Source organism: Brevundimonas sp., assembly GCF_030682035.1.
Taxonomy (GTDB): Bacteria; Pseudomonadota; Alphaproteobacteria; order Caulobacterales; family Caulobacteraceae; genus Brevundimonas.
Genome location: NZ_JAUXQZ010000044.1, coordinates 55154 through 108274, shown reverse-complemented (window position 1 = coordinate 108274; position 53121 = coordinate 55154). Strand labels below are relative to the sequence as shown.

The 53121-nt window shown below is 68.6% G+C and carries 64 protein-coding genes and 1 other RNA gene (2 of these 65 only partly in view); 35 read left to right on the top strand and 30 right to left on the bottom strand.

Annotated elements, in window-relative coordinates:
* From Q8K49_RS12030 to Q8K49_RS12020, 3 genes are all read left to right on the top strand, one after another.
* Nucleotides 1-2392, top strand: the 3' portion of a protein-coding gene (locus Q8K49_RS12030) for a PAS domain S-box protein (protein WP_305306314.1). Its footprint begins 29 nt before the window's first position; the window shows 2392 of its 2421 coding nt (coding positions 30-2421); its start codon lies off the left edge, out of view; its stop codon occupies nt 2390-2392.
* A gap of 142 nt (nt 2393-2534) precedes the next feature.
* Nucleotides 2535-3035 carry a hypothetical protein gene (locus Q8K49_RS12025; protein WP_305306313.1) on the top strand — a complete coding sequence of 167 codons (501 nt, stop codon included), beginning with the start codon at nt 2535-2537 and terminating at the stop codon, nt 3033-3035.
* Complete coding sequence (locus Q8K49_RS12020; RefSeq protein ID WP_370867778.1) at nt 2968-4161, top strand: DNA-packaging protein; 1194 nt, start codon at nt 2968-2970, stop codon at nt 4159-4161. The genes Q8K49_RS12025 and Q8K49_RS12020 overlap by 68 nt, the downstream gene beginning before the upstream one ends.
* Here the strand turns inward: Q8K49_RS12020 and Q8K49_RS12015 are convergent.
* Nucleotides 4148-4567 (bottom strand): type II toxin-antitoxin system VapC family toxin, encoded by a 420-nt coding sequence (locus tag Q8K49_RS12015; RefSeq protein ID WP_305306312.1) that lies wholly within the window; start codon nt 4565-4567, stop codon nt 4148-4150. The genes Q8K49_RS12020 and Q8K49_RS12015 overlap by 14 nt on opposite strands.
* Nucleotides 4564-4842: a type II toxin-antitoxin system Phd/YefM family antitoxin gene (locus tag Q8K49_RS12010; protein WP_304930845.1), complete on the bottom strand. Its 279-nt coding sequence runs from the start codon at nt 4840-4842 to the stop codon at nt 4564-4566. The genes Q8K49_RS12015 and Q8K49_RS12010 overlap by 4 nt, the downstream gene beginning before the upstream one ends.
* Before the next feature lie 72 nt (nt 4843-4914).
* Between Q8K49_RS12010 and Q8K49_RS12005 the strand changes: the two genes are divergently transcribed.
* From Q8K49_RS12005 to Q8K49_RS11995, 3 genes are read left to right on the top strand one after another with little or no spacing between them, the layout of a single operon-like run.
* Entirely contained in the window at nt 4915-6075 is a 1161-nt protein-coding gene (locus tag Q8K49_RS12005; RefSeq protein ID WP_305306311.1) for a phage portal protein, read from the top strand.
* Nucleotides 6075-6302, top strand: coding sequence for a hypothetical protein (locus Q8K49_RS12000; protein ID WP_305306310.1), 228 nt, complete (start codon nt 6075-6077; stop codon nt 6300-6302). The genes Q8K49_RS12005 and Q8K49_RS12000 overlap by 1 nt, the downstream gene beginning before the upstream one ends.
* Complete coding sequence (locus Q8K49_RS11995) at nt 6299-6727, top strand: HK97 family phage prohead protease (RefSeq protein WP_305306309.1); 429 nt, start codon at nt 6299-6301, stop codon at nt 6725-6727. Before Q8K49_RS12000 ends, Q8K49_RS11995 begins: the two co-directional genes overlap by 4 nt.
* Before the next feature lie 105 nt (nt 6728-6832).
* On the opposite strand, the gene Q8K49_RS11990 is transcribed toward Q8K49_RS11995, so the two are convergent.
* Together Q8K49_RS11990 and Q8K49_RS11985 are read right to left on the bottom strand one after the other, a co-directional pair.
* Entirely contained in the window at nt 6833-7657 is an 825-nt protein-coding gene (locus Q8K49_RS11990; RefSeq protein WP_305306308.1) for a hypothetical protein, read from the bottom strand.
* The gene (locus Q8K49_RS11985) at nt 7654-8259 is read right to left on the bottom strand and encodes a hypothetical protein (protein WP_305306307.1); all 606 of its coding nucleotides are present in this window, start codon (nt 8257-8259) and stop codon (nt 7654-7656) included. Before Q8K49_RS11985 ends, Q8K49_RS11990 begins: the two co-directional genes overlap by 4 nt.
* Nucleotides 8260-8306: 47 nt before the next feature.
* On the opposite strand from Q8K49_RS11985, the gene Q8K49_RS11980 reads away from it, so the two are divergent.
* From Q8K49_RS11980 to Q8K49_RS11945, 8 genes are all read left to right on the top strand, one after another.
* Nucleotides 8307-9548 (top strand): phage major capsid protein, encoded by a 1242-nt coding sequence (locus Q8K49_RS11980; protein WP_305306306.1) that lies wholly within the window; start codon nt 8307-8309, stop codon nt 9546-9548.
* Nucleotides 9549-9698: 150 nt separating this feature from the next.
* Nucleotides 9699-9965, top strand: coding sequence for a head-tail connector protein (locus Q8K49_RS11975; protein ID WP_305306305.1), 267 nt, complete (start codon nt 9699-9701; stop codon nt 9963-9965).
* A gap of 8 nt (nt 9966-9973) precedes the next feature.
* Complete coding sequence (locus Q8K49_RS11970; RefSeq protein ID WP_305306304.1) at nt 9974-10267, top strand: head-tail adaptor protein; 294 nt, start codon at nt 9974-9976, stop codon at nt 10265-10267.
* Nucleotides 10264-10677, top strand: a complete 414-nt coding sequence (locus Q8K49_RS11965) for a DUF3168 domain-containing protein (protein WP_305306303.1) — start codon at nt 10264-10266, stop codon at nt 10675-10677. The genes Q8K49_RS11970 and Q8K49_RS11965 overlap by 4 nt, the downstream gene beginning before the upstream one ends.
* Nucleotides 10678-10804: 127 nt before the next feature.
* Nucleotides 10805-11215 carry a phage major tail protein, TP901-1 family gene (locus Q8K49_RS11960; protein WP_305306302.1) on the top strand — a complete coding sequence of 137 codons (411 nt, stop codon included), beginning with the start codon at nt 10805-10807 and terminating at the stop codon, nt 11213-11215.
* Nucleotides 11215-11511, top strand: a complete 297-nt coding sequence (locus Q8K49_RS11955; RefSeq protein ID WP_305306301.1) for a GTA-gp10 family protein — start codon at nt 11215-11217, stop codon at nt 11509-11511. The genes Q8K49_RS11960 and Q8K49_RS11955 overlap by 1 nt, the downstream gene beginning before the upstream one ends.
* A complete protein-coding gene (locus Q8K49_RS11950; protein ID WP_305306300.1) occupies nt 11508-11681 on the top strand; it encodes a phage tail assembly chaperone in 174 nt (57 codons plus the stop codon). The genes Q8K49_RS11955 and Q8K49_RS11950 overlap by 4 nt, the downstream gene beginning before the upstream one ends.
* The gene (locus tag Q8K49_RS11945; RefSeq protein WP_305306299.1) at nt 11674-12204 is read left to right on the top strand and encodes a phage tail tape measure protein; all 531 of its coding nucleotides are present in this window, start codon (nt 11674-11676) and stop codon (nt 12202-12204) included. The genes Q8K49_RS11950 and Q8K49_RS11945 overlap by 8 nt, the downstream gene beginning before the upstream one ends.
* Nucleotides 12205-12217: 13 nt before the next feature.
* On the opposite strand, the gene Q8K49_RS11940 is transcribed toward Q8K49_RS11945, so the two are convergent.
* Nucleotides 12218-12700, bottom strand: a complete 483-nt coding sequence (locus Q8K49_RS11940; RefSeq protein WP_305306298.1) for a DUF805 domain-containing protein — start codon at nt 12698-12700, stop codon at nt 12218-12220.
* A gap of 86 nt (nt 12701-12786) precedes the next feature.
* Between Q8K49_RS11940 and Q8K49_RS11935 the strand changes: the two genes are divergently transcribed.
* From Q8K49_RS11935 to Q8K49_RS11900, 8 genes are all read left to right on the top strand, one after another.
* The gene (locus Q8K49_RS11935) at nt 12787-13416 is read left to right on the top strand and encodes a DUF2460 domain-containing protein (protein WP_305306297.1); all 630 of its coding nucleotides are present in this window, start codon (nt 12787-12789) and stop codon (nt 13414-13416) included.
* Between the two features lie 152 nt (nt 13417-13568).
* Nucleotides 13569-14222 (top strand): DUF2163 domain-containing protein, encoded by a 654-nt coding sequence (locus Q8K49_RS11930; RefSeq protein WP_305306296.1) that lies wholly within the window; start codon nt 13569-13571, stop codon nt 14220-14222.
* The gene (locus tag Q8K49_RS11925; RefSeq protein ID WP_305306295.1) at nt 14219-14671 is read left to right on the top strand and encodes an NlpC/P60 family protein; all 453 of its coding nucleotides are present in this window, start codon (nt 14219-14221) and stop codon (nt 14669-14671) included. Before Q8K49_RS11930 ends, Q8K49_RS11925 begins: the two co-directional genes overlap by 4 nt.
* 2 nt (nt 14672-14673) lie before the next feature.
* On the top strand, nt 14674-18393 hold the full coding sequence (locus Q8K49_RS11920) for a glycoside hydrolase/phage tail family protein (RefSeq protein WP_305306294.1): 3720 nt from the start codon (nt 14674-14676) through the stop codon (nt 18391-18393).
* Between the two features lie 77 nt (nt 18394-18470).
* Entirely contained in the window at nt 18471-19394 is a 924-nt protein-coding gene (locus Q8K49_RS11915; RefSeq protein ID WP_305306293.1) for a DnaJ C-terminal domain-containing protein, read from the top strand.
* On the top strand, nt 19394-20545 hold the full coding sequence (locus Q8K49_RS11910; RefSeq protein ID WP_305306292.1) for a phosphoserine transaminase: 1152 nt from the start codon (nt 19394-19396) through the stop codon (nt 20543-20545). The genes Q8K49_RS11915 and Q8K49_RS11910 overlap by 1 nt, the downstream gene beginning before the upstream one ends.
* Before the next feature lie 82 nt (nt 20546-20627).
* Nucleotides 20628-21923 carry an adenylosuccinate synthase gene (locus Q8K49_RS11905; protein ID WP_305306291.1) on the top strand — a complete coding sequence of 432 codons (1296 nt, stop codon included), beginning with the start codon at nt 20628-20630 and terminating at the stop codon, nt 21921-21923.
* Between the two features lie 90 nt (nt 21924-22013).
* Nucleotides 22014-22820, top strand: coding sequence for a two-component system response regulator (locus Q8K49_RS11900; protein ID WP_305306290.1), 807 nt, complete (start codon nt 22014-22016; stop codon nt 22818-22820).
* A 5-nt stretch (nt 22821-22825) separates the two neighbouring features.
* On the opposite strand, the gene Q8K49_RS11895 is transcribed toward Q8K49_RS11900, so the two are convergent.
* Nucleotides 22826-23746, bottom strand: a complete 921-nt coding sequence (locus Q8K49_RS11895; protein ID WP_305306289.1) for a S9 family peptidase — start codon at nt 23744-23746, stop codon at nt 22826-22828.
* Between the two features lie 86 nt (nt 23747-23832).
* Here Q8K49_RS11895 and kynU point away from each other — a divergent pair, with 86 nt between their 5' ends.
* Nucleotides 23833-25065: a kynureninase gene (gene kynU / locus Q8K49_RS11890; RefSeq protein WP_305306288.1), complete on the top strand. Its 1233-nt coding sequence runs from the start codon at nt 23833-23835 to the stop codon at nt 25063-25065.
* A 36-nt stretch (nt 25066-25101) separates the two neighbouring features.
* On the opposite strand, the gene rpoH is transcribed toward kynU, so the two are convergent.
* Both rpoH and Q8K49_RS11880 read right to left on the bottom strand, forming a co-directional pair.
* Nucleotides 25102-25989 carry an RNA polymerase sigma factor RpoH gene (gene rpoH / locus Q8K49_RS11885; protein ID WP_305306287.1) on the bottom strand — a complete coding sequence of 296 codons (888 nt, stop codon included), beginning with the start codon at nt 25987-25989 and terminating at the stop codon, nt 25102-25104.
* Between the two features lie 217 nt (nt 25990-26206).
* A complete protein-coding gene (locus Q8K49_RS11880) occupies nt 26207-27232 on the bottom strand; it encodes an RluA family pseudouridine synthase (RefSeq protein WP_370867776.1) in 1026 nt (341 codons plus the stop codon).
* A 129-nt stretch (nt 27233-27361) separates the two neighbouring features.
* Here Q8K49_RS11880 and Q8K49_RS11875 point away from each other — a divergent pair, with 129 nt between their 5' ends.
* Entirely contained in the window at nt 27362-27997 is a 636-nt protein-coding gene (locus Q8K49_RS11875; protein WP_305306286.1) for a DUF2799 domain-containing protein, read from the top strand.
* A gap of 119 nt (nt 27998-28116) precedes the next feature.
* On the opposite strand, the gene Q8K49_RS11870 is transcribed toward Q8K49_RS11875, so the two are convergent.
* The 6 genes from Q8K49_RS11870 to gap form a co-directional block, all read right to left on the bottom strand.
* Nucleotides 28117-29265 carry a cupin domain-containing protein gene (locus tag Q8K49_RS11870; protein ID WP_305306285.1) on the bottom strand — a complete coding sequence of 383 codons (1149 nt, stop codon included), beginning with the start codon at nt 29263-29265 and terminating at the stop codon, nt 28117-28119.
* Nucleotides 29266-29305: 40 nt separating this feature from the next.
* A complete protein-coding gene (locus Q8K49_RS11865) occupies nt 29306-29932 on the bottom strand; it encodes a hypothetical protein (protein WP_305306284.1) in 627 nt (208 codons plus the stop codon).
* Nucleotides 29933-30107: 175 nt separating this feature from the next.
* Complete coding sequence (gene fba, locus Q8K49_RS11860; protein ID WP_305306283.1) at nt 30108-31193, bottom strand: class II fructose-bisphosphate aldolase; 1086 nt, start codon at nt 31191-31193, stop codon at nt 30108-30110.
* Nucleotides 31194-31417: 224 nt separating this feature from the next.
* Nucleotides 31418-32614 (bottom strand): phosphoglycerate kinase, encoded by a 1197-nt coding sequence (pgk, locus tag Q8K49_RS11855; RefSeq protein WP_305306282.1) that lies wholly within the window; start codon nt 32612-32614, stop codon nt 31418-31420.
* Nucleotides 32611-32877 (bottom strand): hypothetical protein, encoded by a 267-nt coding sequence (locus tag Q8K49_RS11850; protein WP_305306281.1) that lies wholly within the window; start codon nt 32875-32877, stop codon nt 32611-32613. Before Q8K49_RS11850 ends, pgk begins: the two co-directional genes overlap by 4 nt.
* 38 nt (nt 32878-32915) lie before the next feature.
* Nucleotides 32916-33923, bottom strand: a complete 1008-nt coding sequence (gap, locus tag Q8K49_RS11845; protein ID WP_305306280.1) for a type I glyceraldehyde-3-phosphate dehydrogenase — start codon at nt 33921-33923, stop codon at nt 32916-32918.
* Between the two features lie 406 nt (nt 33924-34329).
* Between gap and Q8K49_RS11840 the strand changes: the two genes are divergently transcribed.
* Nucleotides 34330-35466, top strand: a complete 1137-nt coding sequence (locus Q8K49_RS11840; protein ID WP_305306279.1) for a S41 family peptidase — start codon at nt 34330-34332, stop codon at nt 35464-35466.
* On the opposite strand, the gene purT is transcribed toward Q8K49_RS11840, so the two are convergent.
* The 3 genes from purT to tkt are packed head-to-tail and all read right to left on the bottom strand — an operon-like array spanning nt 35463 to nt 39009.
* A complete protein-coding gene (gene purT / locus Q8K49_RS11835) occupies nt 35463-36662 on the bottom strand; it encodes a formate-dependent phosphoribosylglycinamide formyltransferase (protein WP_305306278.1) in 1200 nt (399 codons plus the stop codon). The genes Q8K49_RS11840 and purT overlap by 4 nt on opposite strands.
* An 11-nt stretch (nt 36663-36673) precedes the next feature.
* Nucleotides 36674-37057 carry a VOC family protein gene (locus tag Q8K49_RS11830; RefSeq protein ID WP_305306277.1) on the bottom strand — a complete coding sequence of 128 codons (384 nt, stop codon included), beginning with the start codon at nt 37055-37057 and terminating at the stop codon, nt 36674-36676.
* 2 nt (nt 37058-37059) lie between these two features.
* On the bottom strand, nt 37060-39009 hold the full coding sequence (gene tkt / locus Q8K49_RS11825; protein ID WP_305306449.1) for a transketolase: 1950 nt from the start codon (nt 39007-39009) through the stop codon (nt 37060-37062).
* Nucleotides 39010-39152: 143 nt separating this feature from the next.
* On the opposite strand from tkt, the gene Q8K49_RS11820 reads away from it, so the two are divergent.
* The 8 genes from Q8K49_RS11820 to Q8K49_RS11785 all read left to right on the top strand — a co-directional run bounded on the left by Q8K49_RS11820 (nt 39153) and on the right by Q8K49_RS11785 (nt 42390).
* Entirely contained in the window at nt 39153-39410 is a 258-nt protein-coding gene (locus Q8K49_RS11820; protein WP_305306276.1) for a hypothetical protein, read from the top strand.
* Nucleotides 39410-39721: a cell division protein ZapA gene (locus tag Q8K49_RS11815; protein ID WP_305306275.1), complete on the top strand. Its 312-nt coding sequence runs from the start codon at nt 39410-39412 to the stop codon at nt 39719-39721. Before Q8K49_RS11820 ends, Q8K49_RS11815 begins: the two co-directional genes overlap by 1 nt.
* Before the next feature lie 51 nt (nt 39722-39772).
* Nucleotides 39773-39933: non-coding RNA, 6S RNA (gene ssrS, locus Q8K49_RS11810), on the top strand.
* A 26-nt stretch (nt 39934-39959) separates the two neighbouring features.
* Nucleotides 39960-40184: a hypothetical protein gene (locus Q8K49_RS11805; RefSeq protein WP_305306454.1), complete on the top strand. Its 225-nt coding sequence runs from the start codon at nt 39960-39962 to the stop codon at nt 40182-40184.
* Nucleotides 40130-40732, top strand: coding sequence for a 5-formyltetrahydrofolate cyclo-ligase (locus Q8K49_RS11800; protein WP_305306448.1), 603 nt, complete (start codon nt 40130-40132; stop codon nt 40730-40732). The genes Q8K49_RS11805 and Q8K49_RS11800 overlap by 55 nt, the downstream gene beginning before the upstream one ends.
* A complete protein-coding gene (locus Q8K49_RS11795; RefSeq protein ID WP_305306274.1) occupies nt 40729-41553 on the top strand; it encodes a TIGR00282 family metallophosphoesterase in 825 nt (274 codons plus the stop codon). The genes Q8K49_RS11800 and Q8K49_RS11795 overlap by 4 nt, the downstream gene beginning before the upstream one ends.
* 58 nt (nt 41554-41611) lie before the next feature.
* Entirely contained in the window at nt 41612-42067 is a 456-nt protein-coding gene (locus Q8K49_RS11790; RefSeq protein WP_305306273.1) for a MotA/TolQ/ExbB proton channel family protein, read from the top strand.
* Nucleotides 41989-42390: a BlaI/MecI/CopY family transcriptional regulator gene (locus Q8K49_RS11785; RefSeq protein ID WP_370867777.1), complete on the top strand. Its 402-nt coding sequence runs from the start codon at nt 41989-41991 to the stop codon at nt 42388-42390. The genes Q8K49_RS11790 and Q8K49_RS11785 overlap by 79 nt, the downstream gene beginning before the upstream one ends.
* A gap of 1 nt (nt 42391) precedes the next feature.
* Here Q8K49_RS11785 and Q8K49_RS11780 read toward each other — a convergent pair whose 3' ends face one another.
* Genes Q8K49_RS11780 through purL form a run of 3 tightly spaced genes read right to left on the bottom strand, consistent with a single transcriptional unit; the run spans nt 42392 to nt 46555 of the window.
* Entirely contained in the window at nt 42392-43960 is a 1569-nt protein-coding gene (locus tag Q8K49_RS11780; protein WP_305306272.1) for an alkaline phosphatase, read from the bottom strand.
* A 51-nt stretch (nt 43961-44011) separates the two neighbouring features.
* Nucleotides 44012-44350, bottom strand: a complete 339-nt coding sequence (locus Q8K49_RS11775) for a DUF305 domain-containing protein (protein WP_305306271.1) — start codon at nt 44348-44350, stop codon at nt 44012-44014.
* 6 nt (nt 44351-44356) lie between these two features.
* Entirely contained in the window at nt 44357-46555 is a 2199-nt protein-coding gene (purL, locus tag Q8K49_RS11770) for a phosphoribosylformylglycinamidine synthase subunit PurL (RefSeq protein ID WP_305306270.1), read from the bottom strand.
* A gap of 101 nt (nt 46556-46656) precedes the next feature.
* On the opposite strand from purL, the gene Q8K49_RS11765 reads away from it, so the two are divergent.
* Entirely contained in the window at nt 46657-46806 is a 150-nt protein-coding gene (locus tag Q8K49_RS11765) for a hypothetical protein (RefSeq protein ID WP_305306269.1), read from the top strand.
* Here the strand turns inward: Q8K49_RS11765 and Q8K49_RS11760 are convergent.
* The 7 genes from Q8K49_RS11760 to purC all read right to left on the bottom strand — a co-directional run bounded on the left by Q8K49_RS11760 (nt 46803) and on the right by purC (nt 51026).
* On the bottom strand, nt 46803-47600 hold the full coding sequence (locus Q8K49_RS11760; RefSeq protein ID WP_305306268.1) for a hypothetical protein: 798 nt from the start codon (nt 47598-47600) through the stop codon (nt 46803-46805). The genes Q8K49_RS11765 and Q8K49_RS11760 overlap by 4 nt on opposite strands.
* Before the next feature lie 420 nt (nt 47601-48020).
* Complete coding sequence (locus Q8K49_RS11755) at nt 48021-48569, bottom strand: sugar O-acetyltransferase (protein ID WP_305306267.1); 549 nt, start codon at nt 48567-48569, stop codon at nt 48021-48023.
* 75 nt (nt 48570-48644) lie between these two features.
* Nucleotides 48645-49307 carry a phosphoribosylformylglycinamidine synthase subunit PurQ gene (purQ, locus tag Q8K49_RS11750; RefSeq protein WP_305306266.1) on the bottom strand — a complete coding sequence of 221 codons (663 nt, stop codon included), beginning with the start codon at nt 49305-49307 and terminating at the stop codon, nt 48645-48647.
* Between the two features lie 45 nt (nt 49308-49352).
* Nucleotides 49353-49832 (bottom strand): YbhB/YbcL family Raf kinase inhibitor-like protein, encoded by a 480-nt coding sequence (locus Q8K49_RS11745; RefSeq protein WP_305306265.1) that lies wholly within the window; start codon nt 49830-49832, stop codon nt 49353-49355.
* Between the two features lie 56 nt (nt 49833-49888).
* Nucleotides 49889-50020, bottom strand: coding sequence for a hypothetical protein (locus Q8K49_RS11740; protein ID WP_292063118.1), 132 nt, complete (start codon nt 50018-50020; stop codon nt 49889-49891).
* Nucleotides 50017-50268, bottom strand: coding sequence for a phosphoribosylformylglycinamidine synthase subunit PurS (gene purS / locus Q8K49_RS11735; protein WP_305306264.1), 252 nt, complete (start codon nt 50266-50268; stop codon nt 50017-50019). Before purS ends, Q8K49_RS11740 begins: the two co-directional genes overlap by 4 nt.
* Nucleotides 50268-51026: a phosphoribosylaminoimidazolesuccinocarboxamide synthase gene (purC, locus tag Q8K49_RS11730; RefSeq protein ID WP_305306446.1), complete on the bottom strand. Its 759-nt coding sequence runs from the start codon at nt 51024-51026 to the stop codon at nt 50268-50270. Before purC ends, purS begins: the two co-directional genes overlap by 1 nt.
* Nucleotides 51027-51299: 273 nt before the next feature.
* Between purC and Q8K49_RS11725 the strand changes: the two genes are divergently transcribed.
* Complete coding sequence (locus Q8K49_RS11725; RefSeq protein WP_305306263.1) at nt 51300-51623, top strand: DUF1476 domain-containing protein; 324 nt, start codon at nt 51300-51302, stop codon at nt 51621-51623.
* 109 nt (nt 51624-51732) lie between these two features.
* On the opposite strand, the gene Q8K49_RS11720 is transcribed toward Q8K49_RS11725, so the two are convergent.
* From Q8K49_RS11720 to purB, 3 genes are all read right to left on the bottom strand, one after another.
* Nucleotides 51733-52341, bottom strand: a complete 609-nt coding sequence (locus tag Q8K49_RS11720) for a fasciclin domain-containing protein (protein ID WP_305306262.1) — start codon at nt 52339-52341, stop codon at nt 51733-51735.
* A 117-nt stretch (nt 52342-52458) separates the two neighbouring features.
* Nucleotides 52459-52956, bottom strand: coding sequence for a DNA-deoxyinosine glycosylase (locus Q8K49_RS11715; RefSeq protein WP_305306261.1), 498 nt, complete (start codon nt 52954-52956; stop codon nt 52459-52461).
* Nucleotides 52953-53121, bottom strand: partial view of an adenylosuccinate lyase gene (gene purB / locus Q8K49_RS11710; RefSeq protein WP_305306260.1) — the 3' portion only. Its footprint extends 1133 nt past the window's final position; 169 of the gene's 1302 nt are visible here — the last part of the coding sequence; its start codon lies off the right edge, out of view — the gene reads right to left on this strand; it ends in the stop codon at nt 52953-52955. Before purB ends, Q8K49_RS11715 begins: the two co-directional genes overlap by 4 nt.

Genomic DNA, 53121 nt, shown 5'->3' with positions numbered 1-53121 from the left:
GGAAGCAGCGACGGATCGACTGGATCTGGACAGCCCGTTCGAGCGGCTGACGGCGCTCGCCTCCGCCATGTTCGGCGCGTCTCACGCCATGATAGGCGTCCTCGACGAGGACCGGACCCTGTTCCGCGCCAGTATCGGCCTCGGGCGGAGCGAAATGCCCCGCGGTCTGACGGCGACGAACCTGGTGGCCGCCATGGGACCGGACGCGGTGCTGGTGATCGAGGACGCCCTGGCCGACGAGCGCGTCCGCGACCATCCGATGGTGACCGGCGAGCCGAGGTTGCGGTTCTTCGCCGGCGCCAGCGTGGTCAACGCCGCGGGCGAGGTTGTGGGCGCGATCGGCGTGATGGACATCAAGGCGCGTCCCAAACCCGACGACGCCGAACTGGAGAACCTGAAGCTGCTGGCCCGAATGGCCGGCGAAATTCTGGATCGGGCGGAAGCCATCCGGCAGCAGGCCGAGCAGCTGGAACTCCTGCGTCTGGCCGAGGAGATGACCGGCGTCGGGCAGTGGCGCTACCAGATCGAGCCGCACGCCATCACCTGGTCCGACGCAGTTTACCGCATTCACGGCGTGACGCGGGAGACGTTCGATCCCTCGGCCGGAGGCATTCTGGCCACCTACCACCCGGACGACGAGCCGGTCTTCCGCGGACTCCTCGACCGGGCGATCAGCACGGGCGAGGGCTATGAGTTCAAGCTGAGGCTGTTCCGCCCGGACGGCGAGGAACGGACGGTGACCGCCAAGGCCGAAACCGAACGGGACGACAGGGGGCGGGTGACCGCCCTGTTCGGGGTGTTCCAGGATGTCACCGAGGCCGAACGCGCCATCGATCTGATCCAGAGCAGCGAGGCGCGCTACCGGCTGCTGGCGGAGCATTCCTCGGACATCATCACCATGACCGGGGTGGACGGGATATTCACCTATGTCTCGCCGGTGATCGAGACGGCCCTTGGTTATCGGCCCGAGGATCTGGTGGGACGCTTCTATGCCGACTTCGTTCATCCCGACGACGTGCTGTCGATCAAGGCGGCCTATGCGGCCTATGTCGCCGCGGGGCCCGGCGCGCCGTCGCCGCGGGTGGTGTGGCGGACCCTCAAGAAGAACGGAGAGCTGGTCTGGTTCGAGGGTCACCCCCGGCTGATATGGGACGCGAACGGACGACCGGTCGAGATACAGGACCTGCTGCGCGACATTACGGATACCAAGCGACTTGAGGCTGAACTGCTGGAGGCCCGGGACCGGGCTCACGATGCGGCGCGCGCCAAGTCGGAATTCCTGGCCAATATGAGCCACGAACTGCGCACGCCCCTGACCAGCGTGGTCGGCTTTTCAGGCCTGTTGCAGCAGAGCCCGACACTGGGCGAGACGGAGCGGCGATACGCCGACCGGATCGGCACGGCCAGCGAGGCCTTGCTGGGGGTCATCAACGACATCCTGGACTACTCCAAGCTGGAGGCCGGGGCGGTGGAAATGGAGGATCGGGATTTCAGTCCCCGGGCCATGGCGGAAGCAGCGGCGGCCCTGGTCGAGGGTCAATGCGCGGTCAAGGGTCTGACGCTGGCGATAGAGCTGGATCCGGGACTGCCCGAGGCGCTGACGGGAGATGAGGGACGGTTGCGGCAGGTGACGCTGAACTTCCTGGCCAATGCCGTGAAATTCACCGGGGCGGGCCGGGTGACGCTCGAGGCGTCGTGGGCCGCGGAACGGTTGAGGGTGGCGGTGACCGACACCGGCATCGGCGTCGCCGCCGAGAAGATCGACGCCCTGTTCGAACGCTTCAGCCAGGCGGATAATTCCACCACCCGCGTGTATGGGGGCACCGGCCTGGGCCTGTCGATCTCGCGCCGTCTGGTCGAGATGATGGGCGGCGAGATCGGCGCCGACAGTCGGTCGGGGGAAGGTTCGACCTTCTGGTTCGAGGTTCCCCTGAGGCCGGCGGAAGCGTTGGTTTCCGAGAAGGGGGTGGACGACGAGGCGGCGTATCTTGACGGGTTGCGCATCCTTGTGGCCGATGACGCCGCCGCCAACCGGGAGCTGGTGGGGGCCATCCTGGGCGGGCTGGGGGTCGCGTTCGAAACTGTCGAGGACGGAGCCGAGGCGGTCGAGGCGGCCAGGAGCGGCGGCTATGACCTGATCCTGATGGACGTGCATATGCCGGTCATGGACGGGCTGGACGCGACACGGGCGATCCGGGCGTTCGATGGGCCGGCGGGTCAGGTCCCGATCATCGCCCTGACCGCCAATGTCCAGCCCGAGCAGATGCTGCGCTGCCGGGAGGCGGGCATGGACGATCACGTCGGCAAGCCAATCCAGGTGGCGGAGTTGCTGCGGGTCATCTCCGCGCGGCTGGAGCAACGAGCGGGCCTGAAGACGGCCGACGCGGCCTGACCCGCCCAAGGGCGTGACGCTGTGCTGACAATCCGCGAACTCATAGTCGGGTTGGCGAGATAATGTTGTCTAAAATCAACGAGTTGTGATTTTCTAACTGCGATTTGCCCGCCGGGCTGCGCTGGTCGCCTACTATTTGGGCATGACGGGAAATCAGGACAAAAACACACTGACCGGGCGGTGCCTGGAGGTGCTGGAGCAGCTGTTGGCGGATGCCGTGGCGACCGCCGGCGAGACTCCGCCCCCGGAGGGGCGGGACCGCAAGTCGCATATCCGCGAACTCAACATACTGGCCGGGCTGGCGCGCAGCCTGATGACGGCGAAGAGCGCGTTGCATCGGTTCGAGCACGGGCTGACGAAGCTGGCCGCCGAACGCCGCCCCGCCATGGGGATGAGTCCCGCAATGGAAGACGAAGGCATGAATGACGCAGACATCCTCGGGGGCGGACTGTTCGACCCCGCCATGCTGGCCGCCAACCGCGCCCAGCTGTTCGGCCGCCTGGATGCGGTGCTTGCTGGCCGCGCGAGCGGCGGGCCTGGAGCCCGAGCTGACACCGATCGAGACGATCACGGCGGTGAGCCACTGGTGGCTGACCTCGCGGGACCGACAGGTGGAGAACTGGCCGTCGCCGCCCAGACTTAGGCTGCTGCTGGGCGGACGGGGATCGGGCAAAACCTTCGCCGGGGCCGGGTGGATCAACGACCTGGCGCAGTCGCGGCGGCGCCTGGCGCTGGTGGGATCCAGCCTGCACGATGTCCGCGAAGTCATGGTGGAGGGGCCGTCGGGCATCCGTGCGCTGGCCCCGCCGTTGCTGAAGCCGCGATGGGAGAGTTCGCGCCGAAGGCTGGTGTGGGAGCACTCGGGGGCGGTGGCGCAGGCGTTCTCGGCCGAGGACCCGGATGGTTTGAGGGGGCCGCAGTTCCATGCGGCCTGGGCCGATGAATTTTGCGCCTGGCGCGCACCCGACCGGGTGCTGGCCAATCTCCGGCTGGGGCTGCGGCTGGGGGACTGGCCGCAGCTGCTGGTGACGACGACGCCCCGACCCATCGCGGCGCTGAGGCGGCTGATCGCCGAGCCCGGCGCCAAGGTGGCGCGTATGCCGACGTCGGAAAACGCAGAACATCTGGCCCCCGGTTTCGCCGAGGCGCTGAGGGCCGTCTATGGCGGCACGCGGCTGGAGGCGCAGGAACTGGAGGGGCTGATGGTCGAGGCCGAGGGCGCGCTGTTCCGGGCCGAGGATCTGGCGCGGGCGCGGGGCAACCGGCCGGCGACGCTGGAGCGGATCGTGGTGGCGGTCGATCCGCCGGCCAGCGCGGGCGGGGACGCCTGCGGGATCGTGGTGGTGGGCCGCAAGGACGGTCGCGCCTATGTGCTGGCCGACCGGTCGAAGGCGGGGGAGTCGCCGCAGGGCTGGGCCATGATCGTAGCGCAGACGGCGCGTGAGTTCGGGGCGCGGGAGATCGTGGCTGAGAAGAACCAGGGCGGCGAGATGGTGCGGACCGTGCTCGCGCACGGCGGCTGCGAGACCGCGATCAAACTGGTGCACGCCAGCCGGGGCAAGGCGGCGCGAGCTGAGCCGGTAGCGGCGCTGTATGAACAGGGACGGGTGGTCCACTGCGGGGCGTTCCCGGCGCTGGAAGAGGAACTGATGGCGCTGGGGTCGACCGAGGGCGGCGGGCGCAGTCCCGACCGCGCCGACGCCCTGGTGTGGGCGGTGACGCATCTGCTGCCTGCGCCGAGGGCGGGGCCGCGAGTCAGAATACTATGACGCCGTGAGTTTTTGGCTGGCTATCGACGGAGGCGCGCAAGGGCTTGTCGTTGCTGATCAAGGGTGCATCCAGCGCCATGGCCTGAGCGATCAGAATGCGGTCCCAAGGGTCCGGATGGTCGATTGGAAGCCGGGCGGCGCGCCACGCGATTTCGGCGGTGACGTCCACAAGCTTGAAGCCAAAAGAGGGAAGCGTGTCTGGCATGTTCTGCGGCATCCGCTGGAGGAAGGAGTCCTTCGCCCGCAGCCCGCCTCGTCGTCGCTTGAAGTCGATCTCGTAGATGCTGACCACGCTGACATAGATGGTGGACGCATCCTCCATCCACCCGCGCGCGGAGGCCGTCAGTTCGGGGCGATCAAACAAGCTCCAGATAAGGACGTGGGTATCGAGAAGGACCGCGCTCACTTGTAAAAGTGATCCTCATCCTCGGAGCGGGCCGCAGCCTCGAACTCTGGATCAGGCTCGAGAAAGAGATTCGCTTCTTCATCAGTGAGCGGCCCCAAATGCGCCAGGGCGCCTATGAAACGATGCTTCTTCTTCCGGACAGGCCGGGACAGGGCTTGAAGGCGAAGAATAGGCTTTCCCGACCGGGCGAGAACAACCTCCTCGCCGGCCTCGGCGCGAGCGACCAGTTCGGACAGGCGGGCCTTGGCCTCGGCGATGTTGACCTGAAGCGTCATGAACCGACCCTATCATGGATCATGAGTTGGTCCAACTGAGCGGACTGTGTTGGTCCAACTGCGGAGATTACCATGCTGAACTGGCGACGGCCCTTTGAGGGTCGGCGGCGCATTTCTGCGCCCGAGACAAAGGACAGCCGGGCCGGGCCGCTGATTGCGCTGACGTCCGGCGGGCGGGCGCGGTGGACGCCGCGGGACTACGCCCATCTGGCGGAGGAGGGATTTGCGAAGAACGCTGTGGCCTATCGCTGCGTGCGGATGATCGCCGAGGCGGCGGCGTCGACGCCGTTGCTGGTTTTCGCCGACGGCGTGCGACGGGACGATCATCCGCTGGCGGCGCTGCTGGCGCGGCCCAACCCGGAGCAGTCGGGGGCGGAGTGGCTGGAGACGCTGTACGGCGCCCTGCAGACGGCGGGGAACGCCTATGCGGAGGCCGTCGGAGACGGTGAGCCCGAAGAGCTTTGGACGCTGCGGCCCGACCGGGTGAAAATCGTTCCGGGACGAGCCGGTTGGCCCGAGGCCTGGGAGTATTCCGTGGACGGTCGCTCGACCCGCATCGGGCGGGCGGCGGACGGCTGGTCGCCGGTGATGCAGCTGAAGCTGTTTCATCCGACCGATGATCACTACGGCTTCTCGCCGTTGGAAGCGGCGGCCTTCGCGATCGACGTGCACAACGCTTCGGGGGCCTGGAACAAGGCGCTGCTGGACAATGCGGCGCGGCCGTCGGGGGCGCTGGTCTATGGAGCGAAGGACGGCGAGCGGCTGACCGCCGAACAGTTCGAGGCGCTGCGGGGGCAGGTCGAGGAGAGCCACGCGGGGACGATGAACGCCGGGCGGCCGATGATCCTGGAGGGCGGGCTGGACTGGAAGCCGATGAGCTGGACGCCGGCGGATATGGACTTCATCGCCGGGAAACATGCGGCGGCGCGCGAGATCGCCCTCGCCTTCGGGGTTCCGCCGCAGTTGCTGGGGATCCCGGGGGACGCGACCTACGCCAACTATCGCGAGGCCAACGCCGCCTTCTGGCGGGGGACGGTGGTTCCGCTGGTGCGCAAGACGGCGGCGGCGCTGACGGTGTGGTTGGGCGGGCGGTTCGCCGGGACGCGGATCGAGGCGGATCTGGAAGCGCTGCCGGCGCTGCAGCCCGAGCGCGATGCGCTGTGGGCGCGGCTGAACGCGGCGAGCTTCCTGACCGACGAGGAGCGGCGACGCATGGCGGGAGTGGGAGACTGATGGAACGTTTGAACAAGATACCCATAGCGCTGATCGCGGCGCTGACGGTGCAGACGATCGGCGGTCTGGTGTGGGCCGGAGGCGCGGCGGCGCGGATCGCCACGCTGGAGGAGCGGGTCACGGAACAGCGGCTGGTGGCGGAACGGCTGGCCCGGCTGGAGGAGCAGAGCGTGGCGACGCGGGCGGCCGTGGGGCGGATCGAGGAGAGGCTGGAGGGTTGGGGGTGACCGAGGCCGTGGCGGCGGTCGCCGGTCTGGACGTCCAGGGCTATGCCTCGCTGTGGGGCGTGGCGGATCTGAACGGGGACGTGGTCGCCCGCGGGGCTTTCGCGGCCAGCCTCGGCCGAACCGGCGCGAAGGGGGTGCGGATGCTGCACCAGCACGAGGGCCGGGCGGCAGTCGGGGTCTGGGACGAGATGGTCGAGGACGAGCGCGGACTGTTGGTCCGTGGACGGATCATGGACTGGTCGGCCGAGGCTCGGTTCGCCGCCGCCTTGTCGAGGGCAGGCGCGCTGGACGGGCTGTCGATCGGATTCCGCAGCAGCCGCGCGCGGCGTGATGGGCGGTTGCGGGTGCTGGTCGAGGTCGAGTTGTGGGAGGTGTCGCTGGTGACGTTTCCGATGTTGCCGGGGGCTCGGTTTCGGACCGCCTGACCCTCAGCCGGTCGGACGCAGGGCATGGGCGCGATCCCAAGCTTGACCATGGTGGCGGAGACTGCGCCGTTTCGTGGGCGCCGATCACGGGCAACCTCAAGGGTTTCACTGCTGGGGCGGGCGGTATTCGTACTGGCCGAGGCGCCGGGTCGCGCGGCCGAGGGCGGACAGGACCCTGGGCTTGCGCACAAGCCGGCCCAGCATGACGGCGAGGAAGATGGCGAAGGGCCAGGGCAGGCGGAAGATCACGGTCATAACGACCGCGCCGACGGCGATGGCGACCCAGACGCCGATCAGGAGCGAGGTCTGGTCAGCCTTGTTGGGCGAGGCCTCGTCGACAGGGCGCGCGCCGGCCGCAGGCTCGACCGTCCCGAACAGGACGCCCATCAGGTCCTGGGGCTTCGCGTCCTGGACCCGTTGCAGGGCGCCGAGGTTGATCAGGGGCGGATCGACCGGGTGCGGCAGGGGCTGATGGTCGGCATGCTGGTGCAGGTCCAGCAAGGGGCTGGGCTGCATCAGGGCGGCGGGGTCGAAGGCGACGGAATCGCCCTGGTCATTGAGGGTGAAGACCTGATCGAAGGGGACGCGGGCGAAGTCGAGGGCGCAGGTGTCCTGACCGTAGGCGTCGCCATGCAGCGCCAACAGCCGGCCCTGGCGCAGCTCGACCAGGAAGGCGACGGGGTCCGGCAGGTCGCCGACCATGGCGTGGACCGTGCCGAACCGACCGGTCGGCTCGGTCAGGGGCGGTGGCCGGGAGCGGTCGACGATCAGTTCGGTGAACAGGCCCGAGCCGGTGTTGCGCCGGGCGCCAGGAAGGGACTCTGCGAACTGGCCGGCGAGATCGGGCGCGATGTCGCGCAGGTCCCAGGCGAGGGCGTCGAGGATGTCGGATTCGAGGCGGGTGAAGCGGGATATCGTGATGGTCTTCAAGTTCGAGCTTGAGAAGAGTTCACCGGTTGCGGCTCCAGACTCTTGCGTTGGTCAGACGCCCAGTTGCGAATCACGGTGCCGATGAAAATCGCGACGAATGCCAGGGCGGGGAGCAGGCGAACCGACGGATCGCCTAGAGCGGGATGAATCCCCTCCCAGAAATCCGAGTCAAACACGGCCAAGGCAAACGCCAAGGTCAGCGACGCCATTGCCAAACCGAAACCGATCCACGACCGCCGAAGCTCCGGAGATTCTCCGATCGCCGTCACGATCCACCGGGTCAACGGCGGTGGCCTGAGACCGCCCGCAGGGAGTTCGAACCAGGCGTCGAATCCGTTCGCCGGTTCATCCTGAACCCGTTCCAGGGACAGCGCCGAACGAGGGCGACGATTGGCAAAGGTCCCGAGCAGCCAGATCAGGAACACGCTGCTGAGAAGCAGCACGAGGACGGGTCCTTCGAAGCTGTAGTCGAGGCCATTGGGAGCCAAGTTGTCGAACACGAGCCAGATCAACCCGCCACACGGCCAGACCAGACGCATGAGAAGCGAGCCCAGCATCGAGTGCTGGACGGCGTCGATGATCTTTCGGGCGAAATTTCCCACGCCCGCACCCTAACCGCGATCCGCGGTTCCTGAAAACCGGAGATACCATGAAAGAGACCAAAACCGCCTCGGGCACCCCCGAGGCGCGCGCCGCCATGCATGAAATGATGGCGGCGTTCGAGGCGTTCAAAGGGGCCAATGACGCCCGGCTGGACGAGATCGAGCGCAAGAGCTCGGCGGATGCGCTGCTGGAGGAGAAGGTGGCGCGGATCGACCAGGCGGTCGGAGCTGCGCAGGCGCGGCTGGACCGGGTGGTGAGCGAGGGGAGGCGGCCGGAGCTGGGGCAGGCCCCCTCCGTCGGCTTCGCCGCCACCTCCCCCATGAAGGGGGAGGAGAAGAGCGCCTTTGACGGCTACCTCAAGACCGGCCAGTCGTTCGGGCTGGAGCTGAAGGCGGGGCTGAGCACGGCGTCGAATTCGGCGGGCTATGTGGTGCCGGAGCAGACCGAAAGGGCCATCGAGCGGCGGCTGATGGCGGGGTCGCCGATGCGCGAGATCGCTACCGTGCGGACCGTCGGCGCGGGCGTGTTCAGGAAGCCGGTGTCGACGGCGGGCGTGGCCTCGGGCTGGGTGGCCGAGACGGCGGCGCGGCCTGAGACGGACCCGGCGACCCTGGCGCTGCTGGAATTCCCGTCCGCCGATCTGTACGCCAATCCCGCGGCGACCCAGTCGTTGCTGGACGACGCCCTGATCGACCTGGACGAATGGCTGGCGGCCGAGGTCGAGGACGCCTTTGCGGCGCAGGAGACGGCGGCGTTCGTGACGGGCGACGGGGTCAACAAGCCCAGGGGCTTTCTGAGCTATCCGATCGTGGCGGACGCGAGCGCCGTCTGGGGCGAGATCGGCCATGTCGCCTCGGGCGCGGCGGGGGCGTTTTCGGCGACCGGTCCGACCGACCGGCTGATCGATCTGGTCTATGCGCCGAAAGCTCAGTTCCGGCCGAACGGGCGGTTCGTGATGAACCGCAGGACGGTCTCGGCGGTGCGCAAGTTCAAGGACGCCGACGGCAACTACATCTGGCAGCCGGCGACGCGGGCGGGCGAGACGGCCAGCCTGCTGGGCTATCGCGTGACCGAGATCGAGACCATGCCGGACATCGCGGCCAACAGCGCGGCCATCGCCTTTGGGGACTTCCAGCGGGGCTATCTGATCGTGGATCGCGCGGGGGTGCGGGTGCTGAGGGATCCGTATTCCGCCAAGCCCTATGTGCTGTTCTACACGACCAAGCGGGTCGGCGGCGGGGTGCAGAACTTTGATGCGATCAAGGTGATGAAGTTCAGCGCGACGTAGTCGCGCGGTGGCGAGTGGTTAGTGGCGAGTGGCGAGTGGAGCCGCTCGCCGCTGACTTTGATGTGAAACGGCGACGGAAGAGGATTGGCCCGGCGATCACCCGCCACTTGCCACCCGCCACTCGCCACTACGAGCAAAGCGAGGTTTCCCATGACCGCACCCGTCTCGCTGGCGGAAGCGAAGCTGTTCCTGCGCGTCGAGCACGACGCCGAGGACGGGCTGATCCAGACACTGATCGATGCGGCCCGGGCGCGGGTCGAGGGGGATGTCGGACTGACGCTGACCTCGACCTCGCCGGCGCCGTTGCGGCTGGCGATCCTGATGCTGGCGCTCAGGGCCTATGAGCGGGGCGATCGGGAGATGTCGGTCGCGCCGGTCGAGGGCTGGATCGCGCCGTATCGGGTGGTGCGGCTGTGAGCGGCGCCATGCGGGTGATGGCCGGGCTGTTCAGCGGCGTCGAGAGCGAGACGCCCTATGGCGGACAAGCGGTGAGCTGGGAGCCGTTGGGATCGGCCTGGCTGAGGCTGGGAGCGCGGCGGCGGCGTGAGAAGTCAGAGGTCGGCGGGGTGCGGGCGGTCGAGACGGTGACGGCGGAGGCGCGGTCGGACGCGCGGCTGACGGCCGGGCGGGTGCTGCGGTTCGGCGGCGGCGACTGGCGGATCGTCTCGGGCGAGACGGTCGGCGGGCGGGCGATACTGAATCTGGAGCGGACCCGATGAGCGGGCATGAACTGGCGCTGCAGAAGGCGTTGATCGCGCATCTGAAGGCGGATGCGGCGGTGCGGGCGCTGCTGGGCGAGCCGGCGCGAATTTGGGATTCAGCGCCCGTTGAGGCGGCGTTTCCGCACCTGCTGATCGGGCGGTCCGAAAGCCGGCCCCTGGGCGCGGACGGGGGCGGGGTCGAGCAGGCGCTGACTCTGACGGTTGTGTCGCGGTTTCGCGGGTCCGAGGAGGCCAAGGCGGTGCTGGCGGCGGTGCGCCTGGCGCTGAACGATACCGCGCTGGAGGCCGACGGGGTGCGGGCGGTGAGCCTGAGGGTCTCGTTCGCCGACGTATTCCCGAGCGCCGACGGGGCGCGGACATTTGCGGTGCTGCGGGTGCGCGCCGTCACGGAAGAGAGTGGCGAGTGACGGGTGGCGAGGGCGCGTTCGGCCCGACCCACCGCGCTTCGTCGGCGACAGGTCGATGACCCGCCGTTGGCCTGGGCTCCGTCACTCGCCACCCGCCACTCGCCACTGATCACTCAAGGAGACGGACATGAGCGCACAACGCGGCAAGGACATACTGCTGAAGATCGAGGGCGCGCCGGGCGTGTTCACCACAGTAGCGGGGTTGCGAGCGCGAACCATCTCGCTGAACGCGCGGACGGTCGATGCGACCGACGGCGACAGCGCGGGGCGGTGGCGCGAACTGCTGGGCGGGGCGGGGGTGAAGTCGGCGGCGGTGGCCGGGCAGGGGATATTCCGCGACGCGGCCTCGGACGGCTTGATCCGCGAGGCCTTTTTCTCCCAGTCGGCGCGGGCATGGCGGTTGATCGTGCCGGACTTCGGCGTGCTGGAGGGACCGTTTCTGGTGGCGGCGCTGGAATACGCCGGCGAGCATGAGGGGGAGGCGACGTTCGCGATCAGCCTGGCGAGCGCGGGTGAAATCTCGTTCGAGGCTCTGTGATGGCGACCAACGGCGCGCGCGGCGAGGTGGTCGCTGTACTGGCGGGCGCGGAGCGGCGGCTGTGCCTGACGCTGGGGGCGCTGGCGGAGATCGAGACGGGGCTGGGGTTGGACGGGCTTTCCGGTCTGGCGGAACGGATGCGGGCGCTGTCGGCGCGGGATCTGACGGGCGTGCTGGCGGCCTTGCTGAGGGGCGGGGGCGAGCCAGCGCTGGCCGATGAGCTGGACCTGGCGGGAGTCGAGCCGCGTGAGGCGGCGGAGGCGGTGGCCAAGGCATTTGCGGCGGCGGCGGGGTGACGCCCTGGGGCGAGATGCTGCGGACCGCGACGCGGCTGGGCGTGGGTCCGGAAGGATTCTGGCGGCTGTCGCTGCGGGAGTGGCGGATGATGACCGAACGGCCGGGCGGCGCGGCGCCGATGGCGCGCGAAGACCTGATGCGAATGACGGAGGCATGGCCGGATGAGTGACAGATCTGAACCAACGGGGCTGGACGGCGTGCCGCGCAAGGCGGCTGAGGCGGCGGCGGCGTTGGAAGCGTTGCGAGAGCCGGCGGAGCGGGCGGCGGCGTCCATCGAGGACGCCTTCGGCAGGGCCGGCGAAGGGCTGGTCCGGTCGATGGCGCGGGCGGCGGCGGACGGGGAGATCAGCCTGGCCGAACTGGCGCGGGCGGTGCTGGCGGCGGTGAATGCGGCGTCGGGATCGGGCGGCGGGGGCGGGCTGGGCGAGGCGATCGCCCAGGCGGTGCAGACGGTGTTCGCTGGCTCGCGCGCCGACGGCGGCGCTGTGCTGGGCGGCGGCGCCTATCTGGTCGGCGAGCGTGGGCCGGAGGTGTTCAGGCCGACGGGGGCGGGCATGATCGAGCCGACGGGCGGCGGGGGCGTCACGGTCAATGTGCGAGTGGACGGCGGGGCGCCGGCGCTGCTGCGCTCAGAGGCGCAGATCGCCCAGATGCTGGCGCGCGCCGTATCGCTTGGCGCGCGCCGGCTCTAGGCGAAGATTTGGGTCAGAGTGCCTTCGGGTTCTGGCCGTGCGAGTTGGAGCCGGGCTGGCTGTCGGCCAAGCCCATCCAGAGCCAGAAGACGAGGCTGAGCAGGCAGCTGGCCCCCAGGATTCCAACCGCGGGACCGAAGGTCGCCAGGAAGGCGGCCGGATCTTCGGCGTCCAGCGCCGCCGCGTTCATGATGGCGCCAGCGCCCACCATGACAAACGCGCCGATCCATGCGGCGAAGGCGGCCACATAGGGAATTGCGATCAGCCAGCCCGGCTTGCCCATGTCGTGCAGCCGCTTCACACCGATGGCCAGGTGCGGCCAGAGCAGTACGATCCCGAGCAGGTTGATCACCGGGATCATCCCCATCACGAGACCAATTGCGAACAGAATCACCCACGCGATCCAGAAGTGCGACCGGCGGAGCCGACCGTCAAAACTGAGCATGGCCTTCTGGAAATCGAAACCGGAACTCGAACTCGAAATCTGGTCGGTCATCTGAGCGTCCCCCGCTGCTGATCCGGCATCGCGCCGATACGCCAGCGTGGCCGAACGCTGATCGCCTGACAAGGGAAACAGACATTATGAGCTTTCACGAAGTGAGGCTGCCCGCGCGGCTGGCGTTCGGATCGACCGGCGGGGTGGAGCGACGGACCGAGATCGTGACGCTGGGGTCAGGGTTCGAGCGGCGATCGACGCCGTGGGCCCAAGGGCGGCGACGCTATCTGATCGGGGCCAATCTGCGGTCGCTGGACGACATGGCCGCGCTGACGGGCTTCTTCGAGGCGCGGCGCGGTCGGCTGTACGGCTTTCGGTTCAGGGACTTCGCGGACTGCAAGTCCTGCGCGCCGGGGACGGTGGTCGGGCCGCTGGATCAGGCGCTGGGCGAGGGCGATGGGACGCGGACGGTGTTCCAACTGGTCAAGCGCTATGGCGACGGGGAGGACGCAGTGGAGCGACGGATCGCCAAGCCGGTTGAGGGGACGGTCCGGGTTGCGATCGACGGGGTCGAACTGGCGGCGGCAGGGTTTGCGGTCGATGCGGCGACGGGGCTGGCGACGTTGAATGCGCCGCCCGGCGCGGGCGCTGTGGTGACGGCGGGCTTCGAGTTCGACACGCCGGTGCGGTTCGACGCCGACCGGATCGAGGTGACGCTGGAGAGTTTCGACGCCGGTCGGATGGCGGCCGTGCCGCTGATCGAGGTGCGGGTTTGAGAAGTGGCGAGTGGCGAGTGGCGCGTGGCGAGTGGCGAGTTTGCCCGAGCACCGTCGCCGTCTGAACCCTCGGAGCTGACCCGCCCTCGGGACGCCCCGCCGCGCTTTCCTCGCCGCTCATCACTCGCCACTCGCCACTTTTGGGGGACGACATGAGAACCATACCCACCGAACTGGCCGCCCGCATCGAGAGCGGAGCGGCGAGGCTGTGTCATGCCTGGGTGTTGCGACGGGCGGATGGGACGGAACTGGGATTCACCGACCATGACCGGGACCTAGTGGTCGAAGGCGTGACGTGCCGGGCGGCGAGCGGCTGGACCGCGGGGGCGGCGGACAGCGCTGTTGGGCTCGTCGCCGGAGCGACGGCGGTCGCGGGCGGGCTGGACGATGCGGCGATCACCGAGGCGGACATCGGGGTAGGCCTCTACGACGGGGCGTCGGTGGCGCTGTGGCGGGTGGACTGGGACCGGCCGGATCTGAGGGTGCGGCTGTGGTCGGCGACGCTGGCCCGTATCCGGCGCGAGGGGGCAGGGTTCAGCGCCGAGCTGGAAGGGCCGCTGGCGAAGCTGGAGCGGGTGGTCGGCCGGACCTATGGCCGCGACTGCGATGCGGTGCTGGGGGACGGGCGCTGCGGCGTCAACCTTGAGGCGTTTCCGGGCGCGGCCTGTGACAAGCGATGGACGACCTGCGTCGGGACGTTTGCCAACAGCGTCAATTTCCAGGGCTTTCCTGACATTCCGGGCGACGACTTCCTGACCGCCGCGCCGGTCGAGGGCGGGCGTCATGACGGCGGGAGCCGGCGATGAGAGCGGCGGTTGTCGAAGCTGCCCGCGGCTGGCTGGGGACGCCGTATCGGCATCAGGCCAGCGTGCGGGGCGAAGGGGCGGACTGCCTGGGCCTGATCCGCGGGGTATGGCGCCAACTGGTCGGCGCGGAGCCCGAGGCGCCGCCGCCCTATCGGCCGGACTGGGCCGAGGTCGGGGGCGAGGAAACCCTGCTGGAGGGGGCCCGGCGCTGGCTGACCGAGATACCGGTCGAGGCTGCGGCAGGCGGCGATGTCGTGCTGTTTCGCATGGCGCCGGGATGTCCGGCCAAACACTGCGCGATCCTGAGCGACATGACCGGCGCGGAGCCGCGGATGATCCATGCCTACTGGGGGCGGACGGTGGTGGAGAGCTGGATGGGGTTGTGGTGGCGCCGGCGGCTGATCGCGGCCTTCCGCTGGCCCGGCGTTGAACAATCCGGAGAGGCCTGATCATGGCGCAGATGATTTTGGGCGGCGTGGGCCAGGCGATCGGCGGTCCGATCGGGGCCGTGATCGGCGCGACCCTCGGGCGGACGATCGACCAGCGGGCGATCTCCGGTCTGGAGCCGGCGCGGCAGCGAGGGCCGAGGCTGGAGACGCTGAAGGTGCAGGGGACGGCCGAGGGCGCGCCGATGGCCTGCGTGTTCGGGCGGGCGCGGGTGACGGGTCAGGTTATCTGGGCCGCGCGGTTCCTGGAGGGGCGCAAGACCTCGTCCGGCGGCAAGGGCGGGCCGCGAACGGTAGAGTATGACTATTCGCTGAGCTTCGCCGTGGCCCTGTGCGAGGGCGAGATCGACGGGATCGGGCGGGTCTGGGCCGACGGCCGGCCGATGGGCCTGTCGGGCGTGACGATGCGGGTGCATCACGGCGGGCCGGATCAGACGCCTGATCCGTTGATCGAGGCGGTGGAGGGGGCGGCGCCCGCGTATCGCGGCACGGCCTATGTGGTGTTCGAGGACCTGCCGCTGGGACCGTACGGCAACCGGCCGCCGCAACTGGCCTTTGAGGTGTTCAGACGGGCGCGGGGAGAAACGCCACGGCTGGAAGACTTGCTGGAGGGGGTGTGTTTGATCCCCGGGGCCGGGGAGTTCGTGCTGGCGACCGAGGCGGTGGTGCGGCGCGACGGGCTGACCCGGACGACGGCGGAGAATTTGCATACGGGCGACGGGCGGCCTGATCTGACGGCGTCGCTGGACCAGTTGCAGGCGCAATGCCCGAACCTGAAACGGGTCAGCCTTGTGGTCGGATGGTTCGGCGACGACCTGCGGGCCGGACACTGCACGATCCGGCCGGGGGTCGAGCGGGCGGACAAGGCGACGGAGCCGCTGACCTGGTCGGTCGCAGGGCTGGGGCGAGGAGCGGCGCATCTGATCTCGCAGAGCGACGGCGGACCGGCCTATGGCGGGACGCCGTCGGACGAGAGCGTGCGGCAGGCAGTGGCTGCGCTGAAGGCGCGGGGGCTGGAGGTCACGCTGTATCCGTTCGTGCTGATGGATGTGCCTGAGGGGAATGGCTTGCCTGACCCGTATGGAGGGGTGGAGCAGGCGGCCTATCCGTGGCGCGGGCGGGTGAAGGGCGAGGATGGCGGTGGTGCGGCTGCGGACATCGCAGCGATGTTCGGGACGGCGGGGGGATGGGGTCTGCGGCGGCTGGCGCTGCACTATGCGGCGCTGGCGGCGGAGACGGGGGTGGACGGGCTGTTGATCGGCTCGGAGATGCGGGGGCTGACGACGACGCGCGATGCGGGTGGCGGGTTTCCGGCGGTGGCGCAGTTGCGGACGCTGGCGGCGGAATGTCGGGCGGTGGTCGGGCCGGACGTGGCGATCAGCTATGCGGCCGATTGGTCGGAGTATGCGGGAGTGCGGGACGGCGGAGAGGTTCTGTTTCATCTCGATCCGCTGTGGGCGGATGCGGCGATCGACTACGTCGGGGTCGACTGGTACCCGCCGCTGGGTGACTGGCGGGCGGGCGACGGGGGCGTGGACGGCGAGATCTTCGCCGGGCCGGACGATGCGGAATATCTGGCGGGGCAGGTCGCGGGCGGCGAGGGGTACGACTGGTTCTACGCATCCGATGTGGATCGAGCGGCGCAGACACGGACCCCGATCGCCGATGCTGCGCACGACGAGGACTGGGTGTTCCGCGTCAAGGACCTGAAGGGCTGGTGGTCGAATGCTCACCATGACCGGTCCGGCGGGTTGAGGAACGCAGCGTCGACCGACTGGGTCGCGGGGATGAAGCCGATCCGGCTGACGGAGTTCGGCTGTGCGGCGGTGGACCGGGGCGGCAATGCGCCGAACCTGTTTCAGGATCCAAAGAGCGCGGAGAACGCCCTGCCGCCGTTCTCGACGGGCGCGCGGGACGACCGGATGCAGCGGCGGGCGCTTGAGGCGGTGTTGGGGCATTTTTCGGAGGCCGGCAACAACCCGGTCTCGGCGGTCTATGGCGGTCCGATGGTCGAGGCGGCGGACGCCTGGTGCTGGGACGCGCGGCCTTGGCCGTCGTTTCCGGCGCGCGAGGATGTGTGGGCCGACGCGGGTGGATGGCGGACCGGGCACTGGCTGAACGGGCGGCTGGCGGGAGAGACGCGCGACCTGATCGCGGCGGTGCTGAGGCGCGGCGGGCTGGCCGAGGACGAGTTCGCGATCGGGGGCTCCGCCGGCGAAGTGCAGGGCTATGTCATCGACCGACCGATGCGGACGCGGGATGCGCTGGAGCCCTTGCTGGCCGGTCTGGGCCTTGTCGCGGCGGAGCGGGGCGGCCGGGTGGCGGTGGTCGGGAACGAGGCAGCGTCCGCGACGCTGACGCCTGGCGCGCTGGCGCTGCCGGACGAGGGTGCGAGTCTGAAGGCGGAGCGGGTGCTGGAGCTGAGACCGGGCGCGGTGCGGGTGCGCTATATCGACGGAGAGGCGGAGTATCAGACCGGGTCGGTGGTGGTGCGTTCCGCGAGCGAGGGCGGCGGGGTCGATCTGGACCTGCCCGCGGTCTGTTCCGGGGCCCTGGCGCGGGCGGCGGCGGAGCGGGCGCTGGAGGCCGGAGGGGCCGATCGGCTGACGGCGATGCTGGGGCCGGTGGAGGCGCTGGCGCTGGAGCCGGGCGACACGGTGACAGTCGAAGGCCGGAGCGGCGGCTGGCGGGTGATGCGTCTGGACATGGACGAGACGCCGTCCGCGGTGCTGGAGTCGGTCTCGACGGTCCGCGTCGGGGAGGATGACGGGCGGCCGACGGCGGGCGAGGCGTCGGGTGTATCCGGCGCGCCGTTCTTGCGGATGATTGAACTGCCGCCGCTGATCGGGAGCGAGGACGACGGGCGGCCGATCGCGGTTGTGGCGGCGGACCCCTGGCGGCCGATGCGCGTGTTCGCCGGGGCGGACGCCCGATCCCTGACGGCAAGAGGCGATGTGGCGCAGCCGGCGACGGTGGGGGTGCTGGTCGAGGCTCTGGCGACCGGGGTGCGGCATCGCTGGGACGAGGCCAACACCTTGCTGGTCCGGGTCGAGGGGCGGGCGCCGGAGAGCCGCTCGGAAACCGCCGTGTTCGCGGGCGGCAATGCGGTGGCGATCGAGACTGGAGGAGGCTGGGAGCTGGTGCAGTTCCGGTCGGCGACCCTGGTGGGGGACGGGGTCTGGCGGCTGAGTGGCTTGCTGCGTGGGCAGCAGGGGACAGAGGCAGTCGGCGCGCCGAGCGGGGCGATCGTCGTGCTCCTCGATCAGGCTCCTGCACGGGCGGAGTCGTCGCGCGCGGAGCGAGGTCTGCCGCTGATCTGGCGGGCGGGGCCGGCGGGCGGACCGGCCGGAGGTGCGGGGGTGAGCGAGGTCGCGTTCACTGCTTTGGGCGTGCATGAGCGGCCATGGTCGCCGGTGCACCTGAAGGCGGTGGCGCGGACGGACGGCGGCATCGACCTGAGCTGGATCGCGCGGGCACGGGTCGATGGCGACCGGTGGGACGGCGAAGCGGCCGGGTCCGGGTCGTCGAGATTCCGGGTGCGGATGTTGGACGGTGCGTCCGAGAAGCGATTGTTCGAGGTCGAGGGGACTGCCACGACCTATGCAGCGGCCGATCTGAGCGTGGATTTTCCCGACGCGCCGGACGCGGAATCGCGCGCGGCCATCGCTCAGTGGCGCGATGGATATGGCTGGGGGAGGGAGGCGTTCGTCGCGCTGAAGCATTGATTTAGCCCACCTCCCTTTGCGCGGCGCGCGCGATGCCCTAACTGACGAAGCTGGCTTTCGATGGAGCGGCATTCGACGTGGCGGGCGATCCCTATAAGGAACTGGGCGTTTCGAGGGGCGCGAGCGCGGACGAAATCAAGAAGGCGTTCCGCAAGCTCGCCAAGGAACTGCATCCCGACAAGAACCCCGGCAACACGATCGCCGACGAGCGATTCAAGCGGATCACGGCCGCCTTCGACCTGCTGGGCGACAAGGACAAGCGGACGAAGTTCGATCGGGGCGAGATCGATGCGGACGGGCGCGAGCAGTTCCGCGGCTTCGGCGGCGGGGCGGGGGGAGCGCGAGGGGGTCCGGGTGGAAACCCGTTCGGCCAGGGCGGTGCGCGGCAGCAGGGCTTCGAGAACATTGACCTGGACGAAATATTCGGCGGCATGTTCGGCGGCGCCGCGCGATCGGGCGGCGCGCGGGCCGGCGGGTACGCGCCGAAGGGTCAGGACGTCAAGGCGACGCTTGAAATCAGCCTGGAGGATTCGATCTCTGGCACCACCCGGCGGATCCAGTTCTCGGACGGGCGGATGCTGGACGTGGCGATCCCGAAGGGGGCGGCCGACGGGCAGACGATACGGCTGAAGGGCCAAGGCGCGCCGGGGCGGGGCGGCCCCGCGGGCGACGCCTTGATCGAGTTGAAGGTCGCCAAACATCCGGTCTTCACCCGCGACGGGGCGGACCTCACGATGGATCAGCCGGTGGCCTTGTACGACGCGGTGCTGGGCGGCAAGATCCCGGTGCGGACGCCCGAGGGCACGGTCAGCATGACTATTCCCGCCGGTTCCAGCTCGGGCAAGGTGCTGAGGCTGAAAGGCCGGGGCGCCTTTGCGGACGGCAAACGCGGCGACCTCTTGGCCAGGCTGATGATCACCCTGCCCGAGGACAATGACGCCCTGACAAAGCTGGCGCAGGGAGTGCGTGACAAGGGTCCGATGCGGCCCTTCCGCGACTGATGGCGAACCGACCGAACCTCAAGCCGGAGCGGCCCTGGTTCTCGTCGGGGCCGACGGCGAAACGGCCCGGGTGGTCATCGCAGGCGATTCCACATGAGCTGCTGGGCCGAGGCATTCGCGCGCCGGAGGTGGTGGAGCGGTTCGCCCACGGGCTGAGGCTGACGCGGGACCTGCTGCAGGTCCCGGCGGGCTGGGTGCTGGTCTATGTGCCCGGGTCCGACACCGGGGCTGTTGAGGCGGCCATGTGGTCAATGCTGGGCGAGCGGCCGGTGCAGGTGCTGGCGTTCGAGAATTTCGGCAAGGTGTGGGCCACCGATGCGGTCGAGCATCTGAAACTGGCCCCCGAGGTGATCGCGGCGCCGTGGGGCGACTGGCCGGACACCTCGATGGTCGATCCGGCGAAGGACCTGGTATTTCCCTGGAACGGGACGACGTCAGGCGTGTGCGCGCCGAACGCGGACTTCATCGCGGACCACCGCGAGGGTTTGGTGATCTGCGATGCGACCTCAGCAGCCTTCGCCATGCCGTTGCCGTGGGCCAAGCTGGATGTGGTGACCTTCAGCTTCCAGAAGGCGCTGGGCGGGGAGGCGGGACTGGGCGTGGCAGCCCTGTCGCCGCGCGCGGTCGAGCGGCTGGATCGATATGCGCCGCCGTGGCCGGTGCCCAAGGTCCTGAGGCTGCGCGACGCCAAGGGTCTCGACAGGACCCTGGCGTCGGGGTCGATGATCAACACCTTCTCGGTCTGGACCATCGAGGACTGGATCGACGGCGTGGAGTGGGGGCTGTCGCTTGGCGGGCTGGAGGCGCTTATCGCGCGGACGCGAGCCAATGCGGCGGCGCTGGACGCCTGGGTCGGGCGGACGGACTGGATCGACTATCTGGCCGGGGATCCGGCGACGCGGTCGACGACGTCGGTATGCCTGAAGATCGTTGATCCGCGCGTGACGGCCATGGCCGAAGAGGCGCGGCAGGCGCTGGTCCAGCGGATGAAGGCGCTCGTCGAGGATGAGGGAGCCGCCTTCGACATCGAGAGTCACCGCAACGCGCCCGCCGGCCTGCGCATCTGGTGCGGCTGCACGGTCGAGACGGCGGACATCGCGGCCCTGACGCCCTGGCTGGACTGGGCGTTCGAGACGGCGTTGGCGGAATAATCGCCCGACGGCGGGACACCCGCCGATTCCCCCGCTATAGGCTGCGGCCGCATTCCGAAATCCCGGACAGCGGAGAACAGTCTTGGCGAACGTCGCGGTGGTCGGCGCCCAGTGGGGCGACGAGGGCAAGGGCAAGATCGTCGACTGGCTGTCGAACCGGGCCGACATGGTCGTGCGGTTCCAGGGCGGGCACAACGCCGGCCATACGCTGGTGGTGGACGGCAAGGTCTACAAGCTGGCGCTGCTGCCGTCGGGTGTGGTGCAGGGCAAGCCCTCGATCATCGGCAACGGCGTGGTGGTCGATCCCTGGCATCTGGTCGGCGAGATCAACAAGATCGAGGGCCAAGGCATCCGGATCAGCCCCGAAGTGCTGATCCTGGCCGACAATGCCTGTTTGATCCTGCCCATCCATCCGGCGCTGGACGTGGCGCGGGAAGCCGCCGCCAACGCGCCGGGCGCGCGGATCGGCACGACCGGGCGCGGCATCGGGCCGGCCTATGAGGACAAGGTGGGGCGGCGCGCGATCCGGGTCTGCGATCTGGCCAGCGCTGAAGACCTGAAGATCAAGATCGACCGGTTGCGGGCGCACCACGATCCGCTGCGGGCCGGGCTGGGGCTGGAGCCGATCGATCCGGAAGCGCTGCTGGGGCAACTGCTGGAGATCGCACCCAAGATCCTGCCCTATGTTCAGCCGGCGTGGCGGGTGTTGGACCAGGCGCGGCGGGACGGCAAGCGGGTGCTGTTCGAAGGCGCGCAAGGGGCCTTTCTGGACGTGGACCACGGCACCTATCCCTATGTGACCAGTTCCAACACTGTGGCCGGACAGGCGGCGGCGGGCTCGGGCATCGGGCCGCGCGGCGTCGGATACGTGCTGGGGATCGTCAAGGCCTACACCACGCGCGTGGGCGAAGGCCCCTTCGCCTGCGAGCTCAATGACGAGGTCGGGACCCATCTGGCGACCGTGGGGCGCGAGGTCGGGGTCAATACCGGCCGGGCGCGGCGTTGCGGCTGGTTCGACGCGGTGCTGGTGCGGCAGTCGGTGGCGATCAACGGCATCGACGGGATCGCCCTGACCAAGCTGGACGTGCTGGACGGGCTGAAGACACTGAAAATCTGCACCGGGTACCGCATCGACGGTCAGGTGCTGGACTATCTGCCGTCGAGCCTGAAGGCGCAGGCCGCCGCCGAGCCGGTGTTCGAGGAAATGGAGGGCTGGAGCGAGAGCACGGCGGGCGCGCGCAGCTTCCGCGACCTGAACGCCCATGCGGTCAAATACGTCCGCCGCATTGAGGAGTTGATTGGAGCGCCTGTGGCCCTGTTGTCGACCAGTCCCGAGCGGGACGACACCATCATGATGCACGACCCGTTTCGGGGTTAGGTACCGCGGGGTCGCTCCGCGGAATCACGGCGTTCAAGGGGCCTTAACCCGGCGTGGTTAAGCACGATCTCGGGAGTGGAGGTTTGAACCTTGTTTGCAGTTGACCGTCGTGTGCTGGCGAAGCTGGAGCCCGTGGTCAAGCGGGTGCTGATCGTCGATCCGAACCCTCATGCCGCCCGACTGCTGACCGACATCATGAAGGGGTTGGGCGCACGCGACATCGTGGTCCAGCCGGATGAGAAGCGCGCCCTGACGGCGGCGGCGGAGATGGAACCCGGCATCGTCTTCACGGAGCGTACCGGCGAAGGACTGGACGGCGAGTCCCTGGCGAGGGCGCTGCGGCGATCGGACATGAACTGCCGCCGTGCGCCGATCATTATGATCACGGCTGACGCGACCGCCCGCACGATCCTGGGCGCACGGGATTCAGGCATACATGAATTCCTGCGCAAGCCCTTCACCAGCGCTGACCTGTTCAAACGGGTCGAGAACGTGGCCCTGAAGCCCCGCGATTGGGTCGAGGCGGTCGGCTATGTCGGCCCCGACCGGCGCCGATTCAACTCGGGCGAATTCTCCGGTCCGGGCAAGCGCCAGGCTGATCGGCCGGCGAGCGGCGCCGCCGCCCAGGCCGCAGCCAAGGATCAGGCCATGCGTATCCTGGCCGCCGCGCTGGACCAGTTCGACAGCGATCCGATGCAGGCGGTGCGCGCCGTTCGGGAGCAGGCCGCGACATTGAAGGCGCTGGCCATGACGGTGTCGGACTCCCGCCTCGCGGTGGCCGTGGGCGCGCTGGAGGTGTCGATGGCGTCGGGACCGCCGACCAAGGCGACGCTGGCGGCGCCGATTGGAACCCTGCTCGCCATGCATCAGATCGAACCGGTCGCCCGCGCCGGCTGACGCGGCTAGCGCAGCAGACGGGCGAAGGCGTCCGTGATCCGGGGCCAGACCACCGAAGTCGGGTCGATGACCTCGAAATGCCCTGCGCCCTCAAGGACGACAGACTGAGCCGGATCGCCGCGGGCGGCGGCGGCGGCGGCGTAGTCCCGGCCGAAGCGGGGCGGGACGATCGGATCCAGGGCGCCCGAAATCACGACCTGGCGATCCCCCAACGGCAGCAAGACGGGCGGGGAGGTGTCGGCGAAGACGTCGCGTCCGCCCGGTTGCTGGACGCCGACCAGGCCGTCGATGGTCGAGGGGCCGCCGCAGGCGTCGGGACCTGTCCGGCGGTAGGCGTCGAGATCGGCGATGCCAGCCAGGGACACCACGCCCCGGATCGGCAAGGGATCGCCCGAACGCAAGGAGCTTTCCGGGGGCAGGCGGTCGCGCGCCGCGCTCCAGAGCGCCAGATGCCCTCCGGCGGAGTGGCCGGAGACGGCGACACGGCGAAGGTCCAGGCTGTGCAGCGGGGCAAGGACGCGGAGGTGGTCGAGGCCTGCCGCGACGTCCTGGAAGGTGCCGGGATAGCCGCCGCCGGGGTGGCCGATGCGGCGGTATTCGAGGTTCCAGACGGCATAGCCCCGGTCACGCAGGTCGGCGGCCATATAGTCCATCAGCTCGAGGCCCGGCAGGTCGGCGCGCCAGCAGCCCCCGTGAATCAGGACGATGACGGGATGGCGGCCACGCCCGCGCGGCAGCCACAGCTCCCCGAACTGGAGCGCGCCGGGGCCGTAGGCGATGCGCTGATCAGCGGCGGCGCGGGGACTGGCCAGAAGTTGGCTGAAGGTGATGGGCGTGCGGGTCTCGACGGGGGCGATGAGCGTCGGCGACGGGGCGCAGGCGGTCGACGCCAGCAGGCCGGCCAGGGCGGCGGTCATCAGACGCATCGGAAGTCCTGTCAAAGTCGCCGTTTCACCGGGGCGGCGGGTCACTGTAGAGAGCAGGAGCCGTCCGGCAACCGGAGCCCGAAAGAATGACTACGCGACAGGACTGTCTCGACCGGGACGCAGCCGATCCGCTGGGCGCCGTGCGGGAAGGGTTCTGCCTGCCCGAGGGCGTGATCTATCTGGATGGCAACTCTCTCGGCGCCTTGCCGGTCGCGGCGGCCGATGCCGTGAGCGACGCGGTCGGGCGGCAATGGGGCGAAGATCTCATCGCCAGCTGGAACAAGCACGGCTGGATCGGCCTGCCGCAGAAGGTTGGGGGCAAGATCGCGCGCCTGATCGGTGCGGAACCGAGCGAGGTGGTGGCAGCGGACTCGGTGTCCGTGAACCTGTTCAAGCTGGCGGCTGCGGCTGTGGGCGCCCAAAGTGGGCGGCGGGTGGTGTTGACCGAGGGCGGGGACTTTCCGACGGACCTGTACATCCTGCAGGGGCTGGTTGGGATGATGCCGGAAGTCGAGCTGAGAGTGGTCGCGCCGGGCGGGATTGAGGCGGCGCTGGATGACCGGGTGGCGGTGGTCCTGCTGAGCCACGTCCACTATCGCAGCGGCGCAGTGCGCGACATGGCGGGACCAAGCGCGGCGATCCGGGCCGTGGGCGCCCTCAGCCTGTGGGATCTGAGCCATAGCGCGGGGGTGCTGGATGTTGATCTGAACCGCGACGGGGCCGATCTGGCGGCCGGCTGCGGGTACAAATATCTGAACGGCGGTCCGGGGGCGCCGGCGTATCTGTTCGTGGCGCAACGACATCAGGCCGCGCTGCGCAATCCGCTATCGGGCTGGATGGGTCATGCGCGGCCGTTCGATTTTGTGGACGACTATGCGCCGGCCGCAGGTATCGACCGCTGGCTGTGCGGGACGCCGCCGATCCTGAGCCTGACCGCGCTCAATGCCGCGCTGGACGCGTTCGACGGCGTGGATATGGCCGCGATGCGGGCCCGGGCCGGGGCTTTGGGCGATCTGTTCATCGAACGGGTCGAGGCGCGATGCGCCGGTCAGGGTCTGGCGCTGGCCAGTCCGCGCAGGGCGGCGGCGCGGGGCGGGCAGGTCTCGTTCAATCATCCGCAGGGGTGGGCGGTGATGCAGAACCTGATCGCGCGCGGGGTGATCGGCGATTTCCGCAGTCCGGACGTGATCCGGTTCGGCTTCGCGCCGCTGTATGTGCGGCACGTCGATGTCTGGGATGCGGTCGAGGTGCTGGGCGAGATTCTCGACAGCGTTAGCTGGCGGGAAGAGCGGTTTCAGAGGCGGGCGGCGGTGACCTGAAGGCGGGCGGCCCGGCTGGGCCGCCCGCGCGCGAGGTCAGGCGTCAACCAGGTTCCGCTCTTCGGCGGCGGCGCGCATCGCCTTCTGCAGCTTTTCGAAAGCGCGGACCTCGATCTGGCGCACACGCTCGCGCGACACGCCGTATTGGCCGGCGAGTTCCTCGAGCGTGACCGGATCATCCTTCAGGCGGCGTTCCGTGAGGATGTGTTTCTCCCGGTCGGTCAGCTCCTGCATGGCTTCTTCGAGCAGGCCCATGCGGATCGATTTTTCCTCGCTCTCGGCCAGGGCGGTTTCCTGCGACACTGCGGTGTCATCGGCCAGCCAGTCCTGCCACTCGCTTTCGCCGTCCGACCGGATCGGGGCGTTCAGCGAGGAATCGCCGCCGAGGCGACGGTTCATGTTGGTGACCTCCTCCTTGGAGACGCCCAGTTTGGTGGCGATGGCCTCGAGGTGTTCCGGACGCAGGTCGCCTTCCTCGAAAGCCGAAATCTGACTCTTCGCCTTACGCAGGTTGAAGAACAGCTTCTTCTGCGCCGCTGTGGTGCCCATCTTCACGAGCGACCAGCTGCGCAGGATGTATTCCTGGATCGAGGCGCGGATCCACCACATGGCGTAGGTGGCCAGGCGGAAGCCCTTGTCCGGGTCGAATTTCTTCACGGCCTGCATCAGGCCGACATTGCCTTCGGAAATCACTTCACCGATCGGCAGGCCGTAGCCGCGATAGCCCATGGCGATCTTGGCCACGAGGCGCAGGTGGGAGGTGACGAGGCGGTGGGCGCTCTCGGCGTCCTGGTGCTCGGTCCAGCGCTTGGCGAGCATGAATTCTTCGTCTTTCGCAAGCATGGGGAACTTGCGGATTTCCGTCAGGTATCGCGACAGCCCCTGTTCAGGCGACATCACCGCGAGTGATCTAGCTACAGCCATTTGGTCCCTCCGACCGTGTAAACGAGCGGGTTCTTCGGAAGCGGCCACCCAATGTGCACCGTCGCCTCACCCCTCAACCGATGAAATAGGGTCGGGTTTCCGCACTTGTCAGTGGCGGATGGTCACACGAAAGCGTGACCGTTGCCCCGGCGCCACGGCACCGAATGACGGACTGTATAGCGGAGGGTGCGTCCTTAATCAAGACTAACCTCGCCTCTTACAAGGCGGCCAGCCCCTGTTCGAGCAGGCGCATGTCTTCCGGCGGGGCAGTCTCGAAGCGCAGGGCCTCGCCCGTCACCGGGTGGATGAACCCCAGAACCGCGGCGTGAAGCGCCTGTCGGGTCAGGCCGGCCGCGGCGATGGCGGCGCGGACGGCGTTGGTCGGGCTGCCGGAGCCGTAGACCGGATCGCCGAGAATGGGCGCGCCTTTCGAGGCCATGTGCACGCGGATCTGGTGTGTACGGCCCGTGTGCAGGGTGCAGGCGACGCGAGCGGCCTGTGGCTGGGCGCCCGGTTTGGCCCCCTTGTGCGTCGGGGCGCCATAGACCTGTTCGACGACATAGTCGGTGACGGCCTCGCGGCCGCCGCTGTTCAGCACCGCCATCTTCTTGCGATCACCGGTCGAGCGGCCGAGGTTTGAGGTGACGCGCCCCTCGCGGGGCATGGGCATACCGCGGACCAGGGCGATGTAGGTCCGCTCGATGTCGTGGGCGGCGAACAGGGCCGACAGACCAGCGTGGGCGGCGTCGGACTTGGCCGCGACCATGACGCCGGAGGTGTGTTTGTCGAGCCGGTGGACGATGCCGGGACGGGCGACGCCGCCGATGCCGGACAGCGAAGCGGCGCAATGATGCAGCAGGGCGTTGACCAGAGTACCCGTCTCGCTGCCGGGGGCCGGATGCACGGCCATGCCGGCGGGCTTCTCGATGACGATCAGGTCGGCGTCCTCGAACAGGACAGTCAGAGGGATGTCTTCGGGCTGGGGGATGGCGGAGATGACAGCCGGCAAGGCCACGGCGTAGAGGCCGGGCAGGGCCTTGGCCGAGGCGCTCGACACAGGTTGGCCGTCGCGGGTGACCACGCCCTCGGCCAGCAAGGCCTGGAGACGGGCGCGGGACAGGGTCGGGAAGATGTCGGACAGCGCCTTGTCGAGGCGGGCTCCGCCGGCCAGGAGTCTCGCCTCCAGCACCGGTGGCAGGTCCTCGTCGGTCTCGAAGTCTTGGATCAGGGTTTCGTCGGACAAGGGGGGCTCCGCCGCCCAGGTCGGGTGGCAGCCGATCTAGCACGGCGGGTCGGCGCGGACGCAAGCCACAAGCTTGGCAACAAGGTGAAGGTAAGCCATTGTCAAGCTGGGCTGTATGGGATGACTGTCTTGAGACTGTTGGTCTTGGCCGCCGCAGGTTGCGCAGTTCTGGCGTTGGGCAGTTGCGCCACCATGAGCGCGGAACAATGCATGGCCGGCGACTGGTCGGGCCAAGGCTATGCCGATGGCGCGTCCGGCCTGAGCATGAGCCGGTTGAGCGAACACTCCGAGGCCTGCGCGAAACACGGGGTGACGCCGGACGCCTCGGCCTATTCCGCCGGGCGCGAGCAGGGGCTGGTGCGATACTGCACGCCGACAAGCGGGTTCCAGGCGGGACGCTCTGGGTCGGGCTATGGCGGGGTGTGCCCGTCCTATCTGGAGGCCGACTTTCTGCCGGCCTATCGGGACGGTCAGATCGTCCACGAAGTGGTGACCGCGCTGGCCAACGCCCGGAGCCGGGTGGAATCCCTCGGCGACCGGCTGGAGGAGCTGGACGACAAGATCACCGCCAAACAGGCCGAGGCGCGTGAAGAGGGGCTGACCGACGAACAGCGCGACGTGATCCGCAACCGCATCCAGGAAATCCGCCGCGAGCGGGCGGATACCGAGCGCGACTGGCATCGGGCCCAGGACGCAATCGACGATGCCGAGCGCGACGTCCGGGATGTACGCTGGCGGTTCCAGAGCCAGTATGGCGGCTGGTGAGGTTGCGGCGGATCAGGCTCGAGTAAACGGTCAGGACCCAGCCGCTGGTGAAGCAGCCGCCATCTCTGGTCGGCGGGCGCTGGACGATGGCGTTGTGAAGGCCGGATCGGATCGCCCCGTCAGTCGATCGGCTCGATCAGGCCGGTCACGGTCAGGCGGCGGATCAGTTCTTCAGCCTGGTCCTCGCCGAGGTCTTCGCGCGTGAACGGATCCCCGGACAGGGCGCGTTCGATCACCGCGCGTGGCGCCCGGCTGAAGGTCAGGTCGCCGCCGGGAGCGATCAGGCGCAGACCCCCATCTTCATCGAGCAGGCGCCACAACGAGGGACGGGCCCGATAGCAGCCCCCCGGAGGGCGAGACGCCCCTTCCACGGCGCCCAGAACATCCGGTTCACGCGACCGAATGAATTGTTCCGTCAACAGATCGAGCGCGCCATCGAGCCGGGCCTGCGCCGGGAGGTCGGCGACAAGAGCGCGAAAACGATCGCGCGTGATCGTTCGATCAAAATCACGGTTGGCGAAGCCGGGCGGCAGACCCCGGCGGAAGGCAGGATCGTTGACGCAGACCTCCGATATCGCCTCCAGCATCAGATCCGCCCAAGTGCGGACCAGCAGGCCGCACGTGATGTGGAGAGAAGCCGCATCGCCGGACGCCGAGGCGTCGTGCATCAGGCCGCGAGGCAGATAGGCGCAATCGCCCGCTTTCAGGACAAAACCATGAACGGGTTCGCCGACAGGGTGCCTGTCGGCCTCGAACCGTTCGCCGCGATAGGGCGACGCGACCGGTCGGTCGTAGAGCCGCCAGGTCTTTTCGCCTTCGATCTGCAGGACGAAGACGTCGTGGTTGTCATAGTGGGTGTGGAAGCCCTGTGAGCCGGGTGGGGTCAGGTAGATGTTGGTCTGCACGTGGCAGGAGAACACCTGTTCCACCGCCCGGCAGAATGCGGCCAGGGCGATATCGGACTGATGCAGCTGGTTCAGGATCACGGTGGCGCCGCGGCGGTAAAGGCGGGCGACTGCAACCCGGTCGATCGCGCCGTTATCAGACACAAAATCGGACAGCTCCACCGACCGGCTCGAATCGGCAATGCTGAGCATGCCTTCGCGCAGATCCAGTTCGGCGATCTTGCGATCCACCGCCGCGATCGACAACAGGGCCCGGAAGCGGTCCGGCGCGCCATGATGGACGATGACGGGGTCGCGCTCGTAGGCGCCGGTCAGAAAGCCGTCCGCCGCCTCGCCAAGCAGCCAGTTCAGCGGTTCGTTCAAGCGATTTTCGGTCGGGTCCGTCACGCGCGGTCGGAGCTTGCTAGCCGCGGCGGCCGGAGCTGGACCGGTCGTCGGGGTCGGAATCGGTCCCGCTCCGGCCCGAGCCGGGGCTGTCGGTGGTGTCGGAATCCGTTACGCCGCTTCGCCCGCCTCGGCCGCCCCCGGATTCGTCGCTGGTGTCGGAGTCAGTCGCGCCCGTCCCGCCGCCTCGACCGTGGCCGGACCTGTCGGTGCTGTCGGCGTCCGTTACACCGGTCCGTCGGCCGCGGCGTCCCTGACCGGCGGTGTCGGTGGCGTCGGAATCCGTGATGCCGCTCGGACCCTCTCGTCCGCGTCGATGGGCCCCTCGACCCTGGTTGATCTCGTCGCCGCTGTCGGAATCCGTGATGCCCGTGTTGCGGCCTTCACTGACCCGATCCGAAGGGTCGCTGTCAGTCGTCCCCGCGCCACGGCCTTTACCGAGGGCGTCCTGCGGGTCGGAATCCGACGTCCCTCCCCGGCCTGCGTTGACCGCGTCATGGCTATCGGCGTCGGTGCGGCCAGTGTAGCCGTGGCCTGGGGTTGTGGCGCAGCCCGTGACGGTCGCCATCGCGCCGCCAGCCACCACGGCGCCGCCGACCACCCGCGCCATGAAGGAACGGCGATCCAGTCGCTTTCTGTCGGACATTGCGTCTCCCCCTTCGAACCCGCGCTTCCCCAGTTGGAACTGTTTGCCCCACGCGCTCAAAATATCGCGGGTAGGTCAAGGGAAAAACCGGGCCTCCGGCTTTCGAAGCGGGGCCCGTCGGTCAGCAGGCGATGAAGAACGCCACCGCGGCGAGCGCCTGGCGCAAGGCGCCGCGTCAGGCCGCTTTCGAGGCGGCCGAACCGAACTGCGGGTTCAGCTCGCCCTTCGCATAGCGTTGGGCCATCCGGGCCGTGGACAGGGGCCGGATCTTCGATGCCTGGCCCTCGCAGCCGAACTGCACGAACCGCTCCTGACACAGTTTGCGCATCGCCTCCTTGGCAGGCTTCAGCCAGGCGCGGGGATCAAACTCGCCCGGCTTTTCCATCAGCAGTTTGCGGACCGCGCCGGTCATGGCCATGCGGTTGTCGGTGTCGATGTTGATCTTGCGCACGCCGTGCCTGATGCCGCGCTGGATTTCCTCGACCGGCACGCCCCAGGTCTGGGGCATCTGGCCGCCGTACTGGTTGATGATGTCCTGAAGATCCTGCGGCACCGACGATGAGCCATGCATCACCAGATGGGTGTCGGGCAGGCGGCGGTGGATCTCCTCGATCACATTCATGGCCAGCACCTCGCCGTCCGGCTGGCGGCTGAATTTGTAGGCCCCGTGGCTGGTGCCCATGGCGATGGCGAGGGCGTCGACCTGGGTTTCGCGGACGAAGTCCACGGCCTGGTCCGGGTCGGTCAGAAGGGCGGAGTGATCCAGCTTGCCCTCGAAGCCGTGGCCATCCTCGGCCTCGCCCATTCCGGTCTCCAGCGAGCCCAGAACGCCCAATTCGCCCTCGACCGAGACGCCGCAAGAGTGGGCCATCTGGACCACGCGGCGGGTGACGTCGACATTGTATTCGTAGCTGGCGGGGGTCTTGGCGTCCTCTTCCAGCGAGCCGTCCATCATCACCGAGGTGAAGCCGTACTGGATGGCGGTGGCGCAGGTGGCGGGGCCGTTGCCGTGGTCCTGGTGCATGCAGACCGGGATGTGCGGATAGAGTTCGGCGAGGGCGTCGATCAGCTTGGCCAGCACGATGTCGTTGGCGTAGCTGCGGGCGCCGCGGCTGGCCTGGATGATGACCGGGGCGTTGACCGCCTCGGCCGCCTCCATGATCGCCAGCCCCTGTTCCATATTGTTGATGTTGTAGGCGGGCAGGCCGTAGTCGTTCTCGGCCGCGTGGTCGAGCAGCTGTCGCAGCGTGATGCGCGCCATGGGTGGTGTCTCCGTAAGCCCCGATATTCGGCCGGTGGTTTAGCGCCGGATAAGCCGGAAGTCACGCAATGTAACAACCATTCTTCCCCCGGGAGCGGAGCGACAGGGGGAGGGGGACCGCGAAGCGGTGGAGGGGGCCGGCCTTGGCGCCGGCGGTTGCGGCCCGCCCCCTCCACCATCCTTCGGATGGTCCCCCTCCCCCGATGGGGGGAGGACTTGCGGCGTCAAGCCCGCAGAGCTTCTACCCCCGGCAGAGGCTTGCCCTCCATCCACTCAAGGAAGGCGCCGCCCGCGGTGGAGACGAAGGTCATGTCGTCGGCCACGCCCGCATGATGCAGGGCCGCGACCGTGTCGCCGCCGCCGCCGACCGCGACGAGCACGCCGGCCTTGGCCAGGGCGGCCGCATGGTGGGCGACCGCGACGGTGGCCACATCGAACGGCGGCACTTCGAACACCCCCAGCGGACCGTTCCAGATGAGCGTCTTCGACGCCGTCAGGGCGTCCACCAGACGCGCGACGGTCGCCGGACCAGCGTCGAGGATCTTGTCCTCGGCCGACAGCGGCTGGCCGGCGACGACGGGGCGGGCGGCTGCGCCGGGCCTGACTTCGGTCGCTACGACGAAGTCCACGGGCAGCAGAATCTCGCAGCCCCGCGCCTTGGCCTCGGCGAGGATTTCGAGGGCCGTGTCGGCCATGTCGCGCTCGGCCAGCGAGCCGCCGATATCGATCCCCTGGGCAAACAGGAAGGTGTTGGCCATGCCGCCGCCGATGGCGAGGCGATCCAGCTTGCCGACAAGGTTCTTCAGCAGATCCAGCTTGGTCGAGACCTTGGCCCCGCCGACGATGCCCAGCACCGGCTTCTGCGGATTGCCGAGCGCCGCGTCGAGCGCGTCCAGCTCGCGGCGCATGGACTCGCCGGCGTAGGCCGGCAGCAGGCGGGCGATTCCTTCGGTCGAGGCGTGGGCGCGGTGGGCGGCGGAGAAGGCGTCGTTGACGTAGAGGTCGCCGAGCTCGGCCAGCTGTTTGGCGAAGGCGGGGTCGTTGGCCTCCTCGCCCCCGTGGAAGCGGACGTTTTCCAGCAGGATCACCCCGCCCAGGGGCAGGTCGGCGATCATGGCCTTCGCCTCATCGCCCACGCAGTCGGTGGCGAACCGGACGGGTGCGCCGAGCAGGCGTTCGAGGTCATCGACCACCGGCCGCAGGCTCATCGAGGGCACGACCTTGCCCCTGGGCCGGTCGAAATGGGCCAGCAAGGCGACCCGGGCGCCGGCGTCGCGCAGTTTGTTGATGGTGGGGATGGCGACGCGCAGGCGGGTGTCCTCGGTGACCCTGCCGTCCTCCATCGGGACGTTGAAGTCCACGCGAACGAGGGCGGTCTTGCCGGCGAGGTCGCGGGCGTCGTCGAGGGTGCGGAAGGTCATGGGTGAGTCCGAATATAGAGGGTGTCCGACGTATCGGGATCGACCGCGTGGACCACATCTGAGGTCCGTAAGAAGTCGATTTTTTCTCCGGCCATATCGGGAGAAATGTTGAGCGTCATGTGTTCCCACGCGTCGCCCATGTCACGGCCAGCGGCGCAGTTGAAGGCCCGAACAACCCTGCCGTCAGCGAGCTCAAGCAGGGTCAGGCAGCCATCACGGCTTTCCAGAAGCTCGACCAGTTCGATTCCGCGCCCTGGAAGCATGTCGCCTGGTCCCTGATCTTGGTACCGGGCGCCCCGCATCAGATCAGCTTGCTCATCACCAGCGCCGTATCCGCCATCCGCGTCGCGAAGCCCCATTCGTTGTCGTACCAGGTCAGGACGCGGGCCAGTTTGCCGTCGACGACCTGGGTCTGGGGCAGGGCGGCGGTGGACGAGGCGGCGATGTGGTTGAGGTCGGTCGAGACGAGGGGCTCGTCTGTGGTCGCAAGCACGCCCTTCATCGGGCCGTCGGCGGCGGCTTGCAGCGCGGCGTTGATCTCGTCCACCGTGACCTCGCGGCCGGCCACGACCTTCAGATCGACGACCGAGACGTTCGGGGTCGGGACGCGGATCGACGAGCCGTCCAGCTTGCCCTTCAGTTCCGGCAGAACCAGGCCGAGGGCCTTGGCGGCGCCGGTCGAGGTCGGGATCATCGAGAGGGCGGCGGCGCGGCCCCGGTACAGGTCCTTGTGCATCGTATCCAGCGTCGGCTGGTCGCCGGTGTAGCTGTGGATCGTGGTCATATAGCCGCGCTCGATGCCGAACAGGTCGTGCAACACCTTGGCGACGGGGGCCAGGGCGTTGGTGGTGCAGGAGCCGTTGGAGACGACGATGTCGTCGGCCGTCAGGGTGTCGTGGTTGACCTTGTAGACGATGGTCTTGTCAGCGCCGTCGCAGGGGGCCGAAACCAGCACGCGTTTGGCGCCGGCGGTCAGGTGGGCCGAAGCCTTCTCCTTGGTCGTGAACAGGCCGGTGCATTCGAAGGCGATGTCGACATTCAGCTCCTTGTGGGGAAGCTTCGACGGATCGCGCTCGGCCGTGACCTTGATCTTGCCCAGGCCGACGTCGATCCAGTCCGCGCCGGTTTCGACCGTGCCCGGGAACCGGCCGTGCACCGAATCGTAGCGCAGCAGGTGGGCGTTGGTTTCGACCGGGCCCAGATCGTTGATCGCCACCACCTCGATGTCGCGCCGGCCATGCTCGATGATCGAGCGCAGGACGAGGCGGCCGATGCGGCCGAAACCATTGATGGCGACGCGGACGGTCATGGGGCGGTCTCCGAAGTAGCGGTGTTGAGATTTGGCGCTTCAATGAAGCCGGCGGGCGCGAGGATCAACCCCGCGCCTGTAACAAGGCGTGATGGATTGTGACGCTTGCCATCAGTCGGTGCGGCGCGCGCGGGGGCGGGTCCTCCGAGGCGCCGGAGCAGAAGTGTTCGTGCACCGGATTGAAACACGACAGAATAATGAAGACTGATCCGCCTGCGACTTCGTGATTTGAAACGCGAATGCGGCGCCTTCTAATGGCGTCATGATCTTCGGACGCCTTCTCCGGATGCTGACGGCCTCAGCGGCGATGAGCCTTGCGCTCGTCGCCGTTCCCGCATCCGCATCCGATCCTGCCGCCCTACCGGCGGCGGCAGTCGCATCGGCTCCGGATCGTGAGCGTACGCGGATGAACCAGCGGGTCTTTGACCGCGTCTGGACCGAGGTCCGCAACCAGTACTACGACCCCGATCTTCACGGCGTGGACTGGAGCGCGGCCCGGCAGACCTGGCGTCCGGTCGCTTTGTTGGCGGTGGATGACCGAAGCCTTTACCGGGCTCTCGGCGGGATGCTGGACCTTCTGGACGATGACCACGCGGGCGCTTCGCCGCCTGCGGTCGCCCGCCGACAGGCCACGCTGCGTCAGCGCCGCGCCGCTATCGGCGTGTCCCTGAGGCCGGAGCTGGCCGGCGAAAGCTACCTCATCGAGGGGGTTCGCCCGGGTTCACCCGCCGCGGAGGCGGGGGTGGCGGAGGGGTGGCGGCTGATCACCGCCGAGGGCGCACCCTGGACTCCGGAGCAGGACCTCGCCGAGGGCCGCCCCGTGACGCTGGCCATGCTCGATGCCGAAGGCGAAAGCCGCTCCTTGACCCTCACCCCGCGGATGATGGACCCGGTCCCGGCGTTCGCCGCGGATCGCTCCAGGCCTGGCGTGCTGGTGCTGACCGTCGAAGGCTTCGAGTCCGGTCTGGGTCGGTGGATGGGCGAGCAACTGGCTGACTTGCCGCCGGACATCGACGTCGTCATTGACCTGCGCGGGAACCCCGGGGGGCTCCTCGCGGAAGCGGACGCGGTGCTGAGCTGCTTTTTGCCGCGGCAGCGGTTCTGGGCGACTCGTACAGGTCGGAGCGGTCGGCGCATCGAACTCAGGACTGCTGGAGGGTGCGGCGCATTGGACCGACCGATCGGGAATGACGTGGCCGTCCTCGTCGACGCCAACAGCCGCAGCGCCGCCGAACTGACCCCCGCCGCCCTGCAGGAGGCCCGGCGCGCGGTGGTGATCGGCGCGCCCACAGCGGGAGCGGTGCTGATCTCGCAGGAAACACGTTTGCCGGATGGCGGAAGGCTGAGTCTGAGCCGTGCGGACTTCATCACCTCGGGCGGAGTTCGGCTGGAAAAACGCGGCGTGACGCCCGACGTGGCCGCCCCCCGGACGCTGGAAGACCGCCGCGCCGGTCGCGATCCGGGACTGGACGCTGCCGTGGCGGCCCTGGCCGAACCACGCCTGGAACCGGCGACGGCGCTCCAGGCCGCGCCAGTGCTTTAGCCGGGGACGACGCGAACTCTCGACGCCGCCTCGCGGGCCCGTTCGCGCGCCTGTTCCACGGTTTCACCACGCGCCGTGGCCACGCCCATGCGGCGGCTGACATAGCTCTCCGGCTTGCCGAACAGGCGCAGGTCGGCGGTCGGCACCGCCAGGGCCTCGGCCACGCCCTCATAGGCGACGCCCACCGCGTCGATCCCTCCGTAGATCACCGCGCTGGCCCCGATGTCGTGCTGGCTGACGTCGACGGGCAGGCCGAGGATGGCGCGGGCGTGCAGGGCGAATTCGCTCATGGTCTGGGTGGCCAGGGTCACCAGGCCGGTGTCGTGCGGGCGGGGCGACACCTCTGAAAACCAGACATGGTCCCCCTTCACGAACAGTTCGACGCCAAACACGCCAAGGCCGCCTAAAGCATCGGTGACCTTGCGCGCGATGTCGTGCGCGCTGGCCAGGGCGGCGGGCGTCATGGCCTGCGGCTGCCAGCTCTCGACATAGTCGCCCTTGACCTGGCGGTGGCCGATAGGGGCGCAGAAGTCGGTCCGGGTTTGCCCGTCCGCGCCGATGGATCGGACGGTCAGCAGGGTGATCTCGAAGTCGAAGTCGATCCGGCCCTCGACGATCACCGTCGCCGTCTCCACTCGCCCGCCCGATTGCGCATGGGCCCAGGCGTTGGCGGCGTCCTCAAGCGTGTCAATCATTGACTGACCCTTGCCCGACGAAGACATCACCGGCTTGATGAAGACCGGCAGGCCGATCCGGTGCGCGGCCTCGGCCAGTTCTGCGGCGGATGTGGCGAAGGCATAGGGGCTGGTCGCAAGGCCGAGCTCTTCCGCCGCCAGCCGGCGGATGCCCTCGCGGTTCATGGTGAGCTGCGTCGCCCGCGCCGTCGGGATGACGGTCGCCAGTCCCGCCGCCTCGATCTGCGCCAGCACCTCGGTGGCGATGGCCTCGATCTCGGGCACGATGATGTGCGGCGCCTCGGCCATGATGACGCCGTTCAGCACCTGCGGATCGGTCATGGGGATGACGTGGCTGCGGTGCGCCACCTGCATGGCTGGCGCATTGGGATAGCGATCGACGGCGATGACCTCGGCGCCCAGCCGCTGCAGCTCGATGGCGACTTCCTTGCCCAGCTCGCCCGCGCCGAGAAGCATGACGCGCACGGCGCTGTCGGAGAGGGGTGTGCCGAGGCGGGTCATGTGCGGTCCTTTCAGGCGTGCTGGATCAGGTCCCAGCCGTTGCCATACAGATCGTCGAACACGGCCACGACGCCATAGGGTTCGCGGCGCGGCTCCTCGCGGAAATGGACCCCGGCGGCGAGGAAGGCCGCATGGTCGCGCTGGAAATCGTCCGTTTCCAGGAACAGCCAGATGCGGCCGCCGGCCTGGGCCCCGACCGTGGCGCCCTGGGCGTCGTTCGCGGCGCGGGCCAGCAACAGGGATGTCTGGCCGCCCTTCGGCGTCACGCGGACCCAGCGCTTGCCGCCGCCGCGGTCCGAGTCCTCGGTAAGGTCGAAGCCGAGCTTGCCGACATAGAAGGCGATGGCTTCGTCATAGTCCCGCACAAGCAGGCTGAAGGCGCCGATGTGGGGCACGGCTACAGCCGCGCCTTGACCGCCGCGACCACAGCCTCGGTGGTGATCCCGAACTTCTCGTACAGCACCTCCGCCGGAGCCGAGGCGCCGAAGCCGGTCATGCCGATGAAGGCGCCGTCCTCGCCGATGAACCGCTCCCAGCCCTGTTGGATGGCGGCCTCGACGGCGACGCGGACCGTGCCGCGGCCGATGACGCTGTCCTGGTATTTCTTCGGCTGCTGGAAGAAGAGTTCGAAACAGGGGACCGAGACCACCCGGGTTGGCGCACCTGCGGCTTCCAGCACCTCGGCGGCGGCGAGCGCCAGCGCCAGCTCCGTGCCGGTGCCGAACAGGGTCACCTTCGCCGCGCCCTTGGCGGCCCGGATCTCATAGGCCCCCTTGGCCGACAGGTTCTCATCCGAGGCGATCATGCGAACGGCCGGGGTCTTCTGCCGCGACAGGGCCATGGCTGAGGGCGCGGTCTTGTGCTCCAGCGCCGCCTGCCAGCACTCCATGGCCTCGACCGTGTCGGCGGGGCGGAAGACCAGCAGGTTGGGGATGGCGCGCAGGGCGGCGAGATGCTCGACCGGCTGGTGTGTCGGGCCGTCCTCGCCCAGGCCGATCGAGTCATGGGTCAGGACGTGGATGGCCCGCACCCCCATCAGGGCGCCGAGGCGGATGGCCGGGCGGCTGTAGTCCGAGAACACCATGAAGGTGCCGCCATAGGGAATGACCCCGCCGTGCAGCGCCATGCCGTTCATGGCCGCCGCCATGCCGAACTCGCGGATGCCCCAGTTGACGTAGCGACCCTCATAGGTCGGCGCGTCGAAGATCGGCGTGCCCTTGACGAAGGTGTTGTTCGAGCCGGTCAGGTCGGCCGAGCCGCCGATCAGTTCGGGGATGACGGCGAACAGTTCGTCCAGCGCCGCGCCCGACGACTGGCGGGTGGCCTGGGCCGGTTTCGTCTCGACCAGTTCGGCGATCCTCGCGTTCAGGGCGTCGAAGGCGTTCTTGGGCAGGTCGCCCTTCATGGCGCGCGTAAAGTCCGCCGCCTGGGACGAGGCGTTCAGCCGGGCTTCCCACGCCTTGCGGTCTTTCGAACCGCGCTTGCCGACCTTCTTCCACGCCTTGTCGACGGCTTCGGGCAGTTCGAACGGCTCATGCGCCCACGACAGACCCAGGCGGGTAGCGGCGATCTCGGCCGCGCCCAGGGCGGCGCCGTGCGTCTTGTGGCTGCCTTCCATGGTGGCGGCGCCGCGGCCGATCTTCGTCTTGCAGGCGATCAGGGTCGGCCTGTCCTGCCGCGTCGCCCACTGTAGCGCCGACTTGACGGCCTTCATGTCGTGGCCGTCGATGGCTTTGACGGCCCAGCCCGCGGCCTTGAAGCGGGCCTTCTGGTCGGTGGCGTCAGACAGGGACACCGCGCCGTCGATGGTGATCGAATTGTCATCCCACAGCACCGTCAGCTTGTTCAGCCGATAGCGGCCGGCCAGAGCGATGGCCTCCTGCGACACGCCCTCCATCAGGCAGCCATCGCCCGCGACGACCCAGGTGCGGTGATCGACGAGGTCGGCGCCGAACCTTGCGGCCAGATGCCGTTCGGCCATGGCGAAGCCGATGCTGTTGGCCAGGCCCTGACCCAGGGGACCGGTCGTGGTCTCGACGCCGGGCATATGGCCGAATTCGGGGTGGCCGGCGGTCTTCGAACCCCACTGGCGAAAGTTCGACAACTCTTCCTTCGTCGCCGCCTTGTAGCCGGTCAGATGAAGCAAGGCGTAGATCAGCATCGATCCGTGGCCGGCCGACAGAATGAAACGGTCGCGGTCGGCCCAGTCAGGGCGGCTGGCGTCGAACTTCAGGAATTTGGAGAACAGCACCGTGGCCACGTCGGCCATGCCCATCGGCATGCCGGGGTGGCCGCTCTTCGCCTTCTCCACCCCGTCCATGGACAGCACCCGGATGGCGTCCGCCATCTGCTTGGGTGTGGCCTTTGCGGATACGAATTTGGCGTCGGTCACGGGGAGGACCTTTCGTCGGGAAGCGGAAAAAGGGAGGCGCGCCGCTTTACCCCGACGCGTCGGCGGGTTCTATACGGATTCTGGAGGATGTGACCCGAATGGACGCTGCATCGGCCGCAAAGGACCGAGTCGACCGCGCGCTTGCGCTGCTGGAACGTCGCCTGCTGGATCTGAAGAGCCGCGCGGTGGGGACCAGTCGCGTGCCGGACGACGACCTGTTCGCGCCTGAACCCTCGACCGAGACCGATCGCGCGCGAATCCATGAGCTGGAAGCCGCGGGCCGCGACGCCGCCGAGGCCCTGTCTCACGCAGCCGACGCCATCCGCGACAGCCTGGCCGAACAGGAGGCCCGCTGATGGCGACAGTGACCGTCGAGATCAACGGCCGCCCCTATGCCGTGGGTTGCGCCGACGGGCAGGAGGAGCGCGTCCACATCCTGGCCAAACAGTTCGACGGCCATGTGCGCCAGGTGGCGGGGGAGGTCGGCCATGTCGGCGACATCCGCCTGTTCCTGATGGCGGGCCTGATGCTGGCTGACGAACTGCATGAGGTCCGGCTCGGCAATCCCGGCGCGTCCGCCCTGGCCGCCGCCGCAACAGGCGACGGAGTGGCCGAGGCGCTGAACGCCGTGGCCGCGCGGCTGGAGAAAATCGCCCAGGGACTGTGACGCCCGGCCATTGTTCCGCCCCGGCTTAGGGACTATCTTCCTCGATGGCGGGTCCTGCTGCGGCTCTCGTCGAAGGCAACATTTCCTTGCGACCTTAATTCACTCAAAGGGAGCTGTCCCTGATCAGGCCCGTGGGCCTGGGCATACGGCGCCCACCTGGCTACCCAGGTCGAGAGGATTTAAACGTCCTTCACGGTTCTTGCGGCGCCGCCAACCCATCCTTTCGGGAGCCCATGCGATGAAGCGCGGATGGTTCGGACCCAAGCTGTTCGGATGGGGCGCCTCCCCGGCGAGTTGGGAAGGCTGGGTCGCCACGCTCGTTTTCGTCATCGCGATGGTCGGCGTCAGTCTGCTGTTTCCGGGGGACACCGCCGTGGCCTGGACCGCTCGTGGCGCCGTGCTTGCCGCATACCTCGCCGTGGTCGTCCTGACCTTCAGTTCCAAGGCCCGGTCGCACCTCTGACCTCCATCGACAAACACGCGCTGAGAGCCGCGATGCGGGCCCGGCGCAAGCGTCTGGCCGGGCTGGACCCGGGCGCCGCAGGCCGCGCGGCCGAACAGGCGGGCGCCCTGCCGCCGGGGCGGATCGTCGCGGTCTATCGCGCCATCGGCTCCGAACTGGACGTCGACGCCCTGTCATTGGCGCTCAGCCGGGCGGGCCGCGAGCTGTGCCTGCCCGTGGTGGTGGAGCCGGATGCGCCCATGATCTTCCGCCGCTGGTCTCCGGGCGAACCGCTGGAGCTGGACGAGGCCGGCGTGCCCGCGCCCTTCCCGCTGGCCGAGATTGTCGAGCCCGACCTTATCCTGACGCCGCTGCTGGCCTTCGACGCCGAGGGCGGACGGTTGGGGCAGGGGGGCGGCTATTACGATCGGACCTTCGCCGCGCGGCCCGACGTCACCCGGATCGGCTTCGCCTACGCCGGGCAGGAGGTCGAGCGTCTGCCTCAGGAGGCGCACGACATCCGCCTGCATGGCGTTCTGACCGAGACCGGCTATAGACCCTTCGCATGAGACTGGCTTTTTTCGGTGATGTCGTCGGCAAGTCCGGACGGGACGGCCTGAGCGACCACCTGCCCGGCCTGAAGCGCGACCTGAAACTCGATTTCGTGGTGGTCAACGCCGAGAACGCCGCGGGCGGTTTCGGCATCACCGAAAACACCGCGCGCGAACTGTTCATGGCCGGCGCCGACTGCCTGACCCTGGGCAACCACAGCTGGGACCAGCGTGAGGCCCTGACCTATATCGTGCGCGAGCCACGGCTGATCCGGCCGCTGAACTATCCGCGTCTGATGGATGCGCCGGGCGCCGGAGCCAATCTGTTCGAGACCCAGTCCGGCAAGACGGTGCTGGTCATGAACGCTCTGGGCCGCATTCACATGGACGCCGTCGATGACCCGTTCGGCGCGGTCGAGAAGGAGCTGGCCGCCTGCCCGATGGGCATGGCCGCGGACGCCATCATCGTCGACATGCACGCCGAGGCCACGTCCGAAAAGATGGCCATGGGCCATTTCTGCGACGGCCGCGCCTCGCTGGTCGTCGGCACCCACACCCATGTGCCCACCGCCGACTGCCAGATCCTGCCCGGCGGCACAGCCTATCAGACCGACGCCGGCGGCTGCTGCGACTATGACAGCGTCATCGGCAATGAGAAGGAAGAGCCCCTGCGGCGCTTCACGACCCGGCTCTCAGGGGGCCGCTATGCGCCGGCCCACGGGCCGGCGACCATCTGCGGCGTCTATGTCGAGACGGACGACAAGACCGGACTGGCCACGCGGGTCGAGCCGATCCGGGTCGGCGGTCGACTGAGCCAGGCGGTTCCCGTTCTGGCTTGACTGAAAAGTTTACGTGCGTAATCTGCAAAGATTACAAACGTAGTCTGGAGGTCTCGCCGTGCGTCCATCCCTGTCTCCTGTCGTCGCCGGCCTCATGCTGGCGGCGGTCCCCATTGCAGCGGTCGCCGCGCCGCGTCTCACCCTGGCCGGCGTGTTCTCCGATGCCGACGAGACCATGCAGTTCCTGATGATCGCCCTCGTCGCGGCCTCGCTCGCCGCGATTATCGTAACCGGTCTGAAACTGGCGTCCGGAAAGCGGCTGAACGGCGGTTCGGCCTTTGTCTCGGCGCTTCGGCTGGGAGGCCCGCTGATGGGGCTGCTCGGCGCTGCCTTCGTCCTGCTGATGAGCTTCATCGGCATCGCCAATTTCGGACCGGTCCCCTTGCCGGTGCTGGCCCCTGGCTTCGCCGAGGCCGCCCTTCTGTTCCTGCTGGGATTGATCACAGGCGTCGTGGGCGTTGTCTGCCACTGGATCATCGAGGCGCGGATCGACCGGGCGGTGCTGCAATCCTGAATCCGGCGCGCATTTCGGTCACCCAGGCCGAGAGCGCGGTTCTCGCTGCGCTCTGGCGGCGCGGCCCGCTGTCCTTCGCCTCGTTGATCGAAGAGGTGAAGGCTGGCCATCCCTGGGCCGAGGCGACCATTAAAACCCTTCTGCATCGCCTGATGCAGAAGGGGGCTGTCCGCTCGCAGAAGGAGGACGGTCGCCAACGCTATCACGCCGTGATCGACCGGCTGGCCTATGTCGAGGGCGAGGTCCAGGACCTGCTGGACCGACTGTTCGACGGCAGGCCCGACCGTCTTGCGGCCCTGCTGGCGGACCGGCTGGACCTCTGACTCAGGCCGCCACGACCCGCGCGTCGCCGCTGGCCACCGCGAATTTCGCCCGGGTGCTCAGGGTCCCGCCGCGTTCCGACACCTTGTCCAGCACCTTGAACTCGGTCTGCCAGCGCTCCGGCGTCACGTCGCAGACGACATAGCCGCGCTGGGCGTTGTTGAATTTCAGGAACGGGTTGTCGGCCAGATAGCGGCGGCCGTCCGCGCGTTGATCCTGCCCGTCGCCGGATGAGCTGATCGAGGTGGCGACGAACTCCGAGGCGATCGGTGCGCCCTCGGGATTGCGGCTGTCGCGGTACAGCTCGCCGGCATAGTTCTGGTGCTCGTCCCCCGTCAGGACCACGGTGTTGCCGATGCGGCGCTCGCGCAGCCGGTCCAGCAACCGCTGGCGCGGGATCGAATAGCCGGCCCAGCTGTCGAGGTTGTAGCCCGGCTCCGGCCCCTCCTTGCGGTCGAGGTCCATGACCATGATCTGTTGGGCCAGCACCTTCCAGTGGGCGCGCGACTGCTCGAGGTTTCTGTAGAGCCAGGCTTCCTGCGCTTCGCCCAGCACCTGGGCGTTCGCGGCCGAGACCCCCGCGCAGGTCGTGGCCCAGGCGTCGTCGCAGGGCTGGTTCGAGCGGTGGGACCGGGTATCGAGGAAGTTCAGATCCAGCAGGTCGCCCCAGGCCGCGTGACGGTACAGCTGCATCTCCGCCCCGCGCGGGAAGGCTGAGCGGCGCAGGGGCATATGTTCGTAGAAGGCCTGGGCCGCCGCCTGACGCCGCAGCAGGAAGACCTCGGGCGGCACGTCGTCGTCGATGTCCGACACCCAGTTGTTGGCGACCTCATGGTCGTCCCAGGTCACATACCAGGCCGCCGCCGCGTGGCTGGCCTGCAGGTCGGTGTCCAGCTTGTACTGGGCGTAGCGCCGTCGATAGTCGTCGAGGCTGAAGGTCTCGCCGCCCAGATGCTGCCGCGGGTTTTCGATCGTGCCGCCAGAGCCGGTGTAGGTGCGGTTGCCGCGGCCTTCGTAGATGTAGTCGCCGTAGCAGTAGACGAAGTCGAGTTGCTCCTCGGCCGCCTTTCGGTGGGCGGTGTAGAAGCCCTGCTCATAGGCCTGACAGCCCAGCACGCCGAAACGCACCTGGGCCACCGCGGCGCCGGGCGCCGGCGCCGTCTTCGCCCGGCCCGAGGGGGTGCGTTCGGCCCCGGCCGTGAAGCGGTAGAAATAGTCCCGGCCCGGCTCCAGGCCCGTGACCTCGACATGGACGGCGTGCCCGAGTTCAGGCCGCGCGACCGCCTCGCCCCTCTGGGCCACGCTGGAAAAGCCGCGATCCGTTGCGATTTCCCACCTTACCGGCACCGGGGCTGACGGCATGCCGTGGCCGATCTCGAGCGGGCGGGGCGCCAGTCGGGTCCAGATGACGAAGCCGTCCGGGGCCGGATCGCCGGCGGCGATGCCCAACTGGAACGGATATTCGGCGAACACCGGATCGGCCAAGGCCTGACGGCTGGAGCTTGCCAGCACGCCCCCGGCGCCGAGGCCCAGCAGAAGTCCGCGACGGGACAGGGAATCGAATACCGACATCGGGATCTCCGGAACTTCAGGCTCCGATCTAGCCCGGAAATACGACGGTCGTCACTGGCCTGGCGTGGCCGACGGCTTCCACGCCTGCATTTCCGCGATTTCGTGCGTCCGTGCATCCTTGACCGCCTCCGCCATGCGACGGATTTCGGGGTCCCGAGACTGCGCCAGCACCACGTCGGCAGCGGCGATCGCCTCGCGATGGCGCGCCACCATCCGGTTGACCCAAGCCTGGTCCGTTGAGGCGGGATCGTACACGGCCGCCGTCTCCCTGACCGTGGCCGACTGGTTTACCGCCGCGGTCTCCCGCAGGGCCTGCTGCACCGGATCACCGCCACCGTCGCAGGCGGTCAGGACGAGCGAGGCCAACAGCGTGGTCAGTGAAACGCGCATCCGGCGTCAGGCTTCGATCCACGAGGGCATCCAGCCCTCGTGCATCTCGCGCAGGTGATCCAGCGGCAGGCGGAACAGGTCGCCCGAGGCAAAGTCGCGGCCTTTGGCGCGGCCGACGACGCTGGCGTGCAGCCCGGCCGTCTGCGCCGCCGCGATGATCGGTGATGCGTCCGGCACGGCGACCAGATAGCGGGCCTGGTCCTCGCCGAAGAGCAGGATGTGGGCGTGGGTGGCCGAGGTGGCGTCCAGTTCGACGCCGCAGTCCGAGGCCAGGGCGATGTCCGCCGCCGCGCCGATCAGGCCGCCGTCAGACAGGTCGTGGACACAGGTCAGACCGCCCGCCTCGATCAGGCCGCGCACGAAGTCGCCGGTCTTGCGCTCCAGAGCCAGATCGACCGGCGGCGGGGCGCCGTCCTCGCGGCCCAGCACCTCCCGCAGATAAAGGGACGAGCCCAGTTCGCCGACGGTCTCGCCGATCAGCACCAGCACGTCGCCTTCCACCATGCCGCCGAAGCCGACGACGACGTCATAGTTGGTCAGCAGGCCGACGGCCCCGACCGTCGGGGTCGGCGGAATGGCCGCGCCATTGGTCTCGTTGTAGAGGCTGACGTTGCCGCTCACGACCGGGAAGTCCAGCACGCGGCAGGCCTCGGCCATGCCGTCGATGGCGCGGACGATCTGGCCCATGATCTCGGGCCGTTGAGGATTGCCGAAATTGAGGTTGTCGGTGATAGCGATGGGCCGGCTGCCGACGGCGGTCAGGTTGCGCCACGCCTCCGCCACGGCCTGTTTGCCGCCCTCATAAGGGTCGGCCTGCACGTAGCGGGGGGTACAATCCGAGGTCATGGCCAGACCCTTGTCCGTGCCGTGCACCCGGACCACGCCGGCGTCGGCGGCTGTGGCCGAGTCGTGCAGGGTGTCGGCCATGACGTGGCGGTCGTACTGCTCCCAGATCCAGCGCTTGGACGCCATGTCCGGGCAGCACAGCACCTTCAGCACCGCATCGACCCAGACCTCGGGCGCGGGCACGTCGGCGGGGGCCAGACGCGGTTGCAGCGCGGGCTGGACCCATGGACGGTCGTACAGCGGCGCATCGTCGAACAGCGGGGCCAGGGGCACGTCGCAGACGATCTCGCCGTGGTGCTTCAGCACCAGATGGCCGGTGTCCGTGGTCTTGCCGATGACGGCGGCGTCCAGGCCCCATTTCCTGAAGATGCGGTGGCCGTCTTCCTCGCGGCCCGGCTTGAGCACCGCCAGCATCCGCTCCTGGCTTTCCGACAGCATCATCTCATAGGCCGTCATGCCGGTTTCGCGCTGGGGCACCATGTCCATGTTCAGCTCGACGCCGACGCCGCCCTTGCCGGCCATCTCGACCGAGGAACTGGTCAGGCCCGCGGCGCCCATGTCCTGGATCGCCGCCACCGCGCCCGAGGCCATCAACTCCAGCGTCGCTTCGATCAGCAGCTTCTCGGCGAACGGGTCGCCGACCTGGACGGTGGGGCGCTTCTCGTCCGAATCCTCGTCGAACTCGGCGCTCGCCATGGTCGCGCCGTGGATGCCGTCGCGGCCGGTCTTGGATCCGAAATAGACCACCGACAGCCCCGGGGCCGGGGCGGCCGAGTAGAACAGGGCGTCGGCCTTGGCCACGCCCACGCACATGGCGTTGACCAGGATGTTGCCGTTGTAACCGCGGTGGAAATTGGTCTCGCCCGCCACCGTCGGCACCCCGACGCAGTTGCCATAGCCGCCGATGCCCGAGACCACGCCCTTGACCAGCCGCCTGGTCTTTTCGTGCGACGGGTCGCCGAAGCGCAGGGCGTTCAGCAGGGCCACGGGCCGCGCGCCCATGGTGAAGACGTCGCGCATGATGCCGCCGACGCCCGTCGCCGCGCCCTGATAGGGCTCGATGAAGCTGGGGTGGTTGTGGCTCTCCATCTTGAAGATACAGGCGTCGCCGTCATCGATGTCGATGACCCCGGCGTTCTCGCCCGGCCCGCAGATGACGCGGGGTCCCTTGGTCGGGAATTTGCCGAGGTGGATCTTTGAGGACTTGTAGGAGCAGTGCTCGGACCACATCACCGAGAACACGCCCAGTTCGACGTGGTTGGGTTCGCGGCCCAGGCGGTCGAGGACGACCTGATATTCGTTCGGGGCCAGGCCGTAGTCGGCGGCCAGTTGGGCCATGGTCTTTTCGGGAGCGCTCATGGGCGCGCCTTCTAGCCGCAGAACGGTGCGGTGTCAGCCACTGCGGCGGAACATCGTGGCCGGTCTCTCATTGAATCAGTCGATAGCCGCAGGAGGCCCTCGTGCCGGATGATCCCCTCGACCCCGCCGCCAGCCCTGAAGATCCCGCCGCGCCGGAGATCGCTGCTGCCGATGTCGGCGCCAGCGCAGCGTCGGAACGCGCCTCGAAACAGGCCGCGAACGACGACCAGGCAGACGGCGTGGTCGGCTAGGCCGTCGGCCGCTCGACCCCGGCTTTCAGTCTGAAAGTCAGGACGATGGCCCCGACCAGAACAGCTACGCCGGCGGCCAACGCTACATAGCCGACCACGGGGTTGCGTTCCTGCTCGGCCACGAAGGCTCCCAGCAGCCCCCAGGCGATCGGCAGGCCATAGGCCAGGGTCCGCAAACGCTGGGTCACGCCGAGAGCAACGGCGCTGACGATCACGATGGCCAGGATCGCCCAGACCGTGGGGGACAGCAAACCCGGCAACGCGTCATTGCCTGTCGCCACCGTGATCAGGTTCAGCGGCGCGGCCACGGTCAGCCAGCCGGCGAGCATGGCCAGCGGCCAAACAGTCATCCAGCGGTCGCGGTCGCCGCGCGGCAGGGCGCGGACGGCGCCGGCGTTGGCCAGCAAGGGAATCAGCACGGCTCCCAGCGCGCCGAAGATCAGGATGATGGTGGCCATCTCCCAGTCGAAGGCCGCCGCCGCCACCCACCAGCCGATGCCGAGCAGCGCGGCGACTGAGGGCCAGCCGAGCCGATGGATCAACAGGCTTTCACCTGTCTGCGGCAGCGCCTGCCGTACCGCATAGACCAACAGCCAGAGGTATATTACGCCCCAGATGGCGAAAGCGTAGCCCGCCACCCGCAGGGTGGCGTCGCTGTCCGCCGAAAATTCAGCGGGCGATTGGCCCCAGCCGAGCAGAATCTGGGTCTGGCCGACTGCCACGGCGAAGACGGTGGCCGCCAGCACGATCAGGCGGCGGGTCATCTGGGCGGACGTCGGACGGATGATGGACATAGCGGCTCCGCAGCGGTTGGTCCTGACTACGCATGCAGGCGTTGGAGGTTCAATCGCGGGGAACCCGCCGCTGGTGGGGACGGTTTTCCTCTGCCAAGGAGATCGAAATGACAGACTCGAACGGACCCAAGCCAGCCCGGACAGGGGACGCCGCCACCGGTGCACCGGCGACCCGCCCCGCTAACCGCGAGCCGGCGCCGCCGCGCGATCCCACCGCCGAGCGGAACGCGGACGGCGCGTCGGGGGGTGAGAGCACGCGCGGAGACCCTGAGGCGCTCAACCAGTCCGTGGGCCGGGAGGAGGCTGGGCAGGGCGATGCGCGGACCCGGGACGGGGCGATCTGACGCTTTCGCCTTGACGGATGCGGCTCGCCGATTCCGATCGCTCGACGGTTGACCCGAAGCAGGGCTTACCGCGCGATCAGCCCTTCTTCAGGCGCGCTGGATTGCCCATGGCCGTCGCCCCCTCGGGCACGTCGCGGGTGACGACCGAACCGGCGCCGATCACTGCGTCGTCGCCGATAGTGACGCCCGGCAGGATGATGGCGGCGCCGCCGATCCAGACGTTCCGGCCTATGGTGACCGGTTTGCCAAACTCGACGCCTTCGGCCCGCTGGACTGAATCCCGCGGGTGGTCGGCGGTGAGAATCTGCACCCCCGGCCCGATCTGCGTCTGGTCGCCGATCTCGACCTCGCAGGTGTCCAGCACGACGCAGTTGAAATTCATGAAAACGCCGCGGCCGAGGCGGATGTTGTAGCCATAGTCGCAGTGGAACGGCGGGCGGATGATCGCGCCCTCGCCGACCTCGCCCATCTTTTGGCGCAGCAGGTCGCGACGTTCGGCGGGACTGGCGGCCATGGCGGCGTTGTAGCGCGCCATCCATTGTTTGGCGGACGTCTGGTCAGCTTGAAGCTCGGGATCGCCGGGATCATACGGCAGGCCCGAGATCATCTTCTGGCGTTCGCTCATGAACATCGGTGGCCCCCCGGTCTCTGCCTTTGGAGATCGACCGACAGGATGCGCCGGGTCAAGTCCGCAGAAGCGTTACGCGGCCGCGTAAATGCTGCGGAACAGGGTCGCGCCGTCGGCGGAGCCCAGTTCTTCCTCGAAGGCCCGGTCCGGGTGCGGCATCAGGCCCAGCACATTGCCCCGGGCGTTCTGCAGCCCGGCGATGTCGGCGACCGAGCCGTTGGGGTTGTCGACATAGCGGAACACCACCTGCCCCTCTCCCTCGATCCGGGCCAGGGTCTCGGCGTCGGCGAAATAGTTTCCGTCGCCGTTGCCCTGGGTCATCACAACCTCGCGCTGACCCTGGTAGCCGGCGGTGAACCGCGTCTGGCCGTTGGTCACGGTCAGGCTGACGGGCTTGCAGACATATTTCAGGCCGGCGTTGCGCAGCAGCGCCCCCGGCAGCATCCCGGCCTCACACAGGATCTGGAAGCCGTTGCAGATTCCGACCACGGCCACGCCGTCTTCGGCGGCCTTCTTCACCGCCTGCATCACCGGCGACTGCACCGCCATCGCTCCGCAGCGCAGATAGTCGCCGTAGGAGAAGCCGCCCGGGAGGACGATCAGATCGAGGCCCGACGGCAGTTCCGTCTCCTGGTGCCAGACCATTTCGACCCGCTCGCCCGTCGAGCGTTCGATGGCGACCTTGCAATCGCGATCGCAGTTGGAACCCGGGAAGACGATGACGGCTGCGCTCATGGGCGCGCCTCTAGCATCGTTCGGCGGCGATGTCAGGGCGCCGGATCAGCCCTGACCGGCGTTCTCGTACGTCGCCGTGATCGAGGCCCGGGCCAAGGTGTGGAAATGCAGATTGAAGCCGAACACGGCGCCGGAATTCTCCGGCGTCACATCCAGCTTGTCCGTGTCCACGGCGAAGACTGTGAAGGTGTAGCGGTGCGGGCCGTGTCCCGGGGGCGGGGCGGCGCCGCCGAAGCCGGGCTTCCCGAAATCTGTACGGCCCTCGACCGCGCCCTTGGGCAGGCGGGCGGACGAGGCGCCTTCGGCCAGTTCGGTCACATCAGCCGGGATGTTGGCCACGGTCCAGTGCCAGAAGCCCGAGCCGGTCGGCGCGTCGGGGTCGTAGCAGGTGACGGCGAAGCTTTTCGTGCCTTCCGGAGCGCCGGACCAGCTCAGCTGGGGCGACCGGTTGCCCTTCGCCTGCACCTGAGTGTCCGGCAGGGCGCCGCCGTCTATGAAACCCGTGGAGGTGACGGTGAAGGTCATGGGGCGCTCCTCGCTGCGGCTGGACTGACCCTAACGCATGATCGCGGTCCGCGTCGCTAGTGAGCCGCTACCTTGGCCGCGGGCGTGAAGGCTGAATCGTCGGTCAGGCCGCCCGCCAACGCAGCGGCGAAGATCAGCACGCCGACCAGGACGAAGGCCGCGACCGAGAACTGGATCAGCCGTTTCACGCGACCTCGATGCGGTAGCTTTCGATCACCGTATTGGCCAGCAGCCGTTCGCACATCGTCTTCGCCTCGGCAGCCGGGTCCGCGGCGCCGTCCAGGTCGAACTCGATCAGCTTGCCGACGCGGGCGTCGGACACGCCGGACCAGCCCAGCCCGTGGAGCGCGCCCTCGACGGCCTTGCCCTGAACGTCCAGCACGCCGGGCTTGAGGAAGACGTGAACCTTGACCTTTACGCTTTTCGGGGGGGCCATCAGTGCAATCCCCCCTGAATCACAGTCGGCATGTCCTTCATGATGCCGAGGCGGCGGGCCACCTCGGTATAGCTTTCGATCACATTGCCCAGATCGCGGCGGAAGCGGTCCTTGTCCAGCTTCTCGCCCGTGTTGGTATCCCACAGGCGGCAGGAATCGGGGCTGATCTCGTCGGCCAGAAGGACGCGGGAGAAGTCGTTTTCCCACACCCGGCCGAACTCGATCTTGAAGTCCACCAGGGTAATGCCGACGGCGCCGAACATGCCCGACAGATAGTCGTTGACCCGCACTGTCATGGCCAGGATGTCGTCCAGCTCCTGGGTCGTGGCCCAGTTGAAGGCGGTGATGTGCTCTTCGGTGACCATCGGGTCGTTGAGCTCGTCCTTCTTGAGATAGAATTCGATGATCGAACGGGGCAGGGGCGTGCCCTCGTCGATGCCCAGCCGCTGGCTCATCGAGCCGGCGACGATGTTGCGGCAGACGACCTCGAGCGGAATGATCTCGACCTCGCGGATCAGCTGTTCGCGCAGGTTCAGCCGTTTGATGAAGTGGTTGGTCACGCCGATGCCGTTCAGGCGCGACATCACGAACTCGCTGATGCGGTTGTTGATGACGCCCTTGCCTTCCAGCTGCGCCTTCTTCTCACCGTTGAAGGCGGTGGCGTCGTCCTTGAAATACTGGATCAGGGTGCCGGGCTCAGGTCCTTCGTAGAGGATCTTGGCCTTGCCCTCGTAAATCTTCTTGCGCTTGACGTTCATCATGGTTGGTCCGGGCGGGGCGCGTCGGAAACGGCTATCGCGCGACCAGATGGAGATCTGGGCGGCTCAATCCGGAATCGGGCGGGCGGGAAAAAGTCGCGGGAACCCTTAGCGGATGCGGCGCCGCGATACAAACCGACGGCGCTGCGACAACGCCGCTCGATGCGGTGTCGCAACCCGGCGAGTTCCGGTTGCGTTCGGCCATGGGGTGGCTATAGACCACCTCGACTGCGGCCGCGCTTTCAGGCCGCCTGACGGAGCCTTGCAACACCCATGACGACCTTCGACGATCGTGAAAAGGGCTTCGAATCCAGATACGCCCTCGATCAGGCGCAGGAGTTCAAGGCCGTTGCCCGGCGCAACAAGCTGCTGGGCCTGTGGGCCGCCGGGAAGATGGGGCTGAACGCAGATCGCGCCGAGGAATACGGCCGCGCCATCGTCAAGGCTGACTTTGAACAGCCGGGCGAGGAAGACGTCTACCGCAAGATCGCCCAGGACCTGGAAGGGGCCGGCCTGACCGTCTCCGAGGGCGAAATCCGCCGCAAGATGGACGAACTGTCCTCGGTGGCGCGCGAGCAGATTCGCAACGACGAATAGTCCGCCCACCAGCGATGAATTCAGCAAGGGCCGCCCCGAGGGGCGGCCCTTTCGTTTGCCGGGTCGGGGCCGCCCGGCGGCTCCGGCGCGTGAGGGCGCGCCGGGACGGTCAGTTGGGCATCAGGACCGTATCGATGACATGAACCATGCCGTTCGACTGGGCGACGTCGGCCTGGCGGATGGTCGAGGTCCCACCCTTGGCGTCGGTGATGACCCAGGTGTTGTTCGGGCCGGCTGCGACCTTCAGCGTCTCGCCCTGGACCGTGGTCAGGGTGGCGGTGCCGCCGTTGGCCTGGGCCTGTGTGGCGATGTCGGCGGCGGTCAGGCGGCCGGGCACCACGTGGTAGGTCAGGATTTTGGTCAGGGCGGCCTTGCCGGCCGGGGCCATCAGGGCTGTGCGCGTGGCGGCCGGGACCTTTTCAAAGGCGGCGTTGTCCGGCGCGAAGACGGTGAACGGACCGGCGCCCGAGAGCGTCTCTGCGAGGCCTGCGGCCTGCACGGCGCTGACCAGGGTGGTCAGGGTCGAGGCCTTGGCGGCGTTGGCGACGATGGTGTCGTTCGGGCTCATCGCGGCGCCGCCGACCATCGGATCGGCTGTTGCGGGAGCCATGGCGGCGGCGTCAGCCGGCGCGGCTTTATCAGCGGCGGGGGTGCAGGCGGCGAGCGCGAGAGCCACGGTCGAAGCGGCGGCGAGGGCGGCGTAGCGGGTGATATTCATGACGCAGTCTCCTGAACAGCCCGCTCTGTCGGCGGGGTCGGGGAAAGGTACTGTTGAGCGCCGGAAAGGATGCGTCGGCGATCACTTTTTCCGGCGTGACACGCGACCGCACTCGGGTCAGCGCCTGACGAGGACCCCTGAAATCACGCTCCAGGCCGCCGCCTTCTCCGCCAACGGCCGCGTATAGGCCGGGCTGGAGGAGGGCAGGTCGATCAGAGCGAGGCCCGGCCGCGGCGTCAGGCTGCGTCGGCCCAGCCGGGCCGCCGTCCCGCCGTTGAAAGCGACGGCTCGCAGCGCCGGCAGGCTGTCGATGAGCCGGTTCAGATCAGCGGCCTCGGCGTTGCGGATGGCGCCGTCCAGACTGCCGGGCCGCTCGGCGCTGGCGATCACATCCCACAGACCCACGCCCGCCGCCTTCAGCGCCTCCAGCCGTTCGGCATAGGGCAGGGCGATGAGGTCGACCCCGATCACCCCGGCGACCAGCCGCCAGAAACCGTTCTGAGGATGGCCGTAGTACTGGCCCGCCTTCAACGAGGCGTCGCCGGGCAGACTGCCCAGGATCAGCAGACGGGTGCGCGTATCGACGACGGGGTCGAAGGCGCGCTTCAGGGTCATGCGGCCCCAAACACCCGCGCGAACACCGTGTCCACGTGCTTGGTGTGATACCCCAGATCAAACAGCGCCTCGAGCTGGGTTGCCGGCAAGGTCACCCGCGCGTCGGCCTTGAGGAGGTCCAGGAACCGGCCCTCGCCCCGCCAGACCGTCATGGCGTTCTCCTGA

Coding starts and splice junctions, on each gene's coding strand:
- Q8K49_RS12025 (WP_305306313.1), top strand. CDS start 2,535: ATGACGGGAAATCAGGACAAAAACACACTGACCGGGCGGTGCCTGGAG.
- Q8K49_RS12010 (WP_304930845.1), bottom strand. CDS start 4,842: ATGACGCTTCAGGTCAACATCGCCGAGGCCAAGGCCCGCCTGTCCGAA.
- Q8K49_RS12005 (WP_305306311.1), top strand. CDS start 4,915: ATGCTGAACTGGCGACGGCCCTTTGAGGGTCGGCGGCGCATTTCTGCG.
- Q8K49_RS12000 (WP_305306310.1), top strand. CDS start 6,075: ATGGAACGTTTGAACAAGATACCCATAGCGCTGATCGCGGCGCTGACG.
- Q8K49_RS11980 (WP_305306306.1), top strand. CDS start 8,307: ATGAAAGAGACCAAAACCGCCTCGGGCACCCCCGAGGCGCGCGCCGCC.
- Q8K49_RS11975 (WP_305306305.1), top strand. CDS start 9,699: ATGACCGCACCCGTCTCGCTGGCGGAAGCGAAGCTGTTCCTGCGCGTC.
- Q8K49_RS11970 (WP_305306304.1), top strand. CDS start 9,974: ATGCGGGTGATGGCCGGGCTGTTCAGCGGCGTCGAGAGCGAGACGCCC.
- Q8K49_RS11965 (WP_305306303.1), top strand. CDS start 10,264: ATGAGCGGGCATGAACTGGCGCTGCAGAAGGCGTTGATCGCGCATCTG.
- Q8K49_RS11960 (WP_305306302.1), top strand. CDS start 10,805: ATGAGCGCACAACGCGGCAAGGACATACTGCTGAAGATCGAGGGCGCG.
- Q8K49_RS11955 (WP_305306301.1), top strand. CDS start 11,215: ATGGCGACCAACGGCGCGCGCGGCGAGGTGGTCGCTGTACTGGCGGGC.
- Q8K49_RS11945 (WP_305306299.1), top strand. CDS start 11,674: ATGAGTGACAGATCTGAACCAACGGGGCTGGACGGCGTGCCGCGCAAG.
- Q8K49_RS11940 (WP_305306298.1), bottom strand. CDS start 12,700: ATGACCGACCAGATTTCGAGTTCGAGTTCCGGTTTCGATTTCCAGAAG.
- Q8K49_RS11935 (WP_305306297.1), top strand. CDS start 12,787: ATGAGCTTTCACGAAGTGAGGCTGCCCGCGCGGCTGGCGTTCGGATCG.
- Q8K49_RS11930 (WP_305306296.1), top strand. CDS start 13,569: ATGAGAACCATACCCACCGAACTGGCCGCCCGCATCGAGAGCGGAGCG.
- Q8K49_RS11925 (WP_305306295.1), top strand. CDS start 14,219: ATGAGAGCGGCGGTTGTCGAAGCTGCCCGCGGCTGGCTGGGGACGCCG.
- Q8K49_RS11920 (WP_305306294.1), top strand. CDS start 14,674: ATGGCGCAGATGATTTTGGGCGGCGTGGGCCAGGCGATCGGCGGTCCG.
- Q8K49_RS11910 (WP_305306292.1), top strand. CDS start 19,394: ATGGCGAACCGACCGAACCTCAAGCCGGAGCGGCCCTGGTTCTCGTCG.
- Q8K49_RS11895 (WP_305306289.1), bottom strand. CDS start 23,746: ATGCGTCTGATGACCGCCGCCCTGGCCGGCCTGCTGGCGTCGACCGCC.
- kynU (WP_305306288.1), top strand. CDS start 23,833: ATGACTACGCGACAGGACTGTCTCGACCGGGACGCAGCCGATCCGCTG.
- rpoH (WP_305306287.1), bottom strand. CDS start 25,989: ATGGCTGTAGCTAGATCACTCGCGGTGATGTCGCCTGAACAGGGGCTG.
- Q8K49_RS11865 (WP_305306284.1), bottom strand. CDS start 29,932: ATGTCCGACAGAAAGCGACTGGATCGCCGTTCCTTCATGGCGCGGGTG.
- fba (WP_305306283.1), bottom strand. CDS start 31,193: ATGGCGCGCATCACGCTGCGACAGCTGCTCGACCACGCGGCCGAGAAC.
- pgk (WP_305306282.1), bottom strand. CDS start 32,614: ATGACCTTCCGCACCCTCGACGACGCCCGCGACCTCGCCGGCAAGACC.
- Q8K49_RS11850 (WP_305306281.1), bottom strand. CDS start 32,877: ATGCTTCCAGGGCGCGGAATCGAACTGGTCGAGCTTCTGGAAAGCCGT.
- gap (WP_305306280.1), bottom strand. CDS start 33,923: ATGACCGTCCGCGTCGCCATCAATGGTTTCGGCCGCATCGGCCGCCTC.
- Q8K49_RS11840 (WP_305306279.1), top strand. CDS start 34,330: ATGAACCAGCGGGTCTTTGACCGCGTCTGGACCGAGGTCCGCAACCAG.
- purT (WP_305306278.1), bottom strand. CDS start 36,662: ATGACCCGCCTCGGCACACCCCTCTCCGACAGCGCCGTGCGCGTCATG.
- tkt (WP_305306449.1), bottom strand. CDS start 39,009: ATGGCGGACGCCATCCGGGTGCTGTCCATGGACGGGGTGGAGAAGGCG.
- Q8K49_RS11820 (WP_305306276.1), top strand. CDS start 39,153: ATGGACGCTGCATCGGCCGCAAAGGACCGAGTCGACCGCGCGCTTGCG.
- Q8K49_RS11815 (WP_305306275.1), top strand. CDS start 39,410: ATGGCGACAGTGACCGTCGAGATCAACGGCCGCCCCTATGCCGTGGGT.
- Q8K49_RS11805 (WP_305306454.1), top strand. CDS start 39,960: ATGAAGCGCGGATGGTTCGGACCCAAGCTGTTCGGATGGGGCGCCTCC.
- Q8K49_RS11795 (WP_305306274.1), top strand. CDS start 40,729: ATGAGACTGGCTTTTTTCGGTGATGTCGTCGGCAAGTCCGGACGGGAC.
- Q8K49_RS11780 (WP_305306272.1), bottom strand. CDS start 43,960: ATGTCGGTATTCGATTCCCTGTCCCGTCGCGGACTTCTGCTGGGCCTC.
- Q8K49_RS11775 (WP_305306271.1), bottom strand. CDS start 44,350: ATGCGCGTTTCACTGACCACGCTGTTGGCCTCGCTCGTCCTGACCGCC.
- purL (WP_305306270.1), bottom strand. CDS start 46,555: ATGAGCGCTCCCGAAAAGACCATGGCCCAACTGGCCGCCGACTACGGC.
- Q8K49_RS11760 (WP_305306268.1), bottom strand. CDS start 47,600: ATGTCCATCATCCGTCCGACGTCCGCCCAGATGACCCGCCGCCTGATC.
- Q8K49_RS11755 (WP_305306267.1), bottom strand. CDS start 48,569: ATGAGCGAACGCCAGAAGATGATCTCGGGCCTGCCGTATGATCCCGGC.
- purQ (WP_305306266.1), bottom strand. CDS start 49,307: ATGAGCGCAGCCGTCATCGTCTTCCCGGGTTCCAACTGCGATCGCGAT.
- Q8K49_RS11745 (WP_305306265.1), bottom strand. CDS start 49,832: ATGACCTTCACCGTCACCTCCACGGGTTTCATAGACGGCGGCGCCCTG.
- purS (WP_305306264.1), bottom strand. CDS start 50,268: ATGGCCCCCCCGAAAAGCGTAAAGGTCAAGGTTCACGTCTTCCTCAAG.
- purC (WP_305306446.1), bottom strand. CDS start 51,026: ATGAACGTCAAGCGCAAGAAGATTTACGAGGGCAAGGCCAAGATCCTC.
- Q8K49_RS11725 (WP_305306263.1), top strand. CDS start 51,300: ATGACGACCTTCGACGATCGTGAAAAGGGCTTCGAATCCAGATACGCC.
- Q8K49_RS11720 (WP_305306262.1), bottom strand. CDS start 52,341: ATGAATATCACCCGCTACGCCGCCCTCGCCGCCGCTTCGACCGTGGCT.
- Q8K49_RS11715 (WP_305306261.1), bottom strand. CDS start 52,956: ATGACCCTGAAGCGCGCCTTCGACCCCGTCGTCGATACGCGCACCCGT.